The organism is Rhizobiales bacterium NRL2 (assembly GCA_001664005.1).
Classification (GTDB): Bacteria; Pseudomonadota; Alphaproteobacteria; order Minwuiales; family Minwuiaceae; genus Minwuia.
The window spans coordinates 3,879,181-3,936,091 of the sequence record CP016093.1; the positions used below are offsets into that span (position 1 = coordinate 3,879,181).

Below are 56,911 nucleotides of genomic sequence, written 5' to 3' on the forward strand. Positions count from 1 at the left end.
TGGACCCGGCCCGCTGGCAGGCGGAAGTCGACGAGGCGCTGCGCCAGGCGCTGGTCAATCTGGAAAGCGTCGCCGCCCCGGCCGGCGAGCAGACCGTGGTGCTCGGTCCCGGCTGGCCCGGGATCCTGCTGCACGAGGCCATCGGCCACGGCCTGGAAGGCGACTTCAACCGCAAGAAGAGCTCGGTCTTCTCCGGCCTGATGGGCCAGCGCGTTGCCGCGCCCGGCGTGACGGTGGTCGACGACGGCACCATCGAGGACCGCCGCGGCTCGCTCACCATCGACGACGAGGGCACGCCGTCCAGCCGCACGGTGCTGATCGAGGACGGCATCCTGACCGGCTACATGCAGGACCGCATGAACGCCCGGCTGATGGGCATGAAACCCACCGGCAACGGCCGGCGCGAGAGCTTCGCCCACATGCCCATGCCGCGCATGACCAACACGGTGATGCTGAACGGCGACCGCGATGCGGAGGAAATCCTGCGCAGCGTGAAAAAGGGCGTCTACGCCACCAGCTTCGGCGGCGGCCAGGTCGACATCGTCTCCGGCAAGTTCGTCTTCACCTGCACGGAGGCCTACGAGATCGAAGACGGCCGCATCGGCCGGCCGATCAAGGGCGCCACGCTGATCGGTTCGGGCGAGGAAGTGCTGAAGAAAGTCGCCATGATCGGCAACGACATGGCACTCGATCCCGGCATCGGCACCTGCGGCAAGGCCGGCCAAGGCGTGCCGGTCGGCGTCGGCCAGCCGACCCTGCGCATCGACGGCCTGACCGTCGGCGGCACGGGCTGAACCGGGGCGGCGGCGCCTCTCAGGCGGCTGCTTTCTCGGCCACGCCCGGATCCTTGGTGGCGGTGAAGCGGATCTGCGGCCAGTCCTTCTGGCCGCGGTCCAGATGCCAGGCGTTGCGCGCCAGGTAGACCGGATCGCCCTCGTGGTCGTCGGCAATGGCGGTGTTGTTTTCGTCGCAGAACTTCTTCAGCTCGGCATGGCTGTCGGCGGAAACCCAGCGCGCGGTATACAGCTCGGCCGGCTCGAAGCGGACGGGGACGTTGTATTCCGAGCTGATCCGCTCCTGCAGCACGTCGAACTGCAGCGCGCCCAGCACGCCGACCACCCAGTCGGCGCCGAAGCGCGGCTTGAAGACGCGCGCCACGCCCTCCTCCGCCAGCTGCTGCAGCGCCGCGCCCAGGTGCTTGGCGCGCATGGGGTCGGTGGCCCGGACCCGCTGCAGCAATTCCGGCGCGAAGCTCGGCACGCCTCGGAAACGCAGCTCCTCGCCCTCTGTCAGCGTGTCGCCGATGGAGAGCTGGCCGTGGTTCGGAATGCCGATGATGTCGCCGGGCCAGGCTTCCTCGGTGGTGGCGCGGTCGCCGGCCAGGAACATCACCGGGTTGGAGACGGCGAGCGACTTGCCCGTGCGCACGTGCTTCAACCGCTGGCCGCGTTTGAAATGGCCCGAGACCATGCGCACGAAGGCGACGCGGTCGCGGTGCTTCGGGTCCATGTTCGCCTGGATCTTGAAGACGAAGCCGGCGACCTTGTCCTCCTCGGGCTGAACCATGCGGACGTCCGATTGCAGCGGGCGCGGCGGCGGCGCGAAGGCGCCCAGCGCGTCCAGCAGATCCTGCACGCCGAAGGCGTTCAGCGCGCTGCCGAAGAAGACCGGCGTCATGGTGCCGTCGCGATAGGCCTGGCGGTCGAAGGCGGGGCAGAGACCGCGCGCCATCTCGGCGGTCTCCCGCAGTTCCGCCGCCGGCCCCTCGCCCAGCAGCCGGTCGAGCTGCGCGTCCTCCAGGCCCTTCACCTCAGCGATGCGGTCGCCCTGCTTGTCCTTGGTGCGCTCCATCAGCACCAGCCGGTCGCCCATCAGGTCGTAGCAACCCTGGAAATCGCGGCCCATGCCGATCGGCCAGTTGGCCGGGGTCACGTCGAGGGCGAGATCCTGCTCGATCTCGTCCATCAGTTCGAAGGGATCGCGCGCCTCCCGGTCCATCTTGTTGATGAAGGTGATGATGGGCACGTCACGCAGGCGGCAGACCTCGAAGAGCTTGCGCGTCTGGGGCTCGATGCCGCGCGCGGCGTCGATCACCATCACCGCCGAATCGACCGCCGTCAGCACGCGGTAGGTGTCCTCGGAAAAGTCCTCGTGGCCCGGCGTATCCAGCAGGTTGAAGGCGTGGCCGCCATAGTCGAAGGTCATCACCGAGGCGGAGACCGAGATGCCGCGCTCGCGCTCCATCTTCATCCAGTCGGAGCGGGTGCGCCGCTGCTCGCCGCGCGCGCGGACGGCGCCCGCGGCCTGGATCGCGCCGCCGAACAGCAGCAGCTTCTCGGTCAGCGTCGTCTTGCCCGCGTCCGGGTGGGAAATGATGGCGAAGGTCCGCCGCCGGGCGGTCTCGGTCTCGATGGTGGTCATGGCGGGGGACATAGTGGATTTCGGCCCGCGCGGGAAGTGCGGCGATGCCTGGTCGCCGCGCCCTACGCCCTTCGCACCGCCGCCGTCAGCAGCCCCGCGCCGATCAGGAAGCCGCCGCCGATGCGGTTGACCAGGCGCATGGTCGCGGGCTGTCGAAAGCGGGCACGGAGCGTCCCCGCCGCCATGGCCCAGAGCGCGACATTGACCCCGGCGAGGATGACGAAAGTCGCCTCCAGCACCACGAACTGCATGAGCACCGGCGCGGCCGGGTCGACGAACTGCGGCACGAAGGCGACGAAGAAGACGATGCCCTTCGGGTTGAGCGCCGTGACGACGAAACTCTGCAGGAAGACCGATTGCATGCTGGCCGGAGCGATGCGCTGTTCGAGCGCCGCCGGATCGGGCTTCGCCCGCCAGAGCTTCACGCCGAGCCAGATCAGATAGGCGGCGCCCACGAGCTTCAGCGCGGTGAACAGCGTCGCCGAGGCCGCCAGAACCGCGCCCGCACCGGCCAGCGAGACGGTCATGGCCGTGAAGTCGCCCAGCATGGTGCCCGGCACGGTGCCGAGCGCCGTCCGCCGGCCGCCGTTCAGCGCGTGCGAGACGGCCAGCATGACTGTCGGTCCCGGCACCGCAAGCAACGCCGCGCTGGCGAGGACGAAGGCGATCCAGAGTTCAAGCGGCATGGGCAGGCTCCGTCAATTCAGCCACCTGACTGAATGCAGAAGCCGGCGCTCGCCGCAAGCCTATTGATCCACCTCGATCTCGAGCGCGAGCAGGATCGCGCTCCAGCTCTTGCCGTGGCCGTCGAGGTTGAGCGAGCCGTTGACGCCGCCGTCCAGCGCGCTTTCGAGAACGAAGTTCAGGCCGTGCAGGTGTGGGATCTCGTGGCGGACCACCCGGCCTTTCACCTGTGCGCCGAAATGCGCCTTTACCGCCTCGGTCGTGACCTGGTCGCGGACCAGTTGCCAATCGGCAGGGTCATGGACCCAGAGCGAGATGTTGGAGGTGTCGCCCTTGTCACCGGCGCGGGCATGGGCGATCTCGCGGAGTTCGATCCGGCGGGTCATCGGGTCCGCATCGGGATCGCAAATGACACGGCGTCCTGGGGCTCGACCCCAGGACCCAGTCTTTGTGTTCGCTGGACCCTTGGATCAAGTCCAAGGGCGCCGGGAAAGAATTGCGGGACGCTCACCCGAACACCTCCACGCGGGTCGGCACGTCGGACCGCGGCAGGAAGGCGTCGTGGGTGACGACCGACGGCGTGACCCGCCCGCGGAAGCCGCCGCCGCCCGCCGGGCCGCAGCAGAGCAGCGATTCAACCTCCCAGAGCAGCGTCTCCGCCCGTTCCCGTTCGCGGAAGCGGCCGGCGACCCGGAGACGCACATCGGTCCCCTCGGGCGCGACGCCGTGGTCGTGGTGCCGGTGCAGTGACTGCACCCCGATCAGGTCGAGGCGCAGATCCTCGGTAAAGCCGTGCACCCGGCGCAGGCGTTCTTCCGTGACCTCGCCGGCCAGCCGGGCCCGGCCGGCGGCGCCGCGGCCGGCATAGGAGACCTCGCCCTCGGCCAGGAAACCGCCGTCGAAAGCGACGGTGACCTTCAGCGTCTCCGGCCGGGCCGCGCCGCCCGCGCCGGAGAGCGCCACGACGTCGCCGCCCCGGTCATCGAGCTGCACGCCCGAGAAGTCGGCGGTGACGTCCGGCGTCAGATAGCGCGCCGGGTCGTGCACCTCGTAGAGCAGCTGTTCCTTGACCGTCGCCGCCGTGACCATGCCGCCCGTGTCCGCCAGCTTGGTCAGTTCGAACGTGCCGTCGGCGGCGACCTCGGCCAGCGGATAGCCGACCCGGGCGAGACCGGGCACTTCCTTGTGGCCCGGATCGGCGAAATAGCCGCCCGTGACCTGGGTGCCGCATTCCAGCAGGTGCCCGACCAGGGTGCCCGCGCCCAGCAGCGGCCAGTCGTCCGCCGCCCAGCCGAAGCGGTGGCGCAGCACCGAGAGGAACAGCGCCGGGTCGGCGATGCGTCCGCCGATCACCAGCGAGACGCCGGCTTGCAGCGCCGGCAGCAGGGCGTCGGTACCGAGATAGGCGTTGGCGCCGAGCAGTTCCCGGCCGACATCGGCCACGGTCAGCCGGCCGCCGTCGAGCGGCGTCTCCGGCCCGATCAGCGCGGTGACGTCATCGCCCAGCACCGCGGCGGCGCGGCCGCCGTCCACGCCCAGCGCCATGGCGACCTCGGCGGCGCGGCGCGGATTGGCGACGCCCATATTGGTGACGATGGTGCAACCGCCGGCGATGCAGAGCGGCCAGACGGCCTTCAGCCGCGCCTCCAGCTGCGGGTTGAAACCCTTCGCCGGGTCCAGCTTGCGGTCGCGATGGCCGAAGGCCAGCGTCCGCTCGCCCACGCATTCGAACACCAGCGCGTCGAGCCGGCCGTCACGGGCGAGATCGACGGCGCCGTCCAGCCGGTCGGCGGAGAACCCCGCCCCACAGCCGATCCGGACGGCGCCCCCGTTCACTTCGCGAAGTCGTCGCGCGCGGCCCGCGCCGCCGAAAGCCCCCCGGCGAGCCAGCTCTGGTCGGCATCGGCATAGCTTGCGGTCTTGTTCAGCGCGTTGGCGGTGTTGTTGACCGCCTCCTTGACCATGCGCACGGCGACCGCCGGCATGGAGGCGGCGCGCTCAGCCATCTCGATCGCCTTGTCCTTCGCCTTGCCGTCCTCGGCGACCTCGTCGACCAGGCCCCAGTCGAGCGCCTGATCCGACTGCATCCGCTCGCAGAGGATGATGATGCGCTTGGCCCGGGCCGGCCCCACCAGGCGCGTCAGCCGCGGCTGGGCGTTCCACTGCAGGTTCAGGCCGATCTTGATCTCGGGCACGTAGAAGTAGCAGGACTTGCCCATCACCCGCCAATCCATCGCCAACGGCAGGGCGAGACCAGCGCCGACGGCGAGGCCTTCCATCGCCGCGACCGTGATCTGCGGCATGGTCTCCCAAGCGTCGCACATCTTGCCGCCGAGGAAGAAGCGGTCGCGGATCTGGACGTCCGTCATCCCCTCGGTCTGCCACATTTCCGTGTCCGTCAGGTCGGCGCCCGACGAGAAGTACTTCTCGTTGCCGGCGAGCACGACCGCCTGGGTCTCCTGATCGTTGTGGAAGCTTTTCGCCACCTCGGTCATTTCCCGGATCAGCGGCGGGTTGAAGGCGTTGAGCTTCTCGCCGCGGTCCATGGTGACGACCGCGACCGGTCCCCGTTTCTTGATCTCGCAGAATTTCCAGCCCATCATTTCCTCCCCAGGTGAATGGCTACGCGCCCTGTCTAACCTTCCACCCAGGCGATGCGAAGGATATTCGTCGCGCCCGGCGTCCCGAAGGGCACGCCCGCCGTGATCACCAGGCGCTGGCCGGATTCGGCCAGTTTCTCCCGCTTCGCGATGCGGCAGGCGCGGTCGACCATGTCGGCGAAGTCGCGCGCGTCCTCCGTCAGCACCGGCCTGACGCCCCAGGCCAGCGCCAGCCGCCGCGAGGTCTCCAGCCTGGGCGTCAGGCAGAGAATCGGCTTGGCCGGGCGTTCCCGGGCGGCGCGGAACGAAGTCGAGCCGGACGTGGTGTAGGTGACGATGGCCGCGGCGTTGACGGTTTCCGCGACCTGGCGGGCGGCGGCGGTGATGGCGTCCGCGGCGGTCGCCTCCGGCACCGCGCGGTCGGCCTCCATCATGGTGCGGTAGTGGGCGTCGTTCTCGGTCGCCTGGATGACGTCGTTCATCGTCGTGACAGCCTCGACGGGGAACTCGCCCACCGCCGTCTCGGCCGACAGCATCACCGCGTCGGCGCCGTCATAGACGGCCGTTGCGACGTCGGAAACCTCGGCCCGGGTCGGAAACGGGCTGCTGACCATGGATTCGAGCATCTGTGTCGCCACCACCACGGTCTTGCCCGCCGCCCGGGCCTGCCGCACCAGAGACTTCTGGAGCACCGGCACCCGCTCCACCGGCGTTTCCACGCCCAGGTCGCCGCGCGCGATCATGACGCCGTCGGAGAGGTCAAGGATTTCCTGGAAGTGCTCGACGGCCGATGGCTTCTCGATCTTGGCCATGACCAGGGCCTGCCCGCCGGCCAGCTTGCGCGCCTCGGCCACATCCTCGGGACGTTGCACGAAGCTCAGCGCCAGCCAGTCGACGCCCAGCGAGATCGCGAACTCCAGGTCCCTGCGGTCCTTGTCGGACAGCGCCGCCAGGGGCAGCACGACGTCAGGCACGTTGACGCCCTTGTGGTTGGAGAGCTTCGAGCCCTGCAGCACCTCGGTTTCGGCCGACTTGCCGTCGCAGTCCAGCACCTTCAGCCGCACCCGGCCGTCGTCCAGCAGCAGATGCGATCCCTTTTCAAGCACCTTGAAGATTTCCGGATGGGGAAGCTGCACCCGCTTCTCGTCGCCCATGGCGTCGTCCAGGTCGAGACGCAGCTTGCGGCCGCGCTTCAGTTCGATTCCGCCATGCTCGAACTCGCCGATCCTGAGCTTGGGCCCCTGCAGGTCGGCCAGAATGCCGATGGGGTGGCCCCGCGCCTCCTCCAGCGCGCGCACGACGCGGTGCCGCCGCCGGTGATCGGCATGGCTGCCATGGCTGAAATTGAAGCGGAAGACGTCGACGCCGGCGTCGAACAGGCTGGCGATGCGCGCCGCCGTCGAAGTGCCGGGCCCCAGCGTGGCAAGGATCTTGGTCTGGCGGTTACGGTGCATGGAACTTTCCCGCTCTTGAACGAATGATGATCGCACGGAAGTCGTTGACGTTGGTGAATGTCGGGCCGGTTGCGACAAGATCGCCCAGCCGTTCGAAGGCCCGGTGCGTGTCGTTTTCCGCCAGCGCCCGGCCGAGATCGATCCCGGCTTCGCGCGCCCGGAACCAGGTCGACGGATCGACGATCGCACCGGCGGCTTCGCCGGCCCCGTCCACGCCGTCGGTATCGGCCGCGAGCGCGCTGATCCCGCCGGCGCCGCCCAGCGCCAGGGCCAGCGCCATGGCGTATTCGCGGTTCGGGCCGCCGAGCCCCTCGGCGTTCCGCACCGTGACCGTCAGTTCGCCGCCCGAGAGGATGAGACTGTCGCCCGGTTCGTGCTGAAGTCTGCGCGCCATGTCGGCGTGGCCGGGGGCGCGGTCGCGGGCTTCCCCTTCCAGCGCGTCGCCTAGATCGATCACCCGCAGCCCCTCGGCCTCGGCCAGCGCCTTCGCGGCATCCAGCGCATCGCGGGGCCGCGCGATCAGGCGGTAGTCGCTTTCGGGAAGGGCGATATCTTGCCTTTCGGCTTCCTTCGCCAGATGGCGGCTGACTTCGGCCGGCGGCGCGATCCCGTATCTTGCCAGCACGGCGAGGGCATCGGCGGGTGAGGTCGGGTCGGGTACGGTGGGTCCCGACGCGATCACCGCCGGATCGTCGCCGACCACGTCCGAGATCGCCAGGGTGACGACCTTCGCCGGTGCGGCGGCGCGGGCCAGACCGCCGCCCTTGATGGCCGAAAGCCGGCGGCGGACGGTGTTGATCGCCCCGATCGGCGCGCCGCAGCGGAGCAGGTCCCGCGTGACCTGCTGCTTGGCCGCCAGGCTCACGCCTTCCGCCGGACAGGTCAGCAGGGCGGAGCCCCCGCCGGAAAGCAGGCAGATGACCTGATCCTCGGGGCCCAGGCCGCTGACCAGATCGAGTATCTCGCGCGCGGCCGCCAGGCCCCGCTCGTCCGGGACCGGATGCGCGGCTTCGACGACCCGGATATGGCGGGTCGGGCGGGCGTAGCCGTCGCGGGTGACGACCAGACCCTCCACGTCGCCGCGCCAGGCGGCCTCGAAGGCCTCCGCCATGGCGCCGGCGGCCTTGCCCGCGCCTACGACCACGTTCCGTCCGCTCCCCGGCGATGGCAGGTGACCGCCAAGGCAGTTCGCCGGCCGCGCGCGATCGACCGCGGCCTCGAACAGTCTCAGCAGACAGGCCCTGTCCACTTCCCTGGCACTCATGCGAACTTCCCACCGTGCTCTGCACCCGTTGCGCGCAGCACCATAGGAACTCGCACTGGCCTCCGCCACGGGGAAGGAAGACGATATTGGCTGCAGGCGGTGACTTAGCGCATGCGAAATTGCTGCTAGGATCGGATGCAGCATGGGAGGGCCGGGATCTCGAATGGCCGGATTGAGCACATTCTGGGTGGCGCACGATCGAGGCGAGTCGCCCGAGGCGGTGCAGATCCGCGTCCAGCAGATGGCGGTCATCGTCCGCCGCGCACCGCTGATGTTCCTGGCGGTCGCCTTCAACGCCATCCTGACCGCCGCCATCGGCGCCGACGCGCAGGATCGGGAGATCGCCATCGCCTGGGCGGGAACGCTGTCGGTACTCTCCGGGATCGGTTACCTGCAATGGCGTACTCGGCGGCGTTCGCAGACGCCGGACTATGTCAGCGACCGCGGGCCGCGCCGCCTGGCCAGGATCGCGGCGGTGCAGGGCCTGCTGTGGGGCGGCGGCGCCGCCATCCTTATCCCGGAAGCGCCAGTCCCCGAACAGGTCATCATCGGCCTCATCGTCGCCGGCATGGGCGCGGGCGGGGCCACGGTGCTGTCGGTGGTGCCGCTGGCGGCCATCGGCTTCACGGTGGGCTGCGTGCTGCCGGTGGCGATCCGGTTTGCGCTGATCGGCGACGCCATCTACCTGATGCTGACGGCGATGAACCTGCTGTTCATTCCGGTCCTGCTGGTGATGGCGCGCAGCGTCTATATCTCCTTCGTCGATTCGATCCGCGCACGGGTCGCCAATGACGAGCTGCTGGCGGAACTGTCCGAGGCCCGCATGAGCCTGCTCGACGCCATCGCGCACAGTTCCGAGGGCTTCGCCCAGTTCGACGAGGACGACCGCATGGTCGTCGCCAACGACCGCTTCGCCGACTTCCTGGGCATCGATCATGAGCGCATGAAGCCGGGGACGGCCTTCGTCGACATGCTACGCCACGCCGCCCTGCCCCGGCGGGTGGAGGAAGGCGAGGTCAGCCGCACGTCCTGGATCGAGGAGACAATGGCCGCGCGCAGCGGTCCGGGCTCGGCGCAGGTGGAAGAGATGGCCGACGGCCGCTGGGTCGGCGTCTACCACAACCGCACCAGCCGCGGCGGCATGGTATCCACCGTGGTCGACCTGACGGCGATGAAGCAGAACGAGACGGAACTGGTCCGCGCCAAGGTGGAGGCGGAAGCGGCCGACCGCGCCAAGTCGGAATTCCTCGCGCTGATGAGCCACGAGCTCCGCACGCCGCTGAACGCCATTCTCGGGTTCGCCGAACTGTTCATGGATGAGGGCTTCGGTCCCCTGCCCGATCCGCGCTACCGCAAGCACGCCAGCGACATCCACGCCAGTGGCGCCCACCTGCTGGAGATCATCAACGAGATCCTCGACCTGTCGAAGATGCAGGCGGGCTATTTCGAGCTGCAGGAGAGCGTCGTCGACCTGAACGAGCCGATCCGCTCGGTCGTGCGGATGCTGCACGAGCGCGCCGACCGCAAGCACCTGCGACTGGTCACCGACTTCGACCCCGAGGTGCCGCCCGTCGTCGCGGACCAGCGGACGGTGAAGCAGATGGTGATCAACCTGGTCGGCAACGCCATCAAGTTCAGCCGCACGCCGTCCGACATCCGCATCAGCACCCGGTTGACCGACAGCGGCGAGGTCGCCATCGCGGTCGCCGATCGCGGCATCGGCGTCGCCGCCGCCGACATCCCCCGGATTCTCCAGCCATTCGGCCAGGTCGAATCCGTGATCAACCGTCACGAGCAGGAAGGAACCGGCCTCGGGCTCTATCTGGTCAAGCAGTTGATCGAACTGCATGGCGGACGCATCGAGTTCCGCTCGGAGCCCGGCCGGGGCTCGACGGTCACGCTGTTCCTGCCGGCCGGGCGACGGGTCGACGCGGCGGCGCAGTAGGCGTCGTTCAGGGCTGCTCCGGCGCCATGATTTCCACCGTCTCCCCGGCACGGACGGCGCGGTAGAAACAGCTCCTGCGGTCGGTGTGGCAGGCCGGACCGGTCTGATCGACCAGCAAAAGCAGCGTGTCCCCATCGCAGTCGTAGCGCAGTTCGACCAGGCGCTGCACATGGCCCGAACTCTCGCCCTTGCGCCAGAAGGCGCGGCGGGAACGCGACCAGTAGCAGACCCGGCCCGTGGCCAGCGTCTCGGCGATGGACGCGGCATTCATCCACGCCATCATCAGAACCTCGCCGCTGTCATGCTGCTGGGCGATCGTCGGCACCAGGCCGTCGTCGTTGAACGCGATCTCGTCGATGAAGCCCGGCTTTTCCGTCATCTTGCGCCTCCGTCCGGATGGGCGGAGACCTACGCGCCGGCGGCCGGCTCGGCAATGGGGAAATGGCAGGCGACGCGGTGGCGGGGCGCGATCTCGGCCAGCGGCGGCTCGACGTTCGCGCATTTCCGCTCCGCCCTGGGGCAGCGGGTGCGGAAGCGGCAGCCCGAGGGCGGGTTCATCGGCGAGGGCAGTTCGCCCGACATCAGGTTGACCGGGTCGGGCCGGACGCCGGGATCGGGCTCGGGCACCGCCGAGAGCAGGGCGCGGGTGTAGTGGTGCCTGGGATGGCGGTAGAGCGCTTCCGAATCCGCCTCCTCGACGATCTTGCCCAGATACATCACCGCCACCCGGTCGCAGATGTTCTTCACCACCGCCAGGTCGTGGCTGATGAACAGCATGGTCAGGTTGTAGCGATCCTTCATGTCGTGAAGCAGGTTGAGAATCTGCGCCTGCACCGAGACGTCCAGCGCCGAAACCGGCTCGTCGCAGATCAGCACTTCCGGATCGAGCACCAACGCCCGGGCGATGGAGATGCGCTGACACTGACCCCCGGAAAACTCGTGCGGGCGGCGATCCAGGGAGATTTCCGGCTCCAGGCCGACCGCCTCCAGCGCCTGGACGACCCTTTCGCGGCGCGAGTTCAGGTCGCCCCAGCCGATCACTTCCAGCGGCGCGGCGACGATCTCGAGCACCGTGCGGCGCGGATTGAGGGAGGAGACCGGATCCTGGAAGATCATCTGCAGCTTCGGGCGGACTGCGCGCAGCGCCTCCCCGCGGGCCCTGGTCAGTTCCATGCCCTGAAGCCGGACCGAACCCGAGGTGGGCCGCGGCAATTGCATTACCGCCCGCGCCGTCGACGACTTGCCGCAGCCCGATTCGCCGACCAGCCCCAGCGTCTCTCCCGAACGCAGCGTGAAATTCACCCCGGAGACGGCCTGCACCGGCCCGAACTCGACCACCAGGTCCTCGACCTCCAGCATGGTCTCCGTCATGCTGGGGCCTCCTGCTTCAGGGGCTTGAAACAGGCGAACATGTGGCTCGGATCGTTGGAGACCCGCTCCAGCCGGGGTTCCGACTGGCGGCAGGCGTCATCGGCATAGGGACAGCGTGGCGCGAAGCGGCAGCCGGGCGGCGGCGCGATGAGATTGGGCGGCCGGCCGCCGACGGTCTCGAGGCGCTTGTGGGGCGGATCCTCCAGCCGGGGAATCGACCGCAGCAAGGCTTCGGTGTAGGGCATGCGCATGTTGGCGAACAGTTCCGATGTCGCCGCCCGCTCCACCACCCGGCCGGCATACATCACCGCGACGTCGTCGGTCCGTCCGGCGACCACGCCCAGATCGTGGGTGATCAGGATCATCGCCATGTTCCGCTCGCGGGACTGCCGCGCCAGCAGGTCGAGGATCTCCGCCTGCACGGTGACGTCGAGAGCGGTCGTCGGCTCGTCGGCGATCAGCAGCTTGGGCTGGCAGGCCAGCGCCATGGCGATGGCGACGCGCTGGCGCATGCCGCCCGAGAGCTGGTGCGGATAGGCGCGCACACGCTCTTCGGGCTGGGGGATGCCCACCGCCTGGAGAAGCTCGACCGCCAGGCTGCGCGCCGCCGACTTCGACATGCCGAGATGCCGGATCGGCCCTTCGGAGATCTGCCGGCCGACGGTCATCACCGGGTTCAGCGACGACATCGGGTCCTGGAAGATCATGGCGACCTCCGGCCCCCTGATCCGCCGCAATTCCCGTTCCCGCATCTCCAGCAGGTTGCGGCCGTCCAGCACGATGCGGCTGCCGCGTCCGATCCGCGCGTTCGACGGCCACAGTCCCATGATCGTCCGCGACAGTACCGACTTGCCGCAGCCCGATTCGCCGACAATGCCGACGGTGCGGCCGTGGCCGAGTTCCAGGTCGACGCCGTCGACGGCCCTGAGCCGGCCCATCGGGGTCTCGAAGTGGACGCTGACATTCTCCAGCGACAGCAGCGGCGCGCTCAAAGCCGGCTCTCCCGCGTGTCGCCCAGATTGCGGAGCTGGTCCCCGATCAGATTGAAGGACAGAACCGTCAGGCACATCACGCCGGCCGGAATGAAGGTGATGTGCGGCGCCTCCTGCAGGTAGTCGCGCCCCGATTCGATCAGGTTGCCCCAGGACACGGCCGGCGCCTGGACGCTGAGACCGAGGAAGCTCAGCACGCCTTCCACCACGATCAGCACTGCCGTCACGAGCAGGCCGTAGACCAGCATCGGCACCATGACGTTGGGCAGCAGCTCGCGCACCAGGATGCGCAGGTCGCTGGCCCCGCTGGCCCGGGCCGCCAGCACGAACTCGCGCTGGGCGAAGGAGAGCGTCGTTGCGCGGGCGACACGGGTGAAGGCCGGCACCGACAGAAAGCCCAGCGATATGATGACGTTGGGGATCGTCGCCCCGGCGTAGAAGATCACGGCGGTCAGCAGCACCAGCGCCGGAAAGGCAAGGATAACGTCGATGCCGGCGACGACCGCGGCCTCGATCCAGCCCCGGTAGTAACCGGCGGTCATGCCCAGCGTGCCGCCGATCAGCAGGCCGATCAGCGGCGCCAGCAGGCCGATCATCAGCGATGTCTGGCTGCCCTTCAGCAGGCGCGAGAGAATGTCCCGGCCGAGATTGTCCGCGCCCAGCCAGTAGGTGTATTCGACGAACTCGTCGGAACCCTGCAGCGCCTGTTCGCCCACGGCGCCGGGCGGCACGGCAGGCGAGAGAAAATCCATGCTGTCATGCTGCGCCACGGGCAGCAGATCCGCGGTCAGGGCGCCGAGACACATCAGGCCCAGCCAGACCACCGAAAGCCAGAAGGCGAGGCCAAGGCGCCGGCGCCGCGGCCGCAGGGCGACTTCCTCGACGGCCTCAGCCATGGCCGCGCTCCACCCTGACGCGCGGATCGATGGCGGCGTAGAGCATGTCCACGGTGAAGTTGATCACCGTGTAGAACACCGCGATGAACAGCACGCAGCCCTGCACCATCATGAAGTCGCGCGCGAAGATGTTCTCCACCAGCAGCCGCCCCAGCCCCGGCAGCGCGAACAGCGTCTCGATGACCAGCGCGCCGCTCATCACGTTGGCGACCTGCAGGCCGAGGATCGTCAGCAGGGTGAAGGAGGCCGGCCGGAGCGCATGGCGGAACAGCACGCTCGCCGGCGGCAGGCCCTTGGAGCGCGCCATGGCGATGTAGTCCTCGCGCAGCACGCCGATCATGTCGGAGCGCAGCACCCGCATCAGCACCACCCATTCGGCGGACGCGATGGCCAGCGCCGGCAGGATCATGGAACGCAGGTTCGCCCACAGGCCGTCGGAGATGCGCTGATAATCGGTCGCCGGCAGCAGGTCGAGCTGCAGGGCGAAGACATAGATCAGGATCAGGCCGAAGACGAAATTGGGGACCGAGACGAAGACGAAGCCGATCGTGGTGATCGCCTTGTCCCGTGCGGTGTTTGCCCTGTAGGCCGAGTAGAGACCGAGCGGGATGGCCAGCAGGACGGCGATGATCTGCGACAGGATCATCAGTTCCAGCGTCACCGGCAGGCGGGCGAAGATCGCTTCCAGCACCGGTTCGCCCGTGCGGATGCTCGCGCCGAAATCGCCGGTCAGGCAATTGCCGATCCATTCCAGATAGCGGATCGGCAGCGGATCGTTGAGACCCAGTTCCTCGCGGATCTGGTTGATTTCTTCCAGGGTCGCGTCCTCGCCGGCGATGGCGTAGGCCACGTCGCCGGGCAGCAGGCTGATCATCAGGAATGTCAGGACGGAAACCGCGAACACCACGCCGACCAAGCGCAGCAGCTTGCGCGCGACGAAGTTCACGTACCCGCCCCGTTGGTTCGGCGCGCGGCCGGACCAGCCCTGGACATCATCGTTACCTCCCTGAGGCGGTTCTTTTGTTCGACCGCGCCTCGTTGGAAGGATTTTGAGCCGAAAGGCTCGCCCGGCGCAACCCGCGTGGGCGCGGGGGCAATCAGGTCACACGCGCTCCAGCACCACGGCGATGCCCTGGCCCACGCCGATGCACATGGTGCAGAGCGCGTAACGGCCGCCGGTGCGGTGAAGCTGGTTCACCGCAGTCAGCACCAGCCGCGAACCGGAGGCGCCGAGCGGATGGCCAAGCGCGATGGCGCCGCCATGGGGATTCACGTGATCGGCGTCGTCGGGCAGGCCGAGCTGGCGCGTCACCGCCAGCGCCTGCGCGGCGAAAGCTTCGTTCAGCTCGATCACGTCCATGTCGGCGATGGTGAGGCCGACCTTCTCCAGCACCTTCTGCGAAGCCGGGGCCGGACCGATGCCCATGATCCGCGGCGCGACGCCGGCCGTCGCCATGCCCAGGATCCGCGCCCGGGGCGTCAGCCCGTGCTTCGCCGCCGCGGCCTCGCTGGCCACGAACATGGCGCAGGCGCCGTCATTGACGCCGGAGGCATTGCCGGCGGTGACGGTGCCGCCCTCGCGGAACGGCGTCGGCAGTTTCGCCAGGCTCTCGACCGTGGTTTCGCCGCGGATGTGCTCGTCATGCGCGACGACGATGGCGTCGCCCTTGCGCTGCGGGATGTTGACCGCCGCGATCTCCTCGGCGAAGACGCCGTCCTTCTGCGCCTTCGCGGCGCGCTGCTGGCTGCGGGCGGCGAAGGCGTCCTGATCCTCGCGCTTGACCTGGAACTCCTCGGCGACGTTCTCGGCCGTCTCCGGCATGGAATCGATGCCGAACTGCTTCTTCATCTTTGGATTGACGAAGCGCCAGCCGATCGTCGTGTCGTGAATGTCCGCAGACCGCGAGAAGGCCGTCTCCGCCTTGCCCATGACGAAGGGCGCGCGGGTCATGCTCTCGACGCCGCCGGCGATCATGAAGTCGGCGTCGCCGGCCCTGATCGCGCGTGCCGCGGTGCCCACGGCGTCCATCGACGAGCCGCAGAGCCGGTTGACCGTGGAACCGGGCACGGACTGGGGCAGTCCGGCCAGCAGCAGCGCCATGCGGGCAACGTTGCGGTTGTCCTCGCCGGCCTGATTGGCGCAGCCGTAGATCACGTCGTCCAGCGCGTCCCAGTCGACGCCGGCATTCCGCTGCATCAGCGTCGCGATCGGATGCGCGGCCAGATCGTCCGCCCGGACCGACTTCAGCGCCCCGCCAAACCTGCCGAACGGCGTGCGCGCCGCCTCGCAAACGAAAGCCTCGGCCATGGCTGTTTCCTCCCGGTTGCCGTGCTGGAAAACGTTTCGCCGCGGAAACTAGAGCGGCTGCGGCGAATATGGAACCCGCCTTGCGCCAGCGGGCACGGCGGCCATGCAGCCAGCCGTCGGTCGAGTTCCGAGCGCCGTCTGAACCGAGAATGAACCGCCGGTTGGAAGGCGGTTCAGGCGCGATGGCCATTCTCCTTCCCGACAGGGCGAGAAGAAGGAGAATTCGCCATGAAACCGCTGAAGTCCCTCGCGATCCTTCTGGGTATCGGCCTCGCCGGCGGCGCGGCCGCCGCACCCTTGCAGCCGCCTCCCGCGCTGGCCCTGGGGCCGGCCCTGACCGAGGCGGCGGAGGTCGACTTCGAGATCCGCCTCGGTATTCCGGGGCTGGAGCGCCACGACGACCGCACCGACCGCCGCCTGATCACGCCACGGCGGGCTGTCCGCATCGCCAACGCCCGCGTCCCGATGCGCGTCCGCTCCGTCGACCGCACCGGTCGCGCCTTCGTCGTTCACGGCATGAGCCGCCGGGGTCCGGTTTCCGTGTCGGTGCACCGCTTTACCGGCAAGATCATCGACGTCGACTTCGGCCACGACCGGCGGGCGCGCCGCCATCGCGGCATCTCCGCCAAGCGGGCGGCGGACATCGCCACCGCCCGTCTGCCCATGCGGGTCAACGCCATCGCGCCGCGCGGCCGCGTCTACGAGGTCCGGGGCTTCAGCCGCGCGCACGGCCCCGTCACGATCGAGGTCGACCGCTTCACGGGCCGCATCGAGGATGTCGACTACGCCCGCGGACGTCATGGCCCCCGCTTCGGCCACCGGGACCGTGACGCCGACCACCTTGAAAGGCGCCGGGGCGGACTGGATATTATCGTCCGGAACAACGACGATGATGGCGACGACCGGCGGCGAGGCGGCGAACGCCGCCGCGAGAACCTGCGCGACGTCGGACCCTGACGAAGAGAGAGGCGTACATTGCACCGCAGTCTCACATTCGCGCTCGCCCTGCTCGCCGCCCTCGCGGCGGGCGGGACCGGGTTCGCGAAGCCTGACGACGGCCGACATTCGCCCGCACGGGGGTTCGCGGAGCGCTACGCCGAGCCCGAACGGCGCGGCGGCGGCAACCCCTGGGAGCGGCGCGCCGAGAACGGCCGACGGAAGGCGGACGAACTGCCGCTGTCGCAGATACTCCGGCGCATCCAGCAGAGCGAGGGCGGGCAGGCCGAGCAGATCCAGTACGCGGACGGCCGCTATGTCATCATGTGGCGCTATCCGGACGGACGGCTGCAACGGCTGATCGCCGACGCCCGGACCGGACGTGTGAGCCAGGGAAGGTAGGACCATGCGGATACTTGTCGTCGAGGACGAGGCCGCCCTCAGGGAGGGGCTGAAGGCGACCCTGCAGCGCGTCGCCTATGCCGTCGACACTGCCGAGGACGCCGACGAGGCGGATATCCGCATGGATGTCGCGCCCTACGACCTGGTGCTGCTGGACGTGAACCTGCCCGGCCTGGACGGAGTCACCCTGCTGAAGAACTGGCGCCGCAAGGGTGTCACGACTCCGGTGCTGCTGCTGACCGCTCGGGACGGCTGGCGCGAGAAGGTGGCCGGCATGGACGCCGGCGCCGACGACTATGTCACCAAGCCCTTCCACCAGGAGGAACTGCTGGCGCGCATCCGCGCCCAGATCCGCCGGGCCGCGGGCAAGGACGTCTCCGTCCTCACCTTCCGCGATCTGGAGATCGACACCACCGCACAGCGCGTCTTCGTCGGCGGTCAGGATGTCCGCCTGACCGGTCAGGAGTACAAGATCCTGAGCTACCTGGCGCACAATGCCGGACGAGTCATGTCCCAGTCGCAGATTATCGACCATGTCCAGGACGAGAACTCGGAAACGACCTCCAACGGCGCCGAGGTCCTGATCAGCCGGATCCGGCGCAAGATCGGCCGTCACTGGATCGAGACCATCCGTGGCCTAGGCTATTCCTTCCGCGCCGATCCCGGGCCGGCCGAATGACGGCAGCGGCCCGCCGGCCGTCCCTCACCCGGCGCATGATCCTGCTTTCGGTCGCCGGGGTGCTGCTGGTGACCGCGGTGTCGGCCTGGATCGGCGCACGCCTGCTGGAACGGGAACTGGACGGCCTCAGGGACCGGGAACTCGGCCGTCTAGCCGATCACATCGTCCACGATCTGCGCGAGCAGGATCTCGCCGCGATCCGCACGGGCGAGAGCGTCGGCCCGCCCCAGTTCGCCGAGATCTTCTCCGGCGCCTACTGGCAGGTGCGCCCGCTCGCCGGCGACGGTGAGCCGTTGCGATCGCGTTCCCTGTGGGACACCGCGCTGCCCCCCGCGGCGGTACCGGACGGAGCGTCAGGCTTCGGCTTCGCCGCCGGCCCGCTGGATCAGCGCCTCAGGGTCTGGATCGGCCGCGTCGAACGGCCGGAGGGCGATCTGCTGGTGCAGGTGGCGACCGACACCGCCGACTACGACCGGATCGGCCGGCTGATGACCCGCCTCGCCACCGGCGCCATGATCGCCGAAGGTGTGCTGGCGGTGCTCGCGGTCTCGGTGCTGGGCTTCATGAGCCTGCGCTCGATGCGGCGCTTCGCCGGCGAGATCAAGGCGCTGCGCAATGGGGAGCGCGAGGAACTGAGCGAGGAAGTGCCGGCCGAGATCGCCCCTGCGGCGCAGGAGGTCAATGCCCTCAAGGCGGCGCAGAACCGGCTTCTCGCCCGCGCCCGCGACCAGGCGGCGGGACTGGCCCATTCGCTGAAAACCCCGCTGGCGGTGATGATCCAGGCCGCCGAGAGCGAGGACCGGGTGCCGTCCGAACTGGTCCGGACCCAGGCCGACCAGGCGCTGCGGCAGGTCAACCTGCACCTCGCCCTGGCCCGGTCCGCGGGCGGCGCGCACCGCAACGCCGCCACCGAGCTCGGCCCGGTGCTGGACGGGATCGCGCGGGTGCTGGGTTCCCGGCTCGACGAAGCCGGCGTGGCGCTGGAGATTTCCGCTCCGGACGCCTTCCGCCTGCCGCTCGAGGAGGCCGATCTCTACGACGTGCTGGGCAACCTGCTGGACAACGCCGCGCGCCACGCCGAGCGCGCGATCCACGTCAGCGCCTTCGCCAACGGGACCGGGGACGTCGTCCAGGTAGACGACGACGGGCCCGGACTCAAGCCCGCACAGATCCGCCAGGCGCTGTCGCGCGGCCAGAGCCTGGACGGCGCGCCGGGGCTGACGGGACTGGGTCTGACCCTGGCGCAGGACATCGTGCAGAGCTATGGCGGATCGCTGGAACTGACGCCCTCGCCGCTGGGCGGCCTCCGGGTCACGATCCGGATGGGCCGCCGCGTCTGATCAGCTCTCCAGCCGGGACAGCACCGTGTCGAGGCTCTCCTTGGCGTCGCCGAACAGCATCCGCGTGTTGTCCTTGTAGAACAGTGGGTTGTCGACGCCGGCATAGCCGGTGGCCATGGAGCGTTTCAGCACCACCGTGGTCCGCGCCTTCCAGCATTCCAGCACCGGCATGCCGGCGATGGGGCTGTTGGGATCGTCCTGGGCGGCCGGGTTGACGATGTCGTTGGCGCCGATCACCAGAACGACGTCGGTCTTCGGGAAATCCTCGTTGATCTCGTCCATCTCCAGGACGATGTCGTAGGGCACCTTGGCTTCGGCCAGCAGCACGTTCATGTGGCCCGGCAGGCGTCCCGCGACCGGGTGGATGGCGAAGCGCACATTGACGTTCTTCGCCCGCAGCCGCCGGGTGATCTCGGAAACCGTGCCCTGCGCCTGCGCCACGGCCATGCCGTAGCCCGGGATGATGATGACCTCGTTGGCTTCCGTCAGCATCTCGGCAACGTTGTCGTGGCTGGTCGCCACCGCCTCGCCCTCGACGTCCGCGGACGCCCCGCCGGCCGTGCCGAAGCCGCCCAGGATGACCGAAACGAAGTGGCGGTTCATCGCCCGGCACATGATGTAGGACAGGATCGCACCGGAGGAGCCCACCAGCGCGCCGGTGACAATCAGCAGGTCGTTGCCCAGCATGAAGCCGGTCGCCGCCGCCGCCCAGCCGGAATAGCTGTTCAGCATGGAAACGACGACGGGCATGTCGGCGCCGCCGATCCCCATGATCAGGTGCGCGCCGACGATGAAGGCGATCACGGCCATGATCAGCAGCGCCCAGACGCCGCCATGATCCTCGACGCCCAGGAACATGTAGCCCAGCCAGACGCAGATCAGCACGGCGATCAGGTTCAGCGCGTGGCGGAAGGGCAGCATCAGCGGCTTGCCGGAGATCCGGCCATCCAGCTTGCCGTAGGCGATGATCGAACCGGTGAAGGTGATCGCGCCGATGAAGACGCCGACGAAGATCTCCACCTCGTGGATGGTCTTCTCGACGCCGATGAAAACGTTGTTGGGATCGATATAGCTGCCGATGCCGACCAGCACGGCGGCGAGGCCGACGAAGCTGTGCAGCATGGCGACCAGCTGCGGCATGCCGGTCATGGCGACGCGGCGGGCGACGTAGACGCCGATGATCGCGCCGATGATCATTGCCGGCGCGATCACCGCGTAGTTCGCGACCTGCGGCGCGGCGATGGTTGCGATGATGGCGATCGCCATGCCGACGATGCCGTAGATGTTGCCCCGGCGCGCGGTTTCCTGTTTCGACAGGCCCCCCAGCGCGAGGATGAACAGGATGCTCGCCGCGATATAGGCGACGGTAACGAGCCCTTGAGCCATGGGTCCCTACTCCTTCGCCTCGTCCTTGCGGAACATGCCGAGCATGCGCTGGGTCACCCAGAACCCGCCGCAGATGTTGATGGTGGCAATCAGCACCGCGACGAAGGCCAGCGCCGTCACGATCCATGACGGGCTGGAAACTTGCAGCAGGGCGCCGATGACGATGATGCCGCTGATGGCGTTGGTGACCGACATCAGCGGCGTGTGCAGCGCCGGAGTCACGTTCCAGATCACCTGATAGCCCACGAAGCAGGCAAGCACGAAGACCGTGAGATGGGCCATGAAGTCGGCCGGCGCCACAGTCCCCAGTCCGAGCAGCGCGAGGGCGCCCGCCGCCATGGCGACAAGCGATCCCGCACCCGGACGCTTCTTCTCGGGTTTGGCCGCCGGTTTCGGCAATGCCGCCGCGGCCTTCGGTTTCGCCGCGACCTCGACGGCCGGCGGCGGCCAGGTGATCTCGCCGTCCTTGATCACGGTCGCGCCGCGGATGACCACGTCGTCCATGTTGTGGTTGGGCTGCCCGTCCTTCGCAGGCGTCAGGTCGTCCAGGAAGTGCCGCAGGTTGGAGGCGTAGAGCTGGCTCGACTGCGCCGCCAGACGGCTGGGCAGATCGACCAGACCGATGATGGTGACGCCATGACGGACCACCACCTGACCCGGTTCCGTCAGTTCGCAGTTTCCGCCCTGCTCGGCGGCGAGATCGACGATGACCGAGCCCGGCTTCAGGGTTTCCACCATATCGGCAAGGATCAGTTTCGGCGCCGGCTTGCCCGGGATCAGGGCGGTGGTGATGACGATATCGACATCGGCGCACTGCTCGCGGAACAGCGCCATCTCGGCGTCGATGAACTCCTTCGACATTTCCTTGGCGTAGCCGCCCTGGCCGGAGCCTTCCTCCTCGAAGTCGAGCTCGAGGAACTCCGCGCCCATGCTTTCGATCTGCTCCCTGACTTCGGGGCGGGTGTCGAAGGCGCGGACGACCGCGCCCAGGCCGCGCGCTGCGCCGATCGCGGCGAGACCGGCGACGCCGGCGCCGATAACCATGACCTTGGCCGGCGGCACCTTGCCCGCGGCGGTGATCTGGCCGGTGAAGAAGCGGCCGAAATGGTTGGCGGCCTCAATGACGGCGCGATAGCCGGCGATGTTGGCCATCGAACTCAGGGCATCCAGCTTCTGCGCCCGGCTGATGCGCGGCACCGCGTCCATGGCGATCACGCTCGCCTTGCGGGCCGCCATCTTCTCCATCAGTTCCGGGTTCTGCGCCGGCCAGACGAAGCTCATCAGGGTCTGGCCCTCGCGCAGCATCTCGGTCTCGTGGACGCCGGACGGATGCTGCTCGGGCGCGCGCACCTTCAGGACGATGTCGGAATCGGCCCAGACGTCGCGGGCGCTCTCCAGCACCTCGACCCCGGCTTCGCGATAGGCCTCGTCGGAGAAGTCGGCATGTTCGCCTGCGCCGCTCTCGACGGCGAGGCTGTAGCCGAGCTTCGCGATCTGCCGCGCGACGGACGGCGTCAGCGCCACGCGCCGCTCACCGTCGTGCACTTCCTTCGGAACGCCGATCTTCATTGCCATACGGACGGCCTCTCCATGAAACAAACCGCGCGAATATACGGTGCCGGGTGCATATTAGAAGGGTCCGAAAGCGACGGCGGGTGCTTGATTTCGTCGCGGTGCAGCAACAATCGGCGCTCAGCCGAAGGCGCCGGCCATCCTGACACGGTAATCCCAGCTCATCATCCGCTCCGGCGCGATGCGGATTCGCACCTCCTCGGCGTCCCGGCCCAGCAGCCAGCGGCCGAAGGCGTGATCCTCGTCGCCGCCGTAGCGGCCATAGAGCTCCCGCAGCAGCGGCCCGCCATCGGGCAGGATCTCCGCCCGGCCCTGCCCGCGGACGCCGAAATAGGGCGGCGCGTCGCCGGCGATCTCGAAGCCGCAGCGGGGGTTGGATTCCAGCGCACGCACGATGGCGGCGGAGCGGGCCGAGGCGCACCAGAGCGCGCCGTCCCGCCACAGGTACCAGACCGAGACGACCATCGGCCAGGCGTTGGCGCCGGCGCCGGAAAGGCGCACCGGCACGACAGTCCGCGCCAGATGATCCTCGATCTCCGTTCTCGACCAGGGGCCTTTCAGCTTCATGGTGTAATCCTCTCCGGGTTCCGTGGCGTATCGGTCGCGATACGGGAGCAACCGATGCGGGATGTCATCACCAGTATACGGCACGGCGGCGTTTGCGGATGCCGCCGGCTGGCGGCGGCGGTCCTGATGACTGCCCTGGCGGCCTGCGCCGAGCACGAGACCTTGCCGGCCGGCGACACCAACCCCGCCTGCGAAGGCTATTCCGGCGGCTATACGGAGCGGTGCTGAGGCGCATGCGGCGATCGGGGTGACACTGCGCCCCCGCGCCGTGCTAAGGACGGGGCGCCTTTGACGTCGTGCCGGCGAAGAGCGCCGCCGGCTTCTGAACCAGAACCAGGGGAGCCCCGATCCGATGTCCGCCGCCGGTCCCGTCACCGTACCCGCGATCCGCGCCCGCAAGGGCGGGACGCCCATCGTCTCGCTGACCGCCTACGACTACCCGACCGCCCAGGCCATCGACGATCTGGTCGATTTCATCCTGGTCGGCGATTCGCTGGGCATGGTGGTGCACGGCCTCCCGACGACCCAGGGCGTGACGCTGGAGATGATGGCGATGCACGGCAAGGCCGTGATGCGTGGTGCGAAGCGCGCCCTCGTCGTCGTCGACATGCCCTTCGGCAGCTACGAGGAGAGCCCGGAAACGGCGATCCGCAACGCCATGTGGCTGATGCGGGAGAGCGGATGCAGCGCGGTCAAGCTGGAAGGCGGGACCGAGATGGAACGGACCATCCGCTTCATGACCGAGCGCGGCGTGCCTGTGCTCGCCCATGTCGGCCTGATGCCCCAGAAGGTCGCCATGATGGGCGGCTTCAAGACCCAGGGCCGCAACACGGAACTGGCCGACAAGGTCACGCGGGACGCCGAAGCGGTTACCGCGGCCGGCGCCTTCGCCACGGTCATCGAGGGCACGGTCGAGCCGCTGGCGCGCGAGATCACGGAGAAGATCGCCATCCCCACCATCGGCATCGGCGCCTCGCCGGCCTGCGACGGCCAGATCCTGGTGATCAACGATCTGCTGGGCCTGGCCAGCGACTACATGCCGAAATTCGTCAAGCGCTATGCCGAGACCTCGGCGACGATCCGCGCGGCGGTGAGCGCCTATGGCGAGGATGTCCGCGCCCGCCGTTTTCCCGGCCCCGAACACTGCTTCGGCGCGAAGAAGGGCTAGCGGTCACATCGCGTCGGCGAGTTGCGCGGCCGGTACGATCAGCGGCGGCCCGTCCGGCGTCTCGATACGCCTGAGTTCGAGGCCGAAGACCTCGCTCAGCAAGGCGCCTGTCATCGTCTCCGTCGGCGGGCCCCATCCCGCCAGCCGGCCGTCGCAGAGCACCGCGACCCGGTCAGCGTAGCGCAGCGCGAGGTTGAGGTCGTGCAGCACGGCGATGACGCCGAGCCCGCTGTCGGCCATGCGCCGGACCTGGTCCATCAGGCCGTATTGATGCCGCAGGTCGAGGTTGTTCGTCGGCTCGTCCAGCACCAGCACCTTGCCCCGCGCCGTCGCCCCGGCGAAGGGCCAGAGTTGCGCCAGGGCGCGGGCCAGGTGGCAGCGCTGTTTCTCGCCGCCGGAGAGGGTGCGGAAGTCGCGTTCGGCCAGCGCCTCCAGCCCCATTGCGCCAATGGCTGCGGCGGCGGCGGCAAGATCGTCGTCGCGGCCCGAGCGCCCCGCATGGGCGATGCGTCCCAGCAGCACGACTTCCATCACGCTGAAACCGAAGGCCAGATGCTGCTCCTGCCCGACCACGGCGCGGCGGCGGGCGAGATCCGCGGCGCCGTAGCCGCCGATCGGCCGGCCATCCAGTTCGGCCATGCCGCCCTCGGGGCTCGTGTCGCCGCTCAGACAGCGGATCAGCGTCGACTTGCCGGCGCCGTTGGGGCCGACGACGGCCAGCAGGCTGCCCCCGTTCAGGCGCAGCGAGACGCCATCCAGCAGCTTGCGGTTCTGTCGGACGACGGTGATGTCACGGGCTGCGAGCACGACCTAGAACCCCACCTGCCGGCGGCGGTAGAGCAGCCAGATGAAAAAGGGACCGCCCATCAGGCTCATGACCACGCCGATGGGCAGGTCGGCCGGCGAAGCGGCGGTACGGGCCACCGTGTCGGCCAGGGTAATGACCAGCGCGCCCAGCAGCGCCGAGGCCGGCAGCAGGTAGCGGTGGTCGGGCCCGATCATCAGGCGCACCAGATGCGGCACCGTCAGGCCGACGAAGGCCACCACGCCGGACATGGCGACCGCCGCTCCGGTCGCCAGCGCGACGAGGACGATAGCCCAGCGCTTGGCCGCCTCGACGCCGATGCCGAGGTGTCTCGCCTCGGATTCGCCGAGCGCGATGGCGTTGAGGAAGCGCGTCAGGCGCTGCAGCCCGATCAGCCCCACAGCGACGCAGGGCAGCAGGATCGTCACCTTCTGCCAGGTGGCCGAGGCGATGGAGCCCAGCAGCCAGAAGTTCAGGTCGCGCAGTTCCCGGTCGTCACTGAGGAACATCATCAGCCCGACCACGGCGGCTGCGAGCGCGTTGAGCGCGATTCCGGCGAGCAGCAGCGTGGCGACGTCCGTGCCGCCGTCGCGCTGGGCGATGCCGTAGACCAGGGTGACGATCAGCAGGCCGCCGAGAAATGCGGCGAAGGGAATGGCGTAGGCCGACAGGCCCGCCGCCGCGCCGGTCAGCAGCGGCCCGCCCAGCACGATCATCATCACCGCGCCCATGGAGGCGCCGCTGGAGACGCCAATCAGCGCCGGGTCCGCCAGCGGATTGCGGAACATGCCCTGCAGCACGGCCCCGGAAACGGCGAGCGCCGCGCCGACGCAGAGGCCGAGGACCAGCCGCGGCAGACGGATCGCCATGAGGACCGCTTCCTCGCGCCCTTCGTAGGGGATGCCGAGGTCCAGCCCCAGCAGCCGATCCGCGAGGATGGCCAGGATGTGGACCGCAGGCACATCGATGGCGCCGGTCCCGGCGGCGCCCAGCGCCACCACCGCGAGCGCCACCGCGAATCCCGCGATCCAGAGGCGACGGACGCGGGCCCGGCCCCGCGCCCGTTCGGCCAGATCGAAGCTGTTTCGCGCCACGCCCGCCAGATCGCTCATTCCGCGTCCCAGGGACCGGCCGGGAGCTCGATATCCGGATGCAGCGCGCGGGCGAGCCGCGCCGCCGCCTCCGGTGTGCGCGGGCCGAAGCCAAGCAGCAGCAACCCGTCCATGGCGACCACGCGCCCCGACTCGGCCGCCGGCGTCGCCGCGAGGCCGGGCAGCGCCAGCAGCGCCGCCTCCCCGCCCAGCATGTCGACGGTGCGCCGTGTCACCAGGATCACGTCCGGCGCCAGCGCCACGCCGGCCTCGGGCGTGAGCGGGCGAAAATTGGTGAAGTCCCGGATCGCGTTCTCGCCACCGGCCATTTCGATGATGCCGGCGGCAGAAGTCTCCAGCCCCGCGACCAGCGGCGCGCCGGACCCGGTCGACAGCACGAACAGCACCCGCGGCCTTTCTCCGGTTGTGGCAACAGCTTCACGAACCTCGCCCCAGCGCGCCAGCATGTCGCTCTTCAGCGCTTCGCCCGCCGCCTCCCGGCCCAGCGCAGCGGCGACGGCATCGATCTTGGCCGCAACGCCCGCGATGTCGGGCTCGTCCGGTGCGGTCACCACCTCGACGCCGGCGGCGCGGAGCTGGGTCAGCGCCTCGGGCGGTCCGGCGTCGGCCTCCGCCAGCACCATGTCGGGGAAGAGTGAGAGCACCGGTTCCGCCGACAGGGCGCGCAGATAGCCGACATCGGGCAGGTTGCGGACCTCCGGCGGATGGAAGCTGGTCGAATCCACGCCCACCAGCCGGTCGCCCGCACCCAGCGCATGAATGATCTCGGTGACCGAACCGCCGGCGGAAACGATGCGCCGGGGCTCGGCCACCGCCGATGCCCCGCTGCCGAACAGCAATCCGAGGGCAAGGACGATGCGTCCGGTGCTTGCGGCGTGGAGGGGCATGCGGGTTCTCCTTGTCGGGCTACCAGCGCCGGGTCAGGGTCACGCGACCCTTGACGTTGCGGCCGGGTTCGAAGGCGTCGTTGAAGACACGGGAATAGGCGCGGTCGGTGACGTTATCGACCCCGAGATCGACGCGGATCTCGGTGTCCTCGGCCAGGTTCCGCGCCCAGGCGAAGTAGAGGTCATGGACGACGTAGCCCGCGCGCTCGTCGGCGGCCGCATCGACCTTGTCGAAGTCGAAGGCCCCCAGTGTGCGCACGCCGGCGATGGCGCCGAACTCGGGGAACTTGACGCCGAGGTCCAGGGTCACCTGCGCCGGCGTCAGCACGCCCAGCTTGCCGCCGTTGGTGAGGTCGTCGCCATCGAGATTACCGAAGCCGAAGGCGACGCGGGCGCGGCGGCTGTCATAGCGGGCCTCGATCTCGTTGCCCTCCAGCAGGGCTTCGGGAATGTTGACCGCCTGGGTGGTGCCGTCGCAGGCCCCGGGAATGAAGGGATTGCAGTCGACGAAGGGCGTCGGCTGGTTCACCTGCAGATCGATGAAGTCCTCGGCCCGGGTGCGGAAGCGCGTCGCCTTGAACTCGACGCGATCGCCCTGCGCAAGCACGCTGGTGAATTCCAGTCCGAAGCCGATCTCCACCGTCGAGGTGCGCTGCGACTGCAGGTCCGGATTGGGGACGAAACGGTTGACGATGCCGGCGCCGACCGGGATCTCGAAATGCACGCCGTCCAGGAAGGCCTCGTCGAAGCTGGGCGCACGGAAGGCGCGGGAATAGTTGCCGAAGACCATGGCCCAGGGCGTCGGGAACCAGGTCGCGCCGAAGCGCGGCGACAGCGCGACATCGGTGACGTCGCTTGAGATAGCGCTGGTGGAGCGGAAATAGTCGAAGCGCATGCCGGGCAGCAGGACGAAATCCCCCGTGCCCGCCCCGAAGGGTTCGTAGAAGCGGAATTCCGCCTGCCCGAAGACGCCGCCGAACAGGTTCGTCGAATCCGGCACGCCGTCGCGCTCGCCGCCGTTCTCCGCGCCGTCCTGGACGTCGCGATAGCCCTCGAGCCCGTAGACGAAGGTCACCGCGCCGTCGTCGATCCAGTCCAGCGCCGAGCGGTTGTCGGCGCGGAAGCCGAGCGTGTCCACGTCGCGCTTCAGCTCGTCGCCCTGCGCGCCGGCGCCGGCGTTGTCCAGACGCGTCTCGTCGATGCGGAAACGCGTGTAGTAGAGCTGCGCGTCCAGATCGATCAGCGGATCGTCCGGCGCGTCGTAGCGCCAGCTCAGACGGGCCGTGTCGTTGGTGATGTCCTTGTCGACCTCGTCGGCGCCGGCCGCGCCCTGGCCGACATTGGGCTCGGTTGCGTCATTACGGAAATGCAGCAGGGAGAGTTCCAGCTCGTGGCCGCCGCCGGCGTCGTAGGACGACCGGAACAGGCCGCTCAGAATGTCGTCGTCCGCGCGCCTCAGCTCGCTGCCGTCGCCCAGACGGATGGTGCCCGGATCGCGGTAGACCAGGCTGGCGGTCAGATCCCAGTTCTCGGTCGGTCGGGTGAAGCTGGCGACGCCGAACAGCTCCTCGTCATCGACATCCTGATAGCCCGCCGAGAGCCGGAGCGCCGCGGTTTCGCCCTCCTCCAGCACGTCCTCGGCCCTCAGCGTACGGAAGGCGATGACGCCGCCCGTGCCGCCCGAGCCGTAGAGCGCCGAGGCGGGTCCGCGCAGGACCTCGACCTCCCGCAGCATCATCGGGTCGATGAAGAAGCGGCCGTCATGGCCGGCGTTGAGGTTCTGGCGCGCGCCATCGATCAGGACCACGATGTCGCTGCCCGAGAAGCCGCGGATGCTGGGCGTCTCGCCGGTGCGGCGCGGCCCGCCGGTGAACTCGACATTGGGGATGAAATTCAGCAGGTCGTCCGGCGAGGAGGCCTGGCGCAGGTCGATCTCCTCCTGCGGCATGACGGTCACCATGCCCGGATACTCGAACGCCTCGATCGGGGTCCGGGTCGCGGTGACCGAGATCGGCGGCAGCACCAGTTCGCCCTGGCCTTCCCCGCTCGCGACCTTCTCGCTCTCGGTCGATCCCGGCGCTTCCGCCGGCGTTTCCTGGGTCAGCCCGACGGCCGGCGTCAACGCGGCAAGCAAAACAAGGGTTGATGGTCTCGGCAGCATGTCTGGTTCCTCTCAAGTGTCTTGAGACGGAATCCCTGAAGCTGGCTGCCTGGGCGGTCGGCCTTGGTGGCTGGCGTGGATCCGGTTCCGTGCGGGACAGGCGCGTCCCGCGGTCTATTTCGTCAGTATCAGCTTCCCGCTGTGGGTGCGGCGCAGGCGGTAGACCTCGCCGCCATGGTCGATCTCGATCTCGCTGGCATCGCCCAGCAGGTCCTCGCTGCGGAAGCGCGGGCGGCCCTGGGCGCCGGTTCCGCCTGTCGGCGGGCGCCGGCAGGAGGCGGAAGGGTCAGCCATCCAGCACCACCTCGAAGCCCTCGAACATCGGATGGCCGATATAGAGGCCGCGCCGATCGCCGGCGCCGGCGTGAGCCTTGCGGAACGCCTCCGACTTCGTCCACGCCTCGAAGGCCTCGCGCGAGGCCCAGACGGTGTGGGAGGCATAGAGGGTGTGATCCTCCTCCTCCGGTCCCTTCAGAAGCTGGAACTCCTTGTAGCCGGGCACCTGGTCGAGGTGCCGGTCGCGCTCCCGCCAGACCTGCTCGAAGGCCTCTTCCTCGCCCTTGACGATCTTGAAGCGGTTCATTGCGATGAACATGACTGCTCTCCCCCACGCCTTTCATACGACTTGCTGGCGATTCTTTATTGCAAACAATTCGCAATATCAAGATGCAATCTCGCCGGCCCGGTCGACGGGCCACGGAATCAGGCGTTGAGGGCGCGCGCCACCGGCACGTGCCGATAGCCGAGATTCTCCGCAACCGGCTGGCAGGTGACCTGGTTGTTCCAGACGTTCAGACCTTCGGCCAGGCAGGGATCGTCGCTCAGCGCCCGCTTCCAGCCGTCGTCGGCAATCCTGAGCGTGTGCGGCAGGGTGACGTTGTTCAGCGCGTAGGTGGACGTGCGCGCCACCGCGCCGGGCATGTTGGCCACACAGTAATGAACGACCTCGTCGATCACGTAGGTCGGATCGGCGTGGGTCGTGGGGCGGGATGTCTCGAAGCAGCCGCCCTGGTCGATGGCGACGTCCACCAGCACCGCGCCGCGCTTCATGTCGCCCAGCATTTCGCGGGTCACCAGTTTCGGCGCTGTGGCGCCGGGAATCAGCACCGCGCCGATGACCAGATCGGCCTCGGTGACGCATTCGTGCAGATTGTGGGCGTTGGAGAAGCGGGTCTTGGCCCGGTTCTCGAAATGGATGCCGAGGCGCTCCAGCACCTCGGGACTGCGGTCCAGAATGGTGACGTCCGCGCCTAGGCCGGCCGCCATCTGCGCGGCGTTGAAGCCCACCACGCCGCCGCCGATGATGGTGACCCTGCCGGGCATGACGCCGGGCACGCCGCCCAACAGGACGCCGCGGCCGCCATGGGCCTTTTCCAGCGCATTGGCGCCGGCATGCACGGACATGCGGCCCGCGACCTGGCTCATGGGCTTCAGCAGCGGCAGGCCGCCATGACGGTCGGTGACAGTTTCATAGGCGATGCAGGTGGCGCCGGAGGCCACGAGGTCGCGGGTCTGGTCGGCGTCGGGCGCGAGGTGGAGATAGGTGAACAGGATCTGGCCGCCGCGCAGCATGGCCCGCTCCGCCGACTGCGGCTCCTTCACCTTCACGACCATGTCGGCCTCGGCAAAGATCTGCGCCGCGTCGTCGACCAGCGCCGCGCCCGCGGCCTCGTATTCGGCGTCATGGGCGCCGATTCCGTCGCCGGCGCCGCGCTCGATCAGCACCCGGTGGCCGTGCCTGACCAGTTCGGCCGCGCTCTCGGGCGTCAGGCCGACGCGGTATTCGTGATTCTTGATCTCCCTCGGCGTGCCGACGATCATGTCTGCCTCCCGCGCCGCTGTCCGCCCGCCGCAGCCGCGCGGGCGAGGATGATGGTGCCCCAGGCCCGACTCGAACGGGCACTCCGTTGCCGGAAACAGATTTTGAGTCTGTCGCGTCTACCGATTCCGCCACTGGGGCAAGGCCGGCGGATCATAGCGAACGGGCCGCGCCCTTCAAGGGAGAGCGAACGGCGGGGACATTGCCCACTTGCCCCGCTGCCGCGGCTTCGCTATAAGCCCCGCTTCCGAACAACCGAGCATGCGCCGCGCCGCTGCGGCGGCAGAGAAACCGAGGCCCAGCGATGAAGCCCGATATCCATCCCGACTACCATGAGATCACGGTCCAGCTGACCAACGGCGAGACCTACAAGACCCGCTCCACCTGGGGCAGCGAGGGCGACACCATGGTGCTGGAGATCGATCCCTCCAGCCATGCCGCCTGGACCGGCGGTCAGCAGCGCGTCCTCGACAAGGGTCAGGTCGCCAAATTCCGTGCCCGCTACGCCAATTTCGGCATCAAGTAGCCTTCGAATCATTCAGCCCCGCCAAGGGGTTGCGAGAGAAGCCCGCCGGTCCGCACCGGCGGGCTTTTTTGTGCGCTGGAAACTCTTGAACCCCGGCGAAGCCACCACATATCCGCTTCCGGAAGCGATGTCCCGCCACGGGAATCCTTCCCGAACCCTGCCGGCGCCGGAGCATCCGGGCCGGTGGACAGACTGGTCACCCCGCGAGCCGGGGTGTCGTGCTGAGACGCATTGCTTCGAATGGAGGATGTGAAATGCGCACCTTTGATCTTACCCCCCTTTTCCGCAATTCCGTCGGCTTCGACCGGTTCGACCGGCTGTTCGACGTCGCCTTCAATTCCAACGAAGGTCCGGTCTTTCCGGCCTATGACATCGTGAAGTCCGGCGACGACGACTACCGCATCAGCCTGGCCGTGGCCGGCTATGGCGAAGACGATATCGACATTACCCAGGAAGGCCGCACGCTGACCGTCAGCGGCAAGGTGGAAGAGCGCCAGGAAGAGAGCGAGCAGACCTCGTTCCTCTACCGCGGCATCGCCCGCCGCGCCTTCACCCGCCGCTTCCATCTGGCCGACACCGTCAGGGTGACCGGCGCCAAGATGGAGAACGGCCTGCTGCACATCGATCTGGTCAACGAGATCCCGGAGGCCGAGAAGCCCCGGCAGATCGAGATCAACGGCGGCAAGCAGAAGAGCCTCCCGCAGGCGGCGTAACCGCCGCCTGACCGGGTCAGGACACGGGGCCTCGCCGGGTTTCGCCCGGCGGGGCCCCTTTCCGTTTCTCCGGCCTCAGGTGGAGCGCAGTCCTCCGCCGCCGTCGACCGGCACCACCGCGCCGGTGACGAAGCGCGCCTCGTCGGAAGCCAGGAACAAGGTCGCGTGGGCCGTGTCCCAGGCCGTGCCCATGCGCCCGCCGAGCGGCACGCGGGCGTTCCGGGCCCGGCGCACCTCCTCGGCCGGGACGCCCAGCGCCGCCGCCGTTCCCGTGATCGCCATCGGCGTGTCCATCAGGCCGGGCGCCACGGCGTTGCAGCGTATGCCGTATTTCGCGTTGGAAAGGGCGACATGGGCGGTCAGCCGGTCGAGGCCGGCCTTCGACATCTCGTAGGCGACCATGTTCCCGCCGGCCCGGGCGGCCAGCGAGGAGATATTGACGATGGCGCCGCCGCCCTTCTCCCGCATGGCCGGCACGGCCGCGGCGATAGTCCGCCATGCGCCCTTCAGATTGACGTCGATGATGCGGTCCAGCGCGTCCGCGTCCGCCCGGTGCGCCGGGGCGTCGCCACCGCCGCCGATGCCGACATTGTTGACCAGGATGTCGATCCTCTCCCAGCGCGCCGCCGCGTCCGCGATCAACGCCGCGCAGGACCCGCGGTCGCGCACGTCGACGGCGGTGGCCGCTGCCTTGCCGCCTTCCTCGCGAATCTGCGCCGTGGTCTCCTCGGCCCGGTCGAGGTGGAGGTCGGCACAGAGCACTTCGGCGCCGGCGCGGGCGAACAGAACGGCAATGGCGCGGCCATTGCCGATGGTCTCGCCCGGCGTCTGCCCTGCGCCGACGACGATGGCCGTCCGGCCCTCCAGACGGCCGGCGACGCTCATCGCTTTCTCAGGTCCGGATCCAGTTCCATGCCCGCGTCGAGCTGGATCCCGAAGCTGTTGAGGATCATGGAGACCTGGGTGTACTGGCCGACGGTGAAGACCACGTCCATGCGCTGCTTTTCGGTCAATTCGGACAGCGCCTGCCATGTCGCGTCGGTGATGAAGTGGTCGGTGACCAGTTCGTCCGTGGCCTGCAGCAGCGCCCGCTCCAGCGGCGTCCATTCCGGCGTGTCGGGCCCCTGCTTGATGCGTTCGATCTCAGCGTCGGTCAGGCCGCAGTCGCGGCCGATCTCGACATGCTGGCCCCATTCATAGCCCGCCTTGCAGAGCCAGCCGGTGCGCAGGATGATCAGTTCGCGCTCCCGCGGCGGCAGGTCGTTGCGCTCCGAGAGCACATAGCCGCCCCAGACGTTGAAGCGCTTGAAGGCGCGCGGGGCCCGCACCAGCGTGCGGAAGATGTTCAGCACCCAGCCCTGTTTCAGGAAATAACCGAGGGCGTCCTTGTGCTCCTCGGTGAACTCCTCGTCCTTCAGCGGTTCGATCCGCGGCCTGTCAAGACGCATGTGGTCTGCCCTCCCCCTTTGCGATTTGCGCCACCGATTGGATCAGGCGGACGGGTCCGCGTCCAGCACGTCGGGTTCAATCGCCCATGAATGCGATCAGCCGCCCGCAGACCAGGGCGCCCAGCCAGCAGACCATCGACAGCAGCGCATGACGGCGGAGCGTCGCGTCGGACGCAACCTGCAGCAGAAAGCCGTGGCGGAGATGGGCGAGCAGCGCCGCAATTACGCCGGCCAGGATCAGCGCCAGCTTGACGCGAAAGACGGCCAGATCCGCGTACTCGCCCGCCCGGACGGAAAAGAGCAGCAAACCGGCGATGACGGCCAGGGCCAATCCTGCCGCGGCGGTGGGTACCAGGACACGGACCAGCGAGGCCCGCTCGACGGACCGCCAGAATCCGAGCAGCCGCAGGTCGAGCGGCACGATCGCGCCCACCAGCAGGGCGAAGCCGAGAATGTGGCCTGCGTTCAGCGCCGCATAGCCCCAGCGCGCCGACCGGAAGTACTGCGCGAAGCCGGCGCCCTCGAGCGCCTGGAGCGCCGTCTCCACGCGCGCTCAGTTCCTGTCGGGATAGAGCACGTACTCGGTCTCGCCGAGCCAGAAGCGCTCCACCTTCAGCAGCCTCTCCGACTTGTCGGCCGCCGGTTCGCCGATGGCGCGGATCTCCGCGCCGGGCGCCAGATCGCCGTCCTTCACGCCGGCGCGCTCGTTGCGCCAGGGCTGGCCCACCTCCAGCGTCCAGGTCTCGCCCTCGACGTCGACCGTGAGCACCCCGTGCGGATTACCCAGCTCGGCCTCGGTGATCACGCCGGTCAGATCGATGTTGCCGCCTGTCGTCCACGCCCAGCCATGATGGGCGATCGCGGCCCCGGTCTGCCAGAAGAGGCCGAGCGCCAGGACGGCGGCGGCGAGAATCCGTTTCATGATCGATCTCCATTGCTCCGACGGAACGCTCCGCCTGAAGGTGGGCGGCAAGCGCCCGCCCGGCAACGCGCCGCGCGCGAATGTGAACGCATCGCGGATCAACTGGCGTCGCGCGCCAGTTTGTGCTTGTTTTCCTCCCCATCCGAAACAGCGTCTTGATCTGGGGAGGTAGAAGACGAATGGCTGGACTCTGGTACGACGAATTCGAGATCGGGATGGTGTTCCAGCACCCGATCCGCCGCACGATCACCGAGACCGACAATGTCTGGTTCACGGCGATCACGCACAACCCGGCGCTGCTTCATCTCGATGAAGAGTATTGCAGGGAGCATACGGAATACGGTCAGCGCATCGTCAATTCCGGCTTCACGCTGGCGCTGATGGTCGGCATCTCCGTGGGCGACACCACGCTGGGGACGACCGCCGCCAATCTCGGCTGGGACGAAGTGCGGTTCCCCGCACCGCTGTTCCATGGCGACACCATCCGCGTCGAGACAGAGATCGTCGACATGCGCGAGAGCAAGTCCAAGGGCGACCGCGGCATCGTCACCTTCCTGCACCGCGCCTACAAGCAGGACGGCACCCTGGTCGCCCACTGCAAGCGCGCCGGCATGATGCTGAAGAAGCCGTCATGACGGAGGCCCCGCTCCGCTCCATGCTGTTCGTCCCCGGCGACAGCGAGAAGAAATTCGCCAAGGCGCACGATGTCGGCGCGGACGCCCTGATCCTCGATCTGGAGGATTCGGTCTCGCCGGCGAAGAAGCCGGGCGCGCGGGAGACCGTGCTGGCGATGCTGGCCCAGCGGCGGACGGAAGGCCCCGAACTCTGGGTGCGCATCAATCCGCTCGACACCGAGTTCGTGCTCGACGATCTCGCGGCCATCGTGAAGGGCAGGCCCGATGGCATCATCGCGCCCAAGACCAACGGCCCGGACGATGTCCGCCAGCTCGGCCACTACCTGGACGCGCTGGAGGCGCGGGATGGCGTCGACCCGGGTTCGATCCGGATCATTCCCGTGGCGACCGAAACGGCTCGCGCGCCGTTCACCCTGGGCGATTTCGCCGACGCGGGCCTCACCCGCCTGCTGGGTCTGACCTGGGGTGCGGAGGATATCTCGACAGCCATCGGGGCCACCACCAACATGGCGCCTGACGGACGCTGGGCGCTGACCTACCGCACCATCCGTTCGCTCTGTCTGCTGGCCGCGAAGGCCGCCGGCGTGCAGGCGCTGGAGACGGTGGCCACCGACTTCCGCGACGAGGAGGCGCTGCGCCGATCCTCCCGGGAGGCCCAGCGCGAGGGCTTTACCGGCCGCATGGCCATCCATCCCGCCCAGGTCGCGCCGATCAACGAGAGCTTCACGCCCGACACCGAGGACGTCGACTTCGCCCGCCGCGTGGTGGACGCCTTCGCGGCGCAACCGGACGCCGGGACGGTCGGTCTTGACGGCAAGATGCTGGACATCCCGCACCTGAAGCAGGCGCAGCAGGTTCTCGCCCTGCACGACGCTTACAGCAACCGCTGAACCAACGCCGCACGCCGGCCGCAGGTGATGCCGGCAGGCGGCGCAGACCAAGGAGGCACAGGCCCCGATGAATCCGATGAACCCGCTCCATACGATGGAATTCGACGTCGAGAGTTTCCACAACCGCCGCAACGACCAGCGCTGGAACCGCGTTTCGGTGGGCGACATCATCGAACGCTATACATGGAACGACCCGCACAAGACGGCGCTGGTCGCCACGCCGGACGCGACCATCAATCCGGCGCATGCCCGGCTGAGCTACCGCGAAGCCAACGACCTGATGAACCGTATCTCCAACGGTCTGCTGAACAAGGGTCTGGAGCGTGCGACCGTCGTCGCCATGCTGTGCGACAACTCCAACGAGGCATGGCTTTCCAAGGTCGCGATCGGCAAGGCCGGCATGGTCGCCGCACCCGTCAACGCCATGATGGCGCCCGACGTGATCACCGACGCGCTGAAGCGGGTGGGCGCGGAGTGCGCCATCGTCGACGCTCTGCTCTGGGAAAAGCTGTCCGGCGCATTCGACGCCGCCGGCGTGAAGCCGATCATGCTGATCGGCGGACCGGAGGACGGCGAGACGCCCAATTTCGATCAGTTCATCGAGAAGCAGACCGCCGACGAGCCGGACGTCAGGATCCACGGCGACGATATCTGGCAGATCCTGTTCACCTCCGGCACGACGGCCGCGCCGAAGGCGGTGATGATCTCCCACACCTATACCTACATGTGCGCCTACAGCTACGCGCTGTCGATCACCCGCGGTCTGGCGCACGAATCCGATCTTCGCCAGGGCGTCTTCACGCCGATGATCTTTCACATCGGCGACCAGATCTGCATGTTCTCGCCGCTGCTCTGCGGCGGCACCGTGGTCATGGGCCGCAAGCCCGAGGGCCACAACATGGCCGGCGCCATCACCCGGGAACGCATCACCTGCCTGTTCGGCGGTTCGCCGCAGTTCGTCGAGGATATGATCCGGGCCTGTCAGGACAACCCCAAGTCCTACGACCTCTCCTCGATCACGGTGATGTACTACGGCTGGGCGCCGATGGCGCCGGGCTCGCTCGCCGCCTTCCGCAAGATGTGTTCGCCGGATGCGACCTTCTTCGAGATCATCGGCCAGACCGAATGCGTGCCGTGCCACAAGTTCGTCATCGACCGGCACCTTGACGTCTACATGCGCAACGCGCCGGCGGTGAACCATGTGGGCCTGCCGGCGCCCATCCTGGCGTCCACGATCATGGACGAGGAGGGCAACGACCTGCGCGGCCAGCCCGGCGTGCAGGGCGAGGCGGTCTACCGCTCGCCGGCGATCTTCTCCGGCTACTACAAGGATCTGGAGGCGACGAAGGAATCGCTGAAATATGGCTGGTTCCGGTCGGGTGACAGCTTCGTCTTCGACGAGACCGACGAACTGCGGATCATGGTCGACCGCTACAAGGACATCGTGAAATCCGGCGGCGAGAACGTCTCCTCGATCCGCGTGGAATCGGTGCTGCAGCAGCATCCGGCGGTCGAGCGCGCGGCGGTGATCGGCCTGCCTGACGACCGCTGGGGCGAAGCCGTGACCGCGTGCATCATCCCGGCAAACGGCAAGGAACTCGACGAGAAGGACATCATCGCCTTCTGCCGCGAACGCCTGGCCGGCTTCGAGACGCCGAAACGGATCGTCCCGGTCAAGGAGTTCCCGACCACCGTCGGCGGCAAGATCCTGAAGTACAAGCTGCGCCAGCAACTCGGCTGACGGGCTCGCTGTGGGGGACGGCTCGCGAAGCCGCCAGCCGCGCCCCCACGGCTCTTCTATTCCTCGATCTCGTAGACCGCACTCAGACCGACGCTGACTTCGGATTCGCCCGGCGAGACGGGTGTCGGCGCCGAATCCATCGCTTCGGCGCGCATCGCGTACTCCATCGGGCGCGGCGGGCGCATGCCGCCGGATTCGGAGAGACTGAGCAGCCGGCCGATCTTCAGCCCGGCCGTGCGGGCGTAGAAATCCCGGCGCGCCTCCAGCGCCGCGACCGCGTTCGTGCGCGCCTCGGTCAGCAATTGCTCCTGTTCGCTGAAGGCGAAGGAGATGTTGCCGATGTCATTGGCGCCCGCGGCCACCAGGGCGTCGAGCGCTGCACCGACCTTTTTCAGGTCACGCACCGTGATGTTCACCCGGTTCGTGGCGCGATAGCCGTTGATCCGCGGGCTGCTGCGCTCGGGATTGCGGTGGTAGATCGGCGACAGGCTGATGCCGGCGGTCTGGATATCGCGTTCGTCGACACCCGAATCGCGAACCGTCGCGACAATGCGGTTCATCCGAGCGCGCTGCTCCGTCATCGCCTCGCTGGCGCTGTTGGCCTCCGCCACCACGCCGGCGGAAACCCGCGCCACGTCCGGCACGGCGCTGGCCGTGCCCTCGACGGAAATGTGCAGTTTGCCCGGCTCCCGCTCCTGAGGCTGCGCCATCGCGGCCGGGGCAAGAGTCAGCACGATCAGCCCGACGCCGGCGGCGCCCGCTCTCAATGTCGATAACAACATGGCTCGCTCCATCGGTTGCGCGGCGGACGGGATCGCCCGCCGGCGCCTTCATGCCACCGCATCGTGACCGGTTCGAGGCTCACGAAGGCGGCTGGAGTCTCACCATGTGGTAATCAGGATGCGCGCGCCAACCGGTCGCCCTTCAGCCGGATGCCGGCGGCCTCCCGGTCCCAGGTGTCGTCAGTGACGCCTTCCTTGCGCAACTCCGCCTTCTGGACCTTGGCCGTCGGCGTCTTGGGCAGTTCGGCGACCACGCGGACATAGCGCGGGACCATGAAGTGGGCCATGCGCGGTTTCAGGAACTCGATCAGCTCCACCGGGTCGATCTCGCGGCCCTCGACGGGCGCACAGACCACCATGACCTCGTCCTCGCTCATCTCATTGGGCACGGCGATCGCCGCGACTTCCCGCACGGCCGGATGGGCGCCGACCTCGGCTTCCACCTCGAACGACGAGATGTTCTCGCCGCGCCGGCGGATGGCGTCCTTCATGCGGTCGACGAAGTAGAAGTTGCCCTCGCCGTCCATGCGGAAGGCATCGCCGGTGTGGAACCAGCCGTTCCGCCAGGCCTTCGCCGTCGCCTCCGCGTTGTTGTAGTAGCCCGAGTTCATGGCCCATGGCCGGTCGGTGCGGATCATCATCTCGCCGATCTCGCCGACCGGCACCTCGCAGTCGTTGTCGTCGACCAGCCGGACCTCGACACCGGCGCGGGCCTTGCCGCAGGTGCCGCGGATCTCGGGGTTCGGCTCCGAGAAGATCGGCGTGGAGACCTCGGTCATGTTGAAGATCGTGTAGACCTCGACGCCGAAGCGCGCGGCGAATTTCCTGATGTCGCCCGCCAGCGGCACCATGAACATCACGCGCAGCGGATTGTCCGCGTCGTTCTCCGTCTCGGGCAGCTTCTCGATGAACTGCGCCATCACGCCCAGCAGGAAGGTCGCCGTCGTCTCCGTCTTCCGGATCACGTCCCAGAAGGAGGCGGTGTCGAAGCGGTCCACCAGCGTGATCGAGCCGCCGCGCACCAGCATGTTGTAGGTGATGCCGGAACCGCCGATGTGGAACATCGGGAGGTTCACCAGATAGCGGTCCTCGCCGGTGACGCAGGGCCAGCTCTCCGGCCCCGCGTTGGAATAGAGGTGCAGATAGGAGCACAGCACCGCCTTCGACGGCCCGGTGGTGCCGGACGTGAAGATGATCTGATGCGGATCCCAGGGCTCGATGGTGCGCTCGGGCGCCGCAATCGTCCCCTTCTCCGGCAACAGGACGTCTGCATAGGCGCGGCAATCCAGCCCTTCGATCTCCGCCGTCCCGGCGACGCCGATCAGTCGCTCCAGCTTCGCCGTGTCGATTTCCGCCAGCCGCGGCGCCAGATCCGCGTGTGCCACGATCAGCCGGGCGTCGGAGATATTGACGACATGGGCCAGCAGGTTGCCGCGATAGCTGGTGTTGATCCCCACATAGACCGCGCCGAGATAGTTCAGCGCCAGGAAGAGGCGCAGGTTCTCGGGCGAGTTCGGCAGCCAGACAATGACGTGATCGCCCTGACGCACACCCATCTGCTGCAGGCCGAGCGCCGTCTGCAGCACCTTCTCGCGCAGTTCGGCATAGGTCCAGTTCGCGCCGTCCTCGAACACCACGAAGGCCTTGTCGGGGCATTCGCGGTTCCAGCGCTCGATCAGGTTGCGCACGACGACGTCGTCGCGCGGCGGGATGCGCGGATCGGCGGTCTCCGCTGACGCGTCGGCCGGCTCGGTCTGGATGTCGATGCTCATCGTCAATCAGCTCCAGTCATTGTCGGACGGGGGGCGCTCAGACGGAATGCAGTTCCGCGACGCCGCAGGAGAGCACCGGGCGGCCGTCGGCGTTGACCGTGTCGAACTCTATCCCGTCGCCCGCCGCGCGGTGGCGGACGGTGATCGTCTCCCCGGGGATCACCATGCCCGTGAACCGGCAGGCGAAGCGCTTCAGCCGCCTGGGGTCGCCGCCGGCATGAGCCCGGATCACCCGGTCCATTGCCAGCGCCCAGGTGGCCGACCCGTGCAGGATGATATCGGGAAGGTCAGCGGCCAGCGCAACCAGCCGCTCGGTATGGATCGGGTTCCAGATCGGCCCGCCCTCGGAGTAGATGTGCGGCAGGTGGCGGGCGACGGGCACATCCGTCTTCGCCACCTGCCCTTCGTCGAGAGCGGCCGGCTGCAGCGCGCCGGCGGCGGAATCGCCGGCGCGGGAGCAGTCCAGCTCCCAGCCGCGCAACATGCCCGAATTGTAGCTGGTGAAGACCGGCGCGCCCTCCCCGTCCACGGTGTCGTAGCGGCAGGTCATCAGCACGCCGGCCCGGGTCTGACGCAGTACCTCCAGCCAGCCCGTGGTCGTCAGGGTCTCGCCCATGCGGGGCGGACGGTGATAGCGGCTGTCCTGCTCGGCGTGGACACCGACCTTTCGATACTGGGCCAGGGTCACGCCGATCAGTTCGGAGATCCGAACGCCATCGGCCAGCGGCCATTCGATGGCCGCACACATGGCCGGCATCATCTCCGCCCCGCCGGGCCGGGCGTCGTCCAGATAGCAGTCGTCGCCCAATTCCAGTCCGGCCGAATAGGCCAGGAGGCGCCTCGGTGTCAGCTCGGATTCGATCGTTCCGAGCTTCTCCCCCACGCGCGCGCTCGATATCCGCATGTCCGTTCTCTCCCTCTCAGCCCAGCAGGTTCGGCAGGTAGAGAATGATCTCGGGGAACGCGATGAGGGCGACGACGACGAACAGATCCGCCACAAGGAACCACGCGATGCCGCGGAAGATCAGCCCCGTCGACGCCAGGTCGCCCACCACTCCCTTGATGACGAAGACGTTCAGGCCGATGGGCGGCGTGATCATCCCGATTTCCAGGAACTTGGTGAGCAGCACACCGAACCAGATCAGGCTGAACCCGGCCGTGTCCAGAATCGGCAGCAGGATCGGCAGGGTCAGCAGCATCGCGCCGATCGGCTCCAGGAACATCCCCAGCAGCAGATAGATCAGCGAGATGCCGATCAGCAGCATCAGCGGATCCGCGCCGATGGCCGAGACGCTGTCGGACAGGTAGTCGCCGGCGCCGGAAAACGCCAGGAACCGTGTCAGCATGGAGGCCCCGATGGCGATGATGAACAGCGATGCCGAGGTCAGCAGCGTCTCCACCAGCGCGTCGCGGAAGCTGGCCCAGGTGAGCGAACCCTTCATCGCCGCGATGATGGTCGCCAGCGCGGCGCCGACGGCGCCGGCCTCGCTGGGGGTGAAGGCGCCGGAGAACAGACCGCCGAAGACGCCGAGCATCAGCAGGAACACCGGCCAGGTTTCCCGCAATGCCAGGATCTTGTCGCGGAAGGTGACTTCCTCGTGAAGCGGCGGCGCAAGTTCGGGGTTCAGCTTGGCGCGGATCACGATCACCGCGATGTAGCCGAAGGTCGTCAGCAGACCGGCGCCGACGCCGCCCAGGAAGAGCTGGCTGATCGGCACTTCGGCGATGATGCCGTAGAGGATCATCAGGATCGATGGCGGAATCAGCGCCCCGATGGTGCCGGCTGCGGCCACCGTGCCCGTGGCCAGCGACGGCGCGTAGCGGTGACGCATCATCTCCGGCACCGCGATCCGGCCCATGGCGGCGGCGCAGGCGACCGAGGATCCGGTGACTGCGGCGAAGCCGGCGGCGCCGAAGACGGTGGCGATGGCGAGACCGCCGGGCAACCGCGACAGCCACATCCGGGCGGCGTCGAACATGCCCTTGGTCAGGCCGGCATGGTAGCAGAGAAAGCCCATCAGCAGGAACATCGGTACCGAGCTGAGATGCCAGGAGGCGGCGAAGCTGTAGGGAATGACCCCCAGCGAACCCCAGGCGGCGCGATCGCCGACCAGAACCCAGATACCGAAGAAGGACACGCCGATCAGCGAGACCCCGATGGGCACGCGCAGGGCGATGAGAGCGAGCAGGATGCCGATTCCGGCGAATCCGATCTGGACGTCAGACAGGGCGGCCTCCTATTCGGCGACGATGTTTTCGGACCCGCCAGGCTGCGGGCGGCCGGAAAGATAGCTGGCGAAACGGAGCAGCAGCATCAGGACCATCAGTCCCGCGCCCAGCGGCAGCAGGAAGTGGCCGGGCCAGATCGGCACCTTGGTGCTCTGCTCCATGATGAAGGAGCCGAGATCGTACTTGTCGAGCGCGTCGAACAGGCTGCGATAGGTCAGCAGGCTGAAGATCACCGCCGAGTAGAGGCAGGTCCAGCCGTGAATGTGACGCTGCCAGCGCGGCGAGAACTGTTCGGTCAGCACTTCGACGGAGATGTGCGAGTTCCGCCGTTCGGTGAGCGCCAGCGGCAGGAACGCCACCACGACCATGTAGTAGTTCGAGACAAGCGTGATCGTCGCCGGCACGGGCAGGAAGAAGATGAACTTGCCCACCACGTCGACCGTGATGTGGATCATCATCAGGACCACGGCGATCGCGCCGATGACCGTCGTCAGATTCGTGGCCCTGGCGAGCCACCTATCGATGAAAGACATGTTGCGGTTCCGGAATTCGTGACGTTCTGGCCGGGGCGGCGGCAGGAGACGGCGGCATCAGCCGCCGCCTCTGCCGTTCGGCCTCAGTCCAGGCCGTAGGTCGTGAGGTCGACCTTCGACATGATCTCGTCCCAGTAGAGCTGGGCCAGGGCCTCAGGATCGTCGGCCATGTCCTTGGTCAGCTTCTTGTACTTGTCGACGAGCTCCGCGACCTTTTCGATCTTCGCCTGGGCGTTGTCGACGCCGTAGTCATTGGTGAACTGTTCGGCGATCACCTTCAGATCGCTCTCCACGAATTCATTGGAGAATTTCACCATTTCCTCGGTCGGCTCGATGATCTCGATGCCCTTGTCCGGCGCGTCGTTGAGGTTGCGCTTCGCGTCGGCGTAGTACTTCCAGGTCACGTCGGCGTTCGAGCGCGCCGAGGCCTTGAAGATCACTTCGCGCTGTTCGGGCGTCAGATCGGCCCAGACGTCACGGTTGATGTTGTTGGTCGCAACGCCGGCGAAGACGCCGCCGGGAATCTTCGTGGTGATGTACTTGGTCACGTCGAAGAGCTGCAGGTTGGTCAGCTCGGTCGCCGAGAACATGCCGCAGTCCACGACGCCCTGGGCCATCGCTTCGTAGATATCGTTGCCCGGCACCGAGACCTTGGTGCCGCCGACCGCCTCGGCCCAGCGGCCGAAATTGGCCGCGCCGGAACGGTATTTCTTGTTCTTCAGATCCGCCATCGTGCGGATCGGCGTCGTGCAATGGAGGATGTAGGTCGGGCTGGTGCCGGTGCCCAGATAGACCTGGTTCATCCGCTTGTGCTCGGTGAGGCATTCGGGGCAATGCAGGAAGACATATTCCGTCATGGCTGCGCCCATGGCCGTCCCGGGGCTCTCGATCTGCTCGCCGGTGGTCGCCAGCATGGAAAGATTCGCCGCCAGATTGGTTTCCGCGTATTCCGCAGGGTAATAGGGCGGGAGAACGAAGCCCATGTCGGCGATGCCGTCACGGATGCCCGGCGGCGTCTCCTTCAGGTTCAGCAGCGAAAGCGCGAAGACCTTCGCCTTCATGTCGCTGTTCGCCTCGATGTTCTTCGCCAGATTGTCCAGCGCGTAGAACGCGGCGCTGCCCGGCGGAAAGCCGACCGCGATCTTCAGATCCTGGGCCTGCGCCGTCGCGGCGCCGCCCAGCATGGCTGCGCCCGCCGCCGCCATGATCATGCTCCGGATGTGCTTCATCTTTGTTTTCCTCCCTGTTTGACCGTATCCCGACGGCCCGTGGATATCCTAGCAGGGCCGTGGAGCAATCCGTTCCGGGAAAATTCGTCGGGTGCGTCGGGGGGCGCACGCCGGGCCAGAGGCCCCGGCGTGCGCCCAGCGATACGCGCCCCTCTCCTCCCCAAGATCAGACCGCCGGAGCGGAAGATACTCGCGGGTAGGATAATTTGCAAAGGGGTTACATTCACGATCGGCGAAAACCGGTCGAATCCGCGCCGCGCCAGACCTTTCCCCGGCGTAAAAAGCGCGAGCTCAGGCAGCCGGCAGGCGGAGGGTCGCCGTCAGGCCACCGCCCTGCCGATTCTGCAGCACGATGTCGCCGTCTTGCACCCGCGCGATCTCGCGGGCGATGGCGAGCCCCAGTCCCGCGCCACCGGTGGCGCGGCTGCGCGAACCTTCGAGACGCGCGAAATCGCCGAACATCTCCTCCAGCCGCGACTCGGGTATGCCCGGCCCGTCATCATCCACCTCGACCACGGCGGCCTCCACCCCGGCGGCGACGCGCAGCCGCGCGCCACCGCCATATTTGACCGCGTTCTCCACGAGATTGCGGATCGCGCGGCGCGTCAGTACCGGCCGGAGCGAGACGATCACGCGTGGCGACGGCTCGAAGACGACGTCGGCGCCGAGTTCGGCGAAATCCTCGGCCACGGCGTCCGCCAGCGCCGAGAGATCGACGGTCGTCGGTGCTTCCGCCGACTGGTGGACGCGGGCCAGGGTAAGGATGTCCTGCAGCGTCGCGCTCATCTCCTCGCAGGTGGCGATCATGCGTTCGCGCTCTTCCGGGTCCTCGACACTTTCCGCGCGCAGGCGGAGCGAGGCGAGTGGCGTGCGCAGGTCGTGGCCGATGGCGCCGAGCATGCGGTCCTTCTCGGTGAGCATGGCCGCGATCCGGCGCTGCATGTCGTTGAACGCCTCGGTCAGCCGACGGACATCTGCAGGTCCTTCCGCGCGCAGTTCCCGGCCGCCACCGCTGGCGCCGAACCCGGCGGCCGCATCGGTCAACCGGCCCAGGGAGCGGGCCGCGCGACGGCCGAGCCAGAGCACCGCCAGCAGCACAACGCCATAGATGACTGCCGTCTGCACCAGCAGGCGCCCCAGCAGCCAGTCATCCTCGCGCGGCGCGATCGCCGGCACGTTGATCCAGAGCGCCTGTCCGGCCTTCGCCGAGACCAGATAGAGCTGACGGGGTTCCGGCTCGCCATCCGGCCCGGGCGGCTGTCGGCGCGGATTGCCCCGCCATTCGCCGGCCCCGGTCACGCGGACCTCGGCAACATTCGCGCCGAGGGCACCCAGCCCGTCGGCGATGCGCGCCTCCAGCGCCGGCTCCCGCGGCGCGGCGGCGTCGACCGCGCTGTCGGCGCTGATCCGGACGCGCCGGCCGAAAGGTCCCCGCCGCTCCCCGACGCCCTGCTGCAGCCGTTCGGCCGCATCATGTATGCGGGCGATGGCAGGCGCGCTAATGGCGTTCAGGCTGCGCTCCCGCCGCTCGCCATAAAGCAGCGCGAAGTTGATCGCCTGGGCGACGAACAACGCCGCGGCGACCAGCAGGGCGAGCTGGGCGGCCAGCGTCCTGGGGCGGGCGAGTCTCACAGCCGCTCCACCTCGGCAGCGAGCGAGTACCCGCCCCCGCGGACGGTACGGATCAACTCTGGATTACGGGGGTCCACCTCGATCTTGCGGCGCAGGCGGCTGACCTGATTGTCGACGGCGCGGTCGAACGCGCCGGCCTCTCGGCCCTGGGTGATATCGAGGAGGTGGTCGCGCGACAGCACCTGGCGCGGGCGCGTGACCAGCGCAAGCAGCAGATTGAATTCGCCGGTCGACAGCGCCACGGAGACGCCGTCGCGGTCGACGAGCGCCCGCTCGCCGGCCTTCAGCACCCAGTTGCCGAAACGGTAACTCGCCGTCTCCGGCGCCCGCTGCGGCCGCGGGCCGCCGCCGGCGCGGCGCAGTATGCCGCGGATGCGCGCGACCAGTTCGCGGGGATTGAAAGGCTTCACCACATAGTCGTCGGCGCCCATCTCCAGGCCGACGATGCGGTCCGTCTCGTCGCTGCGCGCCGTCAGCAGGACGACGGGCAACTCGCCGTTGACCCGGATGTGGCGGCAGAGGCTGAGCCCGTCCTCGCCCGGCATCATGATGTCCAGCACGACAAGATCGACCGCGTAGGCGGCAAGCCGCGCGCGGGCCGCACCCGCGTCCGCCGCCTGGGTGACGCGGAAACCGTTGCGCGACAGGAAGGCGGCGAGCGGCTCCCGGATGGCGCGCTCGTCATCGACGAGCAGGATATGCGGCTTCGTGTCGTTCATGAGCCCCCGGCGCGGCATGGCCTATCGCTTGTCATCAGATCGGTCGCCGCCCGGGGAAATCCAGTGTCCGGGGGCGACGGCGCGCCGCCGCCCCCGTTGACCGGCGGCACCTACTGACGGTGCTGCTTCTTCCAGTTCTCGCGCGCGCTCTCGCGCTCGGCTTCGGTGACGACGCCGTCATTGTCGGCGTCCATCCTGTCGAAGAAGCCCAGCACGCGGCCCTCGAACTCCGATTTCGAGACGCTGCCGTCGCCGTCGGAATCCATCATGCCGCGCTTGCCGTGGCCGCCCTTGCCGGACCGCTCGCCGTGATGTTCTGCCCAGGCGGCCTTGATCTCCTCCCGGCTGACGGCGCCGTCGCCGTCGGCGTCGAGCCGGGCGAACTTCTCGGCACGGGCCGCGTCGAACTCGGTGCGGGTGACCGAGCCATCGCCGTCGCTGTCCATCCTGGCGCCACGCTTGCCATGGCGGCCCGTCATCTCGTCAGCAGCGATGACGCCATCGCCATTGTCGTCCATGCGGGCGAACCTGTCGTCGGCGCGGGCGTCGAACTCGGCGCGCGAGATCGTGCCGTCACCGTCGGGGTCCATCGTGCCATGCTTGCCGCCATGGCCGTCGCCGCGCTTCTCCGCATGTCGGCTCCAGGCCGCCTTCATCTCCTCGCCGGAGATCAGGCCGTCGCCATCGACGTCCAGCCTCGCGAAGTGCTTCTCGACACTGGCCGTCATCTCCTCGCGGGTCAGTTTGCCATCGCCGTCGGCGTCCGCACGGAACTTGCCGCCGGCCTGGACGGCCAGCGAGCCGGTCAGCAGCATCGCCGCCGCGCCGGCCAGAATGATCGATTTCTTCATCTCGGGTCCTTTCCGTTGATGGGTTCGGCGCATCGCGCCGCCTGTCATCAATCTGGCGACCTCGTGTCGCCCTTGTTTGCCGATTTCGTGGAGTTATGTCGCGGATTGTTACAGGCAGCGGGAACCATCGGCCGCCCCTGCGGCGTCCTGCAGATGACAGCCGCGCCAGGAAGAACGCATTCGAAGAAGAACACTGGGAGGATTCCGTGAGAACGATCCCGACATTCAGCGGCGCGCGCACCGCTCTGATCGTTACAGCCCTGTCAGCCACGATGCTGGCGGGCGGCGCAACATCTGCGCCGCAGAGCGCCGCGGAAATCGACGATCCCAACCTGGCCGATGCCGTGGCCGACGAGATCGCCCACGAGCAGGGCGTCGAGAGCAGCACCATCCAGGCGACCGCGGAGGATGGTGTGGTGACTCTCTCCGGCACCGTTCAGGATCTGCTGGCGAAGCGCCGCGCCGAGACCATCGCGGGAACGGTCCTGGGCGTGAAGTCGGTGGAGAACGAACTGACAGTGAATCCGCCGGAGGATCTGCAGTCCGACCGGGTCGGCACCATGGTCGTCGCCGCGCTGGCCGCCGATCCGGCCACGGAGAGCTGGGAAATCGACGTCGAGACCGACAGTGAAGGCCATGTCGCCCTGTCCGGCCGGGTCCAGTCCGGGCAGGAAGCGCGGCTGGCCGAACGCGTCGCCATGAGCGTCGCCGGCGTCACCGGGGTGACCAACGCGCTGACCATCGAACCGGCAGTGACCCGGTCCGACGGCGAGATCCGCGAGGACGTCACCGCCCGCCTCGACTGGTCGGCCCTGTTCAGTGACGAGTACATCGACGTTGCGGTGGCCGACGGCGTCGTGCATCTCAGCGGCGACGTCTTCAGTGCAGCGGAACGGGCGCGCGCCGTCTCCGAGGCCCATGTGCGGGGCGTGACCGGGGTCGACGCGAGCGGACTGAAGGTCGCATTCGCCGAGAACGGGCGCGCGCCGGCGAATCCGGAGCCGGGCCAGCCGCGGGACGATGCGGCGATACGCCAGGCCGTTCAGTCCGCGCTGATGGCGAATCCCCGCGTCGACCGGGGCGGCACCGAGACCTTCGTCGACGACGGGGTCGTCACGCTGCGGGGCGGGGTCGACAATCTCGCGGCCAAGGAGGCCGCGGGCGATGCCGCCGGCAAGATCATCGGCGTCGAACGGGTCGAGAACCGCATGCACGTCAACCGCTCGAAACCGATGAGCGACCCTGAACTCGAACAGGACATCGTCAACGCGTTCATCCGGCATCCGGACGTCGAGGCCAGCGATTTCGTGGTGAAGGTCCGCAACGGCGTCGTCAGTCTCTACGGCAACGTGGACAGCTTCTTCGAACAGTCGCAGGCCTACAAGGCGGCGAGCCGCGTGGGCGGCGTCGCGCGGGTCGAGAACCACATGGATGTGCGGGACAATGTCAGGCCCTTCGTCAGCGACCTCTACGCCGACAACGTCCGCTACGAGAGCTATGACTGGTGGTCCGACTACCGGGAGCCGCGGACGATGAAGAGCGACGCAGAAATCGCCGCGGCCATTCGCGACGAGCTTTCGTGGAGCCCCTTCGTGCTGGCGGAGAACGTGGAAATCGTCGTGCAGGATGGCCGGGCGACGCTCGGGGGAACCGTGAACTCCGTGCGTGCGCGTCAGGCCGCGATCGAGAACGCCTGGGAAGGCGGAGCGGTGTGGGTTCGCAACGAGATCGAGGTCGCCGCGCCGCGTTCCTGAGTCCCGGTCACCTCAACGGCGGCGGCAGAGGACGCCGAAGCGCTGAGCTTCCGCGTCTCTCTCCTGCCCGGACCTCGGGGCTTGTGCGGTCGCGCCCGCCGTGACCAAGTAGGCGGGAACGAAGAGCCGGAAACAGGCCCATGAGCAGTATCCTCGCCATCCACCTGCCCGACCGCATCGAGGCGGCGGTGCACGCGTTCCTGGACGCCGCCTGCGACCAGGGACTGCGGGTGGCGACCGCCGAAAGCTGCACCGGCGGCCTCCTTGCATCGCTGCTGACCGACATCGAGGGCTCCTCCCACGCCTTCGAGTGCGGTCTGGTGGTGTATACGGACAAGGCGAAACGCGACATCCTGGCCGTGCCGGCGGCGGTCCTTGAGCGTCACGGCGCCGTGGCCGAGGCGACCGCCATCGCCATGGCCGAGGGGGCAATGCGTCGAACCGCGGCCGACATCGCCATGGCGGTGACAGGATTCGCCGGCCCGGCGGGGGTGGACGACGAAGAGGGACTGGTGCATTTCGCCTGCGCCCGGAAGGGGCGCGAGACCCGCCATCGCGAGGAGCACTTCGGACCGATCGGTCGCGGACAGGTGCGCGTGGCGTGTATAGAGATTGCGATTGCGATGATGAGCGAGATGCTGAAATGAGCAGAGAGCGGACCGGCCCCGATCATTTCCATGCCATGCACCGCCACGGTTTCGTGCGGGTGGCGACCAGCACGCCGCGCGTGCTGACCGCCGATGTCGGCTTCAACCGCGACGCCATACTGGCGGAAGCCCGGCGGGCCGACGCGGCGAACGTCGACCTGCTGATCTACCCGGAACTCTGCGTCTCCTCCTACGCGCTCGACGACCTGCACCTCCAGACGGCGCTGCTCGACACGGTCGAGGACGCCATCGCCGAGATCATCTCGGCGAGCGCGGAACTGTCGCCCGTGCTGCTGATCGGCGCGCCGCTGCGCCATCGCGGCCGGCTCTACAACTGCGGCCTGGCCGTCTCGCGCGGCCGGCTGCTCGGCGTGGTGCCGAAGTCCTTCCTGCCGAACTACCGCGAATATTACGAGAAACGCTGGTTCGCCCATGGCCGGAACATCCGCAACGAAACCATCCGGGCCGGCGGCGTCGAGGCGCCGTTCGGCAGCGACCTGATCTTCGAGGCCGAGGATCTGGCGGGCTTCTTCTTCCACATCGAGATCTGCGAGGACTTCTGGGCCGCCGTGCCACCGTCCTCGGCCGCCGCCCTCGCGGGCGCGACGATCCTGACCAACCTGTCGGCCTCCAACATCACCATCGGCAAGTCCGACGAGCGCCACATGCTGTGCAAGTCGCAGTCGGCGCGCGCGGTCGCGGCCTACGCCTATTCCGCCGCCGGGCCGGGCGAAAGCACCACGGATCTGGCCTGGGACGGACAGGGCATGATCTACGAGCTGGGCGACCTGATGGCCGAATCCGAGCGCTTTCCCACCGAGCCACAGCTCTGTATCGCCGACATCGACACCGCCCGCATCCTGGGCGAGCGGATGCGGCACCAGACCTTCAACGATTCGGCCAACGACCAGCACCACCCCGAACGCGAATTCCGCCGCATCGCCTTCATGCACCAGCCCTGCTACCGCGACATCGGGCTGATCCGCCCGATCCGCCGCTTCCCCTTCGTGCCCAACCGCCAGAGCCACCTCGATCAGGACTGCTACGAGGCCTTCAACATCCAGGTGGAAGGTCTTTGCCGGCGCTTTCAGGCGACAGGCGGCGGCAGCATGGTGATCGGCGTCTCGGGCGGGCTCGATTCGACCCACGCGCTGATCGTCGCGGCCAAGGCCTGCGACCGGCTGGGGGTTCCGCGCAAGAAGATCCTGGGATTCACCCTGCCCGGTTTCGCCACCAGTTCGGGCACCAAGAGCAACGCCTGGAAGCTGATGGACGCGCTGGGCGTGACGGCCGAGGAGATCGACATCCGGCCAGCCGCCGAGCAGATGCTCAAGGACATGGGCCATCCCTTCTCGCAAGGGGAGCCGGTCTATGACATCGCCTTCGAGAACGTCCAGGCGGGCCTCAGGACGGACTACCTGTTCCGGCTCGCCAACCAGCGCGGCGGCTTTGTCGTCGGCACGGGCGACCTATCGGAACTGGCACTGGGCTGGTGCACCTACGGCGTGGGCGACCAGATGAGCCACTACAACGTCAACGCCGGCGTGCCGAAGACGCTGATCCAGTACCTGATCCGCTGGACCGAGCGCACCAGCCAGTTCGACGATGCGGCGAATGCGGTGCTGGACGCCATCCTGGATACGGAGATCTCGCCGGAACTGGTGCCCACGGGCGAGGAGGAGGAACTGCAGAGCACCCAGGACAAGATCGGTCCCTACGAACTGCACGACTTCTTCCTCTATCACACGATCCGCTACGGCCAGCCCCCCTCCAAGGTCGCCTTCCTGGCCTTTCACGCCTGGCGGGACGTGACACAGGGCCTCTGGCCCATCGACTTCCCCGACGATGCGCGCAACCAGTACGACCTGGCTGCGATCCGCAAGTGGCTGGAAAGCTTCCTGTGGCGCTTCTTCGAGTTCAGCCAGTTCAAGCGCTCGGCCCTGCCCAACGGACCCAAGATCTCCTCCGGCGGGGCGCTTTCGCCCCGCGGCGACTGGCGCGCGCCTTCGGACGCCAAGGCCACCGTTTGGCTGGAGGAACTGCGCCGCTCGGTGCCGGAAGCGTAGCCGCCGAATCGCAGGGGCATCGCCGCCGGTACGATCCGGGTGCGGAAGGGGTGGCGTGAAACCGCGCGCCAGCGGATAATCGGCGGAACGCGATTCAAGGGGGTGGTGCGGGACAATGCTGCCAGCCACGCCGCGATTACCGGAGCCGATACGCGCGCGCTTTGCCGGCGCAAGCCCTCAGATCGTGGAGTTTCTCGAACTCTGGAACCGTTCCCGTCATGGCGCGCTGGTGCCGCTCCGGCGCGAGCTCGATCCCTTCCAGGCGCCCCGGCTGCTGCGTCATGTCTGGCTCTACCAGTACCTGCCGGACAGGGACGACTTCGTCTGCAAGCTGGCCGGAGAAAACGTCAACGAAGCCTGGGGCGGCCGGCTGAAGGGCCAGATGCTGAGCGACGTGGTCGGGCCAGCCCACAGGGACGCCGCGATCCGCCGCTGGCGAGGCGTGATCGAGACGCCCTGCATTCTCTACGGCGCCATAGGCCCCGAACGGCAAGACGCCGACGGCCGCCCGATCGCCGAGCGGCTGGTGCTGCCGCTGGCGACAGCGATCGACATCGTCGACCACACGATCGGCATCAGCCTCTACAGCGTCAGCCAGACCGACCGGGATCTCATCCGGCCGGTATGGGACGACATGCTGCGCATTCCCTGCGCCGAGTTCCAGGCCTTCGATTCGCCCGATCCGCCGGACGCCGCCTGACGGCGGCGGCTATCTCTTGGCGATGATCCAGATGGCGTGGATGATCCCCGGGATATAGCCGAGCAGGGTGAGCAGGATGTTGAGCCAGAAGTGAAGGCCGAGGCCGACCTGCAGGAACACGCCGAGGGGCGGCAGGATGATGGCCAGGATTATTCGAAGGATGTCCATGGTTCTCTCGCCTGGTTCTTTGCTGTTCTTTCCAGCTTCGCAGATGGCGAGCCGCCGACCGCGCGCAAGGCCGTGGCGGCGGCCTGTGTCAGCGTTATTCTGACGCGCCCGCTTCACACATAGCGGCTTCGCACGAACGGCGAGGGCCGGGCTTTGCGCCGCGCCCGGCGGTCCTCGAATGCGATGGCGAAGCCGGGCCGCTCGGTAATCCCCGCGCGCATGTTCACCGCAGCTGCCCTGTTCCACAGCGCCAGCGCAGAATGACGGGCGGGGTCGAATCCGTCGCGCATGGCGAAACCCAGATGATGATGCCAGAGCCGGCGGCGGAACTCGCGCACCGCTGACGGCTGCCGCCAGAGAATGGCGGCTTCCGTATCGAGTTCCAGACTGCGCCCGTTGAGATTGGCGGACCCGACCATGGCCAGCCGGTCGTCGGCGATGATCGTCTTGGCGTGCACATAGACGCCCCTGGCGCCAAGGGCCGTGTCCTCGGGCGCGTCGCCGTCGTCGACGGGCTGGCGGCTGACCAGCGTATAGACGCCGAAGCGCCCGCCCAGCGCCCGGCGCAGACGGCGGATATTGCGGTACTGCAGCCAGTGGCCGTGGCGCGTCGGTGCGCTCCAGCCGCCATCCGGATCCAGCCGGTCCGGCGCCAGCGGCAGCAGAAGAATGATCTCCAGTTCCGGATTGTCCCGCGCCGCCCGGATCAGCCGGTCCGTCACGCTCCGGGCGCGGAGATACTGGGTCTCGATGTAGAGAAAGCGCCGCGCCGCGCCGACAATCTCGTCGATCGCCGCCGAAATCGAGGTGATGCGCCGGTCGACGTCCAGCGCCGCGGGGCTCTCGCCGCCGGAACGGGAGGTCGCCACGGCCACCTCGCCGTCGGCGCCGGCCCCGCCGGCCGCCTCGGCCCCGTCCTTCATCGGATGAAGCTCTGCGGGCCTGACGTCTGCCTTCTCGTCCACGTCCGGCAACGCGTCCATGAAGTCCCTGAAGGCCACCAGCTCGACGTTCCAGCGATCGACAAAATGATGCGTCAGCAGGGCGACGGCCGGACCCTCGAGCCGGCAGGCGAGATCATGCCAGGGCGTCTCGCGGTCATGGCAGAGCGTGTCGTAGCGGCGCTCTCCGATATCCAGTCCGCCCACGAAGGCCATCCGCCGGTCGACAATGCAGAGCTTTTCGTGATGGGTGCCGGGCAGCAGGTTCGCCGGCCGCGGCAGGCGGCGCACGAAACGGGCTCCGCGGCGGGCGATGTGCCGCCAGAGACCGGGCGCCGTCGCGAAGGCGCGCCGCGCCGCGTCGGCGTCGCCACGGCCTTCGTCCGCGCTCGCCGCCAGGCGCTTGATGAGCCTTCCGATCCTGAACTGCGCGGCGACGTTGCCGGCAACAATCTCCGGCAGTCCGGGCCGGACGGGGTTCTGCGAGCACATTACCTGGACCGTCGCATCCGCACGTCCCGCCGGCCCCGACAGGTCCATCAGGCGCCGGTAGGTGCGCCAGGCGCTGCGGTGAAGCGTCGGTGTGAAGACGGGGTCGAAGTCGGCAAGCAGGATGCGGAAGCGGACGCCCCGCTCCACGGCGCGATTGAGCAGGGCTTCCCAGTTCTCCGCCTTGTCCGTGACCAGGTCCAGATCCGGCGTCAGTGTCCAGTAGGCCATCAGCACCTCGTCCTCGGCGCGGTCGATGGCCGTCTCGATCGCGGCGTAGGTCTCCTCCGCCTCGATCAGGGGCTGTACGCAATGTCCCTTCTGGAAGACCGGTCCGTGCACGTCTCCTCTCCTCAGAACAGCCAAATCAGGGCCGCCACGCTGGCGACATAGAGACCCAGCATGGTGACGCTCTCGAAGCCGACATTGGCCAGGCCATAGCGCTCCCGCCGCAGCATGCCGACCAGCAGCACGGCGGTCATCAGGATCGCCACCAGGACGATGAGACGCTGATCCTGTGCCATCTCGTGGTAGATCGACCCCGGGCGGTAGGCGACATCGGAGAACGCCGCGAACAGGACGTCGAACGCGTTGCCGCCAAGAATGCCGCTGACGGCGAGGGTCAGCGCGCCCCGGCGAACGGCCGCCACCGTCGTCACCAGTTCGGGCGTCGAGGTGGCGATGGCGGTCATCAGCGCACCGACGACACCCTCGCGCACTCCCGCCTTCTCGACCATGGCGATGCCGGCCTCCGCGATCAGCAGTCCGGCCACGCCGACCAGCGCGCCGAGCAGCAGGATCCAGCCGCCAAGGCGAAGCACGGATTCGCCGCCGCGCTCGGGTTCGTCAGGCTCGTCCAGATTGGTGAGGGCTGTCTTCGCCGGTCCCCACATCGGCCGGGCACCCGCTTCTGCAGCGATGCGCATGCCAAGGCCATAGACGATGAGCAGCAGCGGCGTCACCGGATGCACGCCCAGGATGGACACCGGCGGCAGCGCCTCGGCCGCCAGCAGCATGGTCAGCAGCACGATCAGCACCGCGCCGCTGACCATCGTCGGCAGCGAGGCGGCCGCGTGTTCCAGATTGGCGCGCCGGTAGGCCAGGTCGGCAATCACCAGGAAGGCGGTCTGCGCGGTGATGCCGCCCAGCGCGTTGGACAGCGACAGTTCCGGGTGCCCCGTGGCCGCCGTCCAGACCGACGTGACGCTGCCGGACAGCGAGGTGATGAGGCCGAGAAAGACCGCGCCGGTCAGCGCCTCCCCGATGCCGCTGACATCGGCGAAGCGGTCGGCCAGCCGCGTCAGCCGCGCGCCGGCCAACAGCACCACGATCCCCGCCGCCGCGAAGGCGGTGAGGATCAGCGGCAGGGAGAGACCCGCGAGATCGATCACGAGATCACGTCTCCCGTCACCGCGCTGGCGGTTCCATCCGATCCTTCCATGTTCGCAGCCCGCACGCCGTCTTCTTCTCCATCCGCGACTTTCCGGCCGTACCCGGGCAGGTAGGCAGGGCGGGGGGAGATTGCCACCTCGATCCGAACGGGCGGCGACGCCCGGAAGTTTCAGACGGCGACGGCGTGACGGGCCGGGCCCAGGTTCAGACGGGCGTCGAAGGCAGCCGCGACGACCCGGCTGAGCGGGCGGAACGCCTCGGCGACGACGATGCGGTCGCCGTCACGCCTGACGATCCCGTCGGCCTCCAGGGCGGCAAGGTCCGCCTCCGGCGCAGGGCGGCCATGAGCCGCGGCGAGCGCGGCCAGATCCACCGTCAGATCGCACATGATCCGCTCGATGATCTCCCGGCGCATGCGGTCATCGCCGTCGAGGGCGAGGCCGCGTGCGATGGCGAAACGCCCGTCGATTATCTCCCGGCGCCAGTTCTCGGTCGCGGCATCGTTCTGAACGTAGCCCTCGGGCAGACTGCCGATGGCGGAAGCGCCAACGCCGAGCAGCACGGGCGCTTCGTCCGTCGTGTAGCCCTGGAAGTTGCGCCTGAGGCGGCCGCTCTCCAGCGCCCGGGCCATCGGGTCGTCGGCGCGGGCGAAATGGTCCAGTCCGATCTGCCGGTAACCTCCGGAAACCAGACGTTCCGCAATGGCGTCGGCCTGGGCCAGCCGCCCGGCGGCGTCCGGCAGGTCTTCCTCGCGGATCATCCGTTGATGCGGTTTCATGTGCGGCACATGAGCGTAGCCGAAGACAGAGATGCGGTCGGGCGTAAGCTCGAGCAGCCGGTCGGTGGTCTCGATCACGCCATCGACGGTCTGCAGCGGCAGGCCGTAGAGCAGATCGGCATTCACACCCTCGATGCCGCCCGCCCGCAGCCGCGCGAATGCGTCGGCAACCGTTTCGAAGGGCTGCACGCGGTTGATCGCCCGCTGGACCTTCTCGTCGAAGGTCTGGACGCCAAGGCTGACGCGGTTGACCCCGGTCTCGGCCATGGCGTCGACCAGTTCATCGCAAAGGTGGCGCGGATCGACCTCGAGAGCGACCTCCGCGTCGCGCTTGAAGGCGAAGCTGCGGCGGATGCGCTGCATGATCCCCCGGAACCGTGCGGCGCGGACGAGGCTGGGGCTGCCGCCGCCCCAGTGCAGATGCTTAAGCGGCAGCACCGACGGCAGCGCGCGCGAAAGCAGGTTGAGTTCCATTTCCAGCGTGTCGAGATAGCGCTCCAGCGGCTCGTTGCGCAGCGTCGCCCTGGTGTTGCAGCCGCAGTACCAGCACATCGTCCGGCAGAATGGCACGTGGACGTAGAGCGA

Annotated in this window: 56 protein-coding genes and 1 tRNA gene (2 of these 57 running past the window's edge); 16 read left to right on the forward strand and 41 right to left on the reverse strand. The window is 68.3% G+C overall.

What is annotated here, in order from left to right:
• Window positions 1-794, forward strand: the 3' portion of a protein-coding gene (gene tldD, locus TEF_18120) for a metalloprotease TldD (protein ANK82491.1). It extends 637 nt beyond the left edge of the window; only the last 794 of its 1,431 coding nucleotides appear in the window; its start codon lies off the left edge, out of view; its stop codon occupies window positions 792-794.
• A gap of 19 nt (window positions 795-813) precedes the next feature.
• On the opposite strand, the gene TEF_18125 is transcribed toward tldD, so the two are convergent.
• The 7 genes from TEF_18125 to TEF_18155 form a co-directional block, all read right to left on the reverse strand.
• Entirely contained in the window at window positions 814-2,421 is a 1,608-nt protein-coding gene (locus TEF_18125; protein ID ANK82492.1) for a peptide chain release factor 3, read from the reverse strand.
• 62 nt (window positions 2,422-2,483) lie between these two features.
• Window positions 2,484-3,107 carry a lysine transporter LysE gene (locus tag TEF_18130; protein ID ANK82493.1) on the reverse strand — a complete coding sequence of 208 codons (624 nt, stop codon included), beginning with the start codon at window positions 3,105-3,107 and terminating at the stop codon, window positions 2,484-2,486.
• A gap of 60 nt (window positions 3,108-3,167) precedes the next feature.
• Complete coding sequence (locus TEF_18135) at window positions 3,168-3,491, reverse strand: hypothetical protein (GenBank protein ID ANK82494.1); 324 nt, start codon at window positions 3,489-3,491, stop codon at window positions 3,168-3,170.
• 121 nt (window positions 3,492-3,612) lie between these two features.
• Window positions 3,613-4,941 (reverse strand): ABC transporter substrate-binding protein, encoded by a 1,329-nt coding sequence (locus TEF_18140; protein ID ANK82495.1) that lies wholly within the window; start codon window positions 4,939-4,941, stop codon window positions 3,613-3,615.
• The gene (locus TEF_18145; protein ANK83592.1) at window positions 4,938-5,705 is read right to left on the reverse strand and encodes a hypothetical protein; all 768 of its coding nucleotides are present in this window, start codon (window positions 5,703-5,705) and stop codon (window positions 4,938-4,940) included. The genes TEF_18140 and TEF_18145 overlap by 4 nt, the downstream gene beginning before the upstream one ends.
• A 35-nt stretch (window positions 5,706-5,740) precedes the next feature.
• Window positions 5,741-7,159, reverse strand: coding sequence for a pyruvate kinase (locus TEF_18150; GenBank protein ID ANK82496.1), 1,419 nt, complete (start codon window positions 7,157-7,159; stop codon window positions 5,741-5,743).
• Window positions 7,149-8,423, reverse strand: a complete 1,275-nt coding sequence (locus tag TEF_18155) for a hypothetical protein (GenBank protein ANK82497.1) — start codon at window positions 8,421-8,423, stop codon at window positions 7,149-7,151. The genes TEF_18150 and TEF_18155 overlap by 11 nt, the downstream gene beginning before the upstream one ends.
• A 163-nt stretch (window positions 8,424-8,586) precedes the next feature.
• Here TEF_18155 and TEF_18160 point away from each other — a divergent pair, with 163 nt between their 5' ends.
• On the forward strand, window positions 8,587-10,368 hold the full coding sequence (locus TEF_18160; GenBank protein ANK82498.1) for a hypothetical protein: 1,782 nt from the start codon (window positions 8,587-8,589) through the stop codon (window positions 10,366-10,368).
• Window positions 10,369-10,375: 7 nt separating this feature from the next.
• Here the strand turns inward: TEF_18160 and TEF_18165 are convergent, their stop codons facing one another.
• The 6 genes from TEF_18165 to TEF_18190 all read right to left on the reverse strand — a co-directional run bounded on the left by TEF_18165 (window position 10,376) and on the right by TEF_18190 (window position 15,935).
• Window positions 10,376-10,747 carry a phosphoribosyl-AMP cyclohydrolase gene (locus TEF_18165; protein ANK82499.1) on the reverse strand — a complete coding sequence of 124 codons (372 nt, stop codon included), beginning with the start codon at window positions 10,745-10,747 and terminating at the stop codon, window positions 10,376-10,378.
• 29 nt (window positions 10,748-10,776) lie between these two features.
• Window positions 10,777-11,739 (reverse strand): peptide ABC transporter ATP-binding protein, encoded by a 963-nt coding sequence (locus TEF_18170; protein ANK82500.1) that lies wholly within the window; start codon window positions 11,737-11,739, stop codon window positions 10,777-10,779.
• Window positions 11,736-12,731, reverse strand: a complete 996-nt coding sequence (locus TEF_18175) for a dipeptide/oligopeptide/nickel ABC transporter ATP-binding protein (protein ID ANK82501.1) — start codon at window positions 12,729-12,731, stop codon at window positions 11,736-11,738. The genes TEF_18170 and TEF_18175 overlap by 4 nt, the downstream gene beginning before the upstream one ends.
• Entirely contained in the window at window positions 12,728-13,627 is a 900-nt protein-coding gene (locus TEF_18180; protein ID ANK82502.1) for a hypothetical protein, read from the reverse strand. The genes TEF_18175 and TEF_18180 overlap by 4 nt, the downstream gene beginning before the upstream one ends.
• Window positions 13,620-14,573: a peptide ABC transporter gene (locus TEF_18185; GenBank protein ANK82503.1), complete on the reverse strand. Its 954-nt coding sequence runs from the start codon at window positions 14,571-14,573 to the stop codon at window positions 13,620-13,622. Before TEF_18185 ends, TEF_18180 begins: the two co-directional genes overlap by 8 nt.
• A gap of 156 nt (window positions 14,574-14,729) precedes the next feature.
• Complete coding sequence (locus TEF_18190; protein ID ANK82504.1) at window positions 14,730-15,935, reverse strand: 3-oxoadipyl-CoA thiolase; 1,206 nt, start codon at window positions 15,933-15,935, stop codon at window positions 14,730-14,732.
• A gap of 228 nt (window positions 15,936-16,163) precedes the next feature.
• Between TEF_18190 and TEF_18195 the strand changes: the two genes are divergently transcribed.
• The 4 genes from TEF_18195 to TEF_18210 are packed head-to-tail and all read left to right on the forward strand — an operon-like array spanning window position 16,164 to window position 19,292.
• A complete protein-coding gene (locus TEF_18195) occupies window positions 16,164-16,892 on the forward strand; it encodes a hypothetical protein (GenBank protein ID ANK82505.1) in 729 nt (242 codons plus the stop codon).
• 18 nt (window positions 16,893-16,910) lie between these two features.
• Window positions 16,911-17,273 carry a hypothetical protein gene (locus TEF_18200; protein ID ANK82506.1) on the forward strand — a complete coding sequence of 121 codons (363 nt, stop codon included), beginning with the start codon at window positions 16,911-16,913 and terminating at the stop codon, window positions 17,271-17,273.
• Between the two features lie 4 nt (window positions 17,274-17,277).
• Window positions 17,278-17,952 carry a DNA-binding response regulator gene (locus tag TEF_18205; protein ANK82507.1) on the forward strand — a complete coding sequence of 225 codons (675 nt, stop codon included), beginning with the start codon at window positions 17,278-17,280 and terminating at the stop codon, window positions 17,950-17,952.
• 35 nt (window positions 17,953-17,987) lie between these two features.
• On the forward strand, window positions 17,988-19,292 hold the full coding sequence (locus tag TEF_18210; protein ANK82508.1) for a hypothetical protein: 1,305 nt from the start codon (window positions 17,988-17,990) through the stop codon (window positions 19,290-19,292).
• On the opposite strand, the gene pntB is transcribed toward TEF_18210, so the two are convergent.
• The 3 genes from pntB to TEF_18225 form a co-directional block, all read right to left on the reverse strand.
• Entirely contained in the window at window positions 19,293-20,678 is a 1,386-nt protein-coding gene (pntB, locus tag TEF_18215; protein ANK82509.1) for an NAD(P) transhydrogenase subunit beta, read from the reverse strand.
• 6 nt (window positions 20,679-20,684) lie between these two features.
• Window positions 20,685-22,247 carry an NAD(P) transhydrogenase subunit alpha gene (locus TEF_18220; GenBank protein ID ANK82510.1) on the reverse strand — a complete coding sequence of 521 codons (1,563 nt, stop codon included), beginning with the start codon at window positions 22,245-22,247 and terminating at the stop codon, window positions 20,685-20,687.
• Between the two features lie 123 nt (window positions 22,248-22,370).
• Window positions 22,371-22,817 carry a hypothetical protein gene (locus TEF_18225; GenBank protein ANK82511.1) on the reverse strand — a complete coding sequence of 149 codons (447 nt, stop codon included), beginning with the start codon at window positions 22,815-22,817 and terminating at the stop codon, window positions 22,371-22,373.
• A gap of 352 nt (window positions 22,818-23,169) precedes the next feature.
• On the opposite strand from TEF_18225, the gene TEF_18230 reads away from it, so the two are divergent.
• Complete coding sequence (locus TEF_18230; protein ANK82512.1) at window positions 23,170-23,985, forward strand: 3-methyl-2-oxobutanoate hydroxymethyltransferase; 816 nt, start codon at window positions 23,170-23,172, stop codon at window positions 23,983-23,985.
• A gap of 3 nt (window positions 23,986-23,988) precedes the next feature.
• Here the strand turns inward: TEF_18230 and TEF_18235 are convergent, their stop codons facing one another.
• From TEF_18235 to TEF_18270, 8 genes are all read right to left on the reverse strand, one after another.
• Entirely contained in the window at window positions 23,989-24,792 is an 804-nt protein-coding gene (locus TEF_18235; GenBank protein ID ANK82513.1) for a hypothetical protein, read from the reverse strand.
• A gap of 3 nt (window positions 24,793-24,795) precedes the next feature.
• The gene (locus tag TEF_18240) at window positions 24,796-25,902 is read right to left on the reverse strand and encodes a hypothetical protein (protein ANK82514.1); all 1,107 of its coding nucleotides are present in this window, start codon (window positions 25,900-25,902) and stop codon (window positions 24,796-24,798) included.
• Entirely contained in the window at window positions 25,899-26,789 is an 891-nt protein-coding gene (locus tag TEF_18245) for a hypothetical protein (protein ANK82515.1), read from the reverse strand. The genes TEF_18240 and TEF_18245 overlap by 4 nt, the downstream gene beginning before the upstream one ends.
• Window positions 26,790-26,808: 19 nt before the next feature.
• The gene (locus tag TEF_18250; protein ID ANK82516.1) at window positions 26,809-28,911 is read right to left on the reverse strand and encodes a hypothetical protein; all 2,103 of its coding nucleotides are present in this window, start codon (window positions 28,909-28,911) and stop codon (window positions 26,809-26,811) included.
• 153 nt (window positions 28,912-29,064) lie between these two features.
• On the reverse strand, window positions 29,065-29,244 hold the full coding sequence (locus TEF_18255) for a hypothetical protein (GenBank protein ANK82517.1): 180 nt from the start codon (window positions 29,242-29,244) through the stop codon (window positions 29,065-29,067).
• Complete coding sequence (locus tag TEF_18260) at window positions 29,237-29,545, reverse strand: antibiotic biosynthesis monooxygenase (protein ID ANK82518.1); 309 nt, start codon at window positions 29,543-29,545, stop codon at window positions 29,237-29,239. Before TEF_18260 ends, TEF_18255 begins: the two co-directional genes overlap by 8 nt.
• Before the next feature lie 107 nt (window positions 29,546-29,652).
• Window positions 29,653-30,771, reverse strand: a complete 1,119-nt coding sequence (locus TEF_18265; protein ANK83593.1) for an alanine dehydrogenase — start codon at window positions 30,769-30,771, stop codon at window positions 29,653-29,655.
• Window positions 30,772-30,823: 52 nt separating this feature from the next.
• A tRNA-Leu gene (locus TEF_18270) sits at window positions 30,824-30,910 on the reverse strand.
• A gap of 163 nt (window positions 30,911-31,073) precedes the next feature.
• On the opposite strand from TEF_18270, the gene TEF_18275 reads away from it, so the two are divergent.
• Together TEF_18275 and TEF_18280 are read left to right on the forward strand one after the other, a co-directional pair.
• Window positions 31,074-31,295, forward strand: a complete 222-nt coding sequence (locus TEF_18275; GenBank protein ID ANK82519.1) for a 50S ribosomal protein L31 — start codon at window positions 31,074-31,076, stop codon at window positions 31,293-31,295.
• Between the two features lie 254 nt (window positions 31,296-31,549).
• Entirely contained in the window at window positions 31,550-32,008 is a 459-nt protein-coding gene (locus tag TEF_18280) for a heat-shock protein (protein ANK82520.1), read from the forward strand.
• Between the two features lie 75 nt (window positions 32,009-32,083).
• On the opposite strand, the gene TEF_18285 is transcribed toward TEF_18280, so the two are convergent.
• The 4 genes from TEF_18285 to TEF_18300 form a co-directional block, all read right to left on the reverse strand.
• Window positions 32,084-32,893 (reverse strand): hypothetical protein, encoded by an 810-nt coding sequence (locus TEF_18285; protein ID ANK82521.1) that lies wholly within the window; start codon window positions 32,891-32,893, stop codon window positions 32,084-32,086.
• Entirely contained in the window at window positions 32,890-33,456 is a 567-nt protein-coding gene (locus TEF_18290) for a carboxymuconolactone decarboxylase (GenBank protein ID ANK82522.1), read from the reverse strand. The genes TEF_18285 and TEF_18290 overlap by 4 nt, the downstream gene beginning before the upstream one ends.
• Before the next feature lie 76 nt (window positions 33,457-33,532).
• Complete coding sequence (locus tag TEF_18295; protein ID ANK82523.1) at window positions 33,533-34,003, reverse strand: hypothetical protein; 471 nt, start codon at window positions 34,001-34,003, stop codon at window positions 33,533-33,535.
• Window positions 34,004-34,009: 6 nt separating this feature from the next.
• Window positions 34,010-34,378 carry a hypothetical protein gene (locus TEF_18300; GenBank protein ANK82524.1) on the reverse strand — a complete coding sequence of 123 codons (369 nt, stop codon included), beginning with the start codon at window positions 34,376-34,378 and terminating at the stop codon, window positions 34,010-34,012.
• Between the two features lie 179 nt (window positions 34,379-34,557).
• On the opposite strand from TEF_18300, the gene TEF_18305 reads away from it, so the two are divergent.
• The 3 genes from TEF_18305 (at window position 34,558) to TEF_18315 (ending at window position 37,644) form a co-directional block, all read left to right on the forward strand.
• Window positions 34,558-35,013 carry a dehydratase gene (locus TEF_18305; GenBank protein ANK82525.1) on the forward strand — a complete coding sequence of 152 codons (456 nt, stop codon included), beginning with the start codon at window positions 34,558-34,560 and terminating at the stop codon, window positions 35,011-35,013.
• Window positions 35,010-35,903, forward strand: coding sequence for a citrate lyase (locus TEF_18310; protein ANK82526.1), 894 nt, complete (start codon window positions 35,010-35,012; stop codon window positions 35,901-35,903). The genes TEF_18305 and TEF_18310 overlap by 4 nt, the downstream gene beginning before the upstream one ends.
• A gap of 94 nt (window positions 35,904-35,997) precedes the next feature.
• Window positions 35,998-37,644: a hypothetical protein gene (locus tag TEF_18315; GenBank protein ANK83594.1), complete on the forward strand. Its 1,647-nt coding sequence runs from the start codon at window positions 35,998-36,000 to the stop codon at window positions 37,642-37,644.
• Window positions 37,645-37,700: 56 nt separating this feature from the next.
• On the opposite strand, the gene TEF_18320 is transcribed toward TEF_18315, so the two are convergent.
• From TEF_18320 to TEF_18360, 9 genes are all read right to left on the reverse strand, one after another.
• Window positions 37,701-38,438, reverse strand: coding sequence for a hypothetical protein (locus TEF_18320; GenBank protein ID ANK82527.1), 738 nt, complete (start codon window positions 38,436-38,438; stop codon window positions 37,701-37,703).
• Between the two features lie 101 nt (window positions 38,439-38,539).
• A complete protein-coding gene (locus tag TEF_18325; GenBank protein ID ANK82528.1) occupies window positions 38,540-40,198 on the reverse strand; it encodes an ATP-dependent acyl-CoA ligase in 1,659 nt (552 codons plus the stop codon).
• A gap of 37 nt (window positions 40,199-40,235) precedes the next feature.
• Window positions 40,236-41,081, reverse strand: coding sequence for a hypothetical protein (locus TEF_18330; protein ID ANK82529.1), 846 nt, complete (start codon window positions 41,079-41,081; stop codon window positions 40,236-40,238).
• Between the two features lie 37 nt (window positions 41,082-41,118).
• Window positions 41,119-42,426: a C4-dicarboxylate ABC transporter gene (locus TEF_18335; GenBank protein ANK82530.1), complete on the reverse strand. Its 1,308-nt coding sequence runs from the start codon at window positions 42,424-42,426 to the stop codon at window positions 41,119-41,121.
• Window positions 42,427-42,435: 9 nt separating this feature from the next.
• Entirely contained in the window at window positions 42,436-42,960 is a 525-nt protein-coding gene (locus TEF_18340; GenBank protein ID ANK82531.1) for a hypothetical protein, read from the reverse strand.
• An 83-nt stretch (window positions 42,961-43,043) separates the two neighbouring features.
• Window positions 43,044-44,189: a hypothetical protein gene (locus TEF_18345; GenBank protein ID ANK82532.1), complete on the reverse strand. Its 1,146-nt coding sequence runs from the start codon at window positions 44,187-44,189 to the stop codon at window positions 43,044-43,046.
• Between the two features lie 291 nt (window positions 44,190-44,480).
• A complete protein-coding gene (locus TEF_18350; protein ID ANK82533.1) occupies window positions 44,481-45,821 on the reverse strand; it encodes a hypothetical protein in 1,341 nt (446 codons plus the stop codon).
• Window positions 45,818-46,540, reverse strand: a complete 723-nt coding sequence (locus TEF_18355) for a DNA-binding response regulator (GenBank protein ID ANK83595.1) — start codon at window positions 46,538-46,540, stop codon at window positions 45,818-45,820. Before TEF_18355 ends, TEF_18350 begins: the two co-directional genes overlap by 4 nt.
• A gap of 110 nt (window positions 46,541-46,650) precedes the next feature.
• Window positions 46,651-47,391, reverse strand: a complete 741-nt coding sequence (locus TEF_18360; GenBank protein ANK82534.1) for a hypothetical protein — start codon at window positions 47,389-47,391, stop codon at window positions 46,651-46,653.
• A 272-nt stretch (window positions 47,392-47,663) separates the two neighbouring features.
• Here TEF_18360 and TEF_18365 point away from each other — a divergent pair, with 272 nt between their 5' ends.
• From TEF_18365 to TEF_18380, 4 genes are all read left to right on the forward strand, one after another.
• Window positions 47,664-49,145 carry a hypothetical protein gene (locus TEF_18365; GenBank protein ANK82535.1) on the forward strand — a complete coding sequence of 494 codons (1,482 nt, stop codon included), beginning with the start codon at window positions 47,664-47,666 and terminating at the stop codon, window positions 49,143-49,145.
• Between the two features lie 140 nt (window positions 49,146-49,285).
• Window positions 49,286-49,792: a damage-inducible protein CinA gene (locus TEF_18370; GenBank protein ANK82536.1), complete on the forward strand. Its 507-nt coding sequence runs from the start codon at window positions 49,286-49,288 to the stop codon at window positions 49,790-49,792.
• Window positions 49,789-51,858, forward strand: a complete 2,070-nt coding sequence (locus tag TEF_18375; protein ID ANK82537.1) for an NAD(+) synthase — start codon at window positions 49,789-49,791, stop codon at window positions 51,856-51,858. The genes TEF_18370 and TEF_18375 overlap by 4 nt, the downstream gene beginning before the upstream one ends.
• A gap of 184 nt (window positions 51,859-52,042) precedes the next feature.
• Window positions 52,043-52,558, forward strand: coding sequence for a hypothetical protein (locus tag TEF_18380; GenBank protein ID ANK82538.1), 516 nt, complete (start codon window positions 52,043-52,045; stop codon window positions 52,556-52,558).
• A 9-nt stretch (window positions 52,559-52,567) separates the two neighbouring features.
• On the opposite strand, the gene TEF_18385 is transcribed toward TEF_18380, so the two are convergent.
• The 4 genes from TEF_18385 to TEF_18400 form a co-directional block, all read right to left on the reverse strand.
• Window positions 52,568-52,726, reverse strand: a complete 159-nt coding sequence (locus TEF_18385; GenBank protein ANK82539.1) for a proteolipid membrane potential modulator — start codon at window positions 52,724-52,726, stop codon at window positions 52,568-52,570.
• Between the two features lie 113 nt (window positions 52,727-52,839).
• Window positions 52,840-54,498, reverse strand: a complete 1,659-nt coding sequence (locus TEF_18390; protein ANK82540.1) for a hypothetical protein — start codon at window positions 54,496-54,498, stop codon at window positions 52,840-52,842.
• A gap of 11 nt (window positions 54,499-54,509) precedes the next feature.
• Window positions 54,510-55,547 carry a cation transporter gene (locus TEF_18395; GenBank protein ID ANK82541.1) on the reverse strand — a complete coding sequence of 346 codons (1,038 nt, stop codon included), beginning with the start codon at window positions 55,545-55,547 and terminating at the stop codon, window positions 54,510-54,512.
• 170 nt (window positions 55,548-55,717) lie between these two features.
• Window positions 55,718-56,911, reverse strand: partial view of an oxygen-independent coproporphyrinogen III oxidase gene (locus tag TEF_18400; GenBank protein ANK82542.1) — the 3' portion only. It continues 153 nt past the right edge of the window; 1,194 of the gene's 1,347 nt are visible here — the last part of the coding sequence; its start codon lies beyond the right edge, outside the window — the gene reads right to left on this strand; it ends in the stop codon at window positions 55,718-55,720.

Bases quoted from the DNA above. Each gene is read 5' to 3' on its own strand.
- TEF_18145 (ANK83592.1), bottom strand. From the start codon at position 5,705: ATGGGCTGGAAATTCTGCGAGATCAAGAAACGGGGACCGGTCGCGGTC.
- TEF_18345 (ANK82532.1), bottom strand. From the start codon at position 44,189: ATGAAGCACATCCGGAGCATGATCATGGCGGCGGCGGGCGCAGCCATG.
- TEF_18190 (ANK82504.1), bottom strand. From the start codon at position 15,935: ATGGCCGAGGCTTTCGTTTGCGAGGCGGCGCGCACGCCGTTCGGCAGG.
- TEF_18290 (ANK82522.1), bottom strand. From the start codon at position 33,456: ATGCGTCTTGACAGGCCGCGGATCGAACCGCTGAAGGACGAGGAGTTC.
- TEF_18305 (ANK82525.1), top strand. From the start codon at position 34,558: ATGGCTGGACTCTGGTACGACGAATTCGAGATCGGGATGGTGTTCCAG.
- TEF_18280 (ANK82520.1), top strand. From the start codon at position 31,550: ATGCGCACCTTTGATCTTACCCCCCTTTTCCGCAATTCCGTCGGCTTC.
- TEF_18300 (ANK82524.1), bottom strand. From the start codon at position 34,378: ATGAAACGGATTCTCGCCGCCGCCGTCCTGGCGCTCGGCCTCTTCTGG.
- TEF_18320 (ANK82527.1), bottom strand. From the start codon at position 38,438: ATGGAGCGAGCCATGTTGTTATCGACATTGAGAGCGGGCGCCGCCGGC.
- TEF_18135 (ANK82494.1), bottom strand. From the start codon at position 3,491: ATGACCCGCCGGATCGAACTCCGCGAGATCGCCCATGCCCGCGCCGGT.
- TEF_18180 (ANK82502.1), bottom strand. From the start codon at position 13,627: ATGGCTGAGGCCGTCGAGGAAGTCGCCCTGCGGCCGCGGCGCCGGCGC.
- TEF_18205 (ANK82507.1), top strand. From the start codon at position 17,278: ATGCGGATACTTGTCGTCGAGGACGAGGCCGCCCTCAGGGAGGGGCTG.
- TEF_18310 (ANK82526.1), top strand. From the start codon at position 35,010: ATGACGGAGGCCCCGCTCCGCTCCATGCTGTTCGTCCCCGGCGACAGC.
- TEF_18355 (ANK83595.1), bottom strand. From the start codon at position 46,540: ATGAACGACACGAAGCCGCATATCCTGCTCGTCGATGACGAGCGCGCC.
- TEF_18385 (ANK82539.1), bottom strand. From the start codon at position 52,726: ATGGACATCCTTCGAATAATCCTGGCCATCATCCTGCCGCCCCTCGGC.
- TEF_18285 (ANK82521.1), bottom strand. From the start codon at position 32,893: ATGAGCGTCGCCGGCCGTCTGGAGGGCCGGACGGCCATCGTCGTCGGC.
- TEF_18220 (ANK82510.1), bottom strand. From the start codon at position 22,247: ATGAAGATCGGCGTTCCGAAGGAAGTGCACGACGGTGAGCGGCGCGTG.
- TEF_18225 (ANK82511.1), bottom strand. From the start codon at position 22,817: ATGAAGCTGAAAGGCCCCTGGTCGAGAACGGAGATCGAGGATCATCTG.
- TEF_18245 (ANK82515.1), bottom strand. From the start codon at position 26,789: ATGCCCCTCCACGCCGCAAGCACCGGACGCATCGTCCTTGCCCTCGGA.
- TEF_18240 (ANK82514.1), bottom strand. From the start codon at position 25,902: ATGAGCGATCTGGCGGGCGTGGCGCGAAACAGCTTCGATCTGGCCGAA.
- TEF_18360 (ANK82534.1), bottom strand. From the start codon at position 47,391: ATGAAGAAATCGATCATTCTGGCCGGCGCGGCGGCGATGCTGCTGACC.
- TEF_18150 (ANK82496.1), bottom strand. From the start codon at position 7,159: ATGCACCGTAACCGCCAGACCAAGATCCTTGCCACGCTGGGGCCCGGC.
- TEF_18265 (ANK83593.1), bottom strand. From the start codon at position 30,771: ATGATCGTCGGCACGCCGAGGGAGATCAAGAATCACGAATACCGCGTC.
- TEF_18260 (ANK82518.1), bottom strand. From the start codon at position 29,545: ATGTTCATCGCAATGAACCGCTTCAAGATCGTCAAGGGCGAGGAAGAG.
- TEF_18170 (ANK82500.1), bottom strand. From the start codon at position 11,739: ATGACGGAGACCATGCTGGAGGTCGAGGACCTGGTGGTCGAGTTCGGG.
- TEF_18210 (ANK82508.1), top strand. From the start codon at position 17,988: ATGATCCTGCTTTCGGTCGCCGGGGTGCTGCTGGTGACCGCGGTGTCG.
- TEF_18255 (ANK82517.1), bottom strand. From the start codon at position 29,244: ATGGCTGACCCTTCCGCCTCCTGCCGGCGCCCGCCGACAGGCGGAACC.
- TEF_18325 (ANK82528.1), bottom strand. From the start codon at position 40,198: ATGAGCATCGACATCCAGACCGAGCCGGCCGACGCGTCAGCGGAGACC.
- TEF_18230 (ANK82512.1), top strand. From the start codon at position 23,170: ATGTCCGCCGCCGGTCCCGTCACCGTACCCGCGATCCGCGCCCGCAAG.
- TEF_18165 (ANK82499.1), bottom strand. From the start codon at position 10,747: ATGACGGAAAAGCCGGGCTTCATCGACGAGATCGCGTTCAACGACGAC.
- TEF_18375 (ANK82537.1), top strand. From the start codon at position 49,789: ATGAGCAGAGAGCGGACCGGCCCCGATCATTTCCATGCCATGCACCGC.
- TEF_18155 (ANK82497.1), bottom strand. From the start codon at position 8,423: ATGAGTGCCAGGGAAGTGGACAGGGCCTGTCTGCTGAGACTGTTCGAG.
- TEF_18130 (ANK82493.1), bottom strand. From the start codon at position 3,107: ATGCCGCTTGAACTCTGGATCGCCTTCGTCCTCGCCAGCGCGGCGTTG.
- TEF_18160 (ANK82498.1), top strand. From the start codon at position 8,587: ATGGCCGGATTGAGCACATTCTGGGTGGCGCACGATCGAGGCGAGTCG.
- pntB (ANK82509.1), bottom strand. From the start codon at position 20,678: ATGGCTCAAGGGCTCGTTACCGTCGCCTATATCGCGGCGAGCATCCTG.
- TEF_18365 (ANK82535.1), top strand. From the start codon at position 47,664: ATGCTGGCGGGCGGCGCAACATCTGCGCCGCAGAGCGCCGCGGAAATC.
- TEF_18195 (ANK82505.1), top strand. From the start codon at position 16,164: ATGAAACCGCTGAAGTCCCTCGCGATCCTTCTGGGTATCGGCCTCGCC.
- TEF_18340 (ANK82531.1), bottom strand. From the start codon at position 42,960: ATGTCTTTCATCGATAGGTGGCTCGCCAGGGCCACGAATCTGACGACG.
- TEF_18275 (ANK82519.1), top strand. From the start codon at position 31,074: ATGAAGCCCGATATCCATCCCGACTACCATGAGATCACGGTCCAGCTG.
- TEF_18370 (ANK82536.1), top strand. From the start codon at position 49,286: ATGAGCAGTATCCTCGCCATCCACCTGCCCGACCGCATCGAGGCGGCG.
- TEF_18315 (ANK83594.1), top strand. From the start codon at position 35,998: ATGGAATTCGACGTCGAGAGTTTCCACAACCGCCGCAACGACCAGCGC.
- TEF_18125 (ANK82492.1), bottom strand. From the start codon at position 2,421: ATGACCACCATCGAGACCGAGACCGCCCGGCGGCGGACCTTCGCCATC.